This window comes from Rhizobium esperanzae (assembly GCF_002204185.1).
GTDB classification, from domain to species: Bacteria; Pseudomonadota; Alphaproteobacteria; order Rhizobiales; family Rhizobiaceae; genus Rhizobium; species Rhizobium esperanzae.
The window spans coordinates 1-56307 of sequence record NZ_MXPU01000026.1; the positions used below are offsets into that span (position 1 = coordinate 1).

The window sequence follows — 56307 nt, forward strand, 5'->3', positions numbered from 1 at the left end:
GCTCGATGATGCCTTGTCGGGCAGGGTGATGGATCAGTTCGTCAAGTCGCTTGATCCCGACCGCATGCTCTTCCTGCAGGCCGATATCGACAAGTTCATGGCTGACCGCAGCGAGATCGACGATGCCATCGAGCGGCAGGACCTGAAGATCCCGTTTGCGATCTTCAACGCCTATCAACAGCGCGTCGTCGACCGCATGACCTATGCGCGCAGCCTGCTCAAGCAGGGCTTCGATTTCAGCGGCAAGGAAGACTATGCGGTGCAGCGCGACAAGGCGCCCTGGCCGCAGTCGGAAGCCGAAAGCAACGATCTCTGGCGCAAGCGCGTCAAGAACGACTGGCTGCGGCTGAAGCTCGGCGGCAAAGACGACGCGGCGATCCGCGAAACGCTCGATAAACGCTATGAAAACACGCTCGAGCGCGCTTACAAGTTCAAGAGCGACGACGTTTTCCAGTCGTTCATGGATGCCTATTCGAACTCGATCGACCCGCACACCGATTATTTCGGCGCGGCGGCTTCCGCCGACTTCAATGTGTCGATGAAGCTGTCGCTGTTCGGCATCGGCGCGGTGCTGCAGGAGCGCGACGATTACACGACGATCCGCGAGCTCGTGCCCGGCGGACCGGCGCAGCTCTCCGGCAAGCTCGCCGTCGGCGACCGCATCACCGGCGTCGGCCAGGGCAAGGACGGGCCGATCAAGGAGGTGGTGGGCACGCGCCTCGATGAAGTCGTGCAGATGATCCGCGGCAAAAAAGGTTCGGTGGTGCGGCTCGACATCCTGCCGGCCGATGCCGGGGCAGACGGCGTGCATCGCGTCGTCAACCTTGTGCGCGACAAGATCAGCCTCGACAAGCAGGCCGCAAGGAAGACAGTTCTGTCGGTGAAGGCGGGCGAGGCCACGCGCAAGATCGGCATCATCACCCTGCCGGTCTTTTATGAGGATTTCGAAGCCAAGAACAAGGGCGACAGGGATTACAAGAGCGCCAGCCGCGATGTCGCCAAGCTTCTTGAGGAACTGAATCAGGAAAAGGTCGATGGCGTTCTCATCGATCTGCGCAACAATGGCGGCGGTTCGCTGGATGAGGCGATCGATCTCACCGGCCTCTTCATCGGCAAGGGCCCGGTCGTTCAGCAGCGCGCCGGCAACGGCAAGATCGAGGTCAAGAGCGCCGACCTGACAACGCCGGCCTGGACAGGTCCCTTGGGGGTTCTGATCAACCGCGGCTCGGCCTCGGCTTCGGAGATCTTTGCCGCGGCGATCCAGGATTACGGCCGCGGCGTGATCATCGGCGAGCCCAGTTTCGGCAAGGGCACGGTTCAGACGGTCGTCGATCTCGACCAGGTGGTTCACAACAGCAAACCTGAATTCGGCGAGCTGAAGGTGACGATCGCCCAGTTTTTCCGGATCAACGGCGGCACGACGCAGCTGCGCGGCGTCACCCCCGATATCAGCCTGCCCGCATTGTCCGATCCCACGAGCTTCGGCGAGACCAGTTATGACAATGCCCTGCCGTGGGCGGAGATCAAGCCGGCGAAATACGCGCCGGAAGGCGATGTTACGGCCTTGCTGCCGGCTTTGCAGAGCCGCCACGATGCGCGGGTCAAGGGCGATCAGGACTTCCAGCGTCTGTTGCAGGACATCGCCGATCTGAAGGCGCAGCGCGAGAAGGGCGTCGTTTCCCTGAACGAAGCCGAACGCCGCAAGGAAGCGGCGGCCCGGGAAGCTCGGTTCAAGGCTCGCGCCGAAGCCGGCGATGGCGAAGATCTTGCCGGCGACGATGGCCTGCAGGCGGACGAGCGCAGCCTGACCGCCGATATCGCCATGGAAAATGCCCGCAAAAAGGCCAAGGACGTCCTGCTCGATGAGGCTGCCGCCATTGTCGGGGACGAGGCGGATCTGCAGGGCGGCGCTGTAGAGGCAGCCACGAAGCAGCCGGGAAAGGCGGAGCAGAAATAGGCGTAACCAGCGCCGCAGTGCGGGTCCGATCGTCGCAATAGGCTACACCAAGAAGCTTGCGAGCAGGGCCCAGCACATCACTGCACCGTCGGCGTCGAGCTATCGCCAAGCATATCAAGGCTGGGCCGGTTTACTGAGTCCCTTGCGCCTTGACAGCTTTCGGACGCTGGTCGACAGCAAAATCCTCGGTCCGGTCTTCGTGTCGTCGGGCAAGTTGCCTTTCGAAGATTGGCGACTGGTCACCGTGATACCGCGTGCGACCTTTGCCGGTGATATCGATGCAAATACCGAACGAGTGATGTTCATCATTGGCGCCATCGCACTGCTCGCAGCAGTGACTTCGATCCTGTTTGCCAGACACTCTTCACTCGACCGCTATCCCGCCTTGCCGGGCAACGCACCTGATCGAGGGGTTCGAACTCGAGGCCGTTGAGCACCGGCAGCGCCGGAGTTCCTATGTCGACGGCACGGCGAGAGCTTCGAGGGTGCTTGGTGCCCGGCTGTTGCTATAGTGTTCACTTTTAGGCGAAAAAGATCGCATCTATCGATCGGAACTCTGGGTCAGGCTGCTCTCGTCCAGCATGAGCGCTTCGATACAGCATTTAGTTTCGCGCGTTGTCGGGGGCGTGCAGTGAAGCGCCCGCCTTTTCGGCCGCTGCCCGCAGACGCTTGTCTCTGGTCCATAAGGCCGCTCGTTGATCGAGGAGAACGGAGGCCATCAAGTGGGCATCCGTGTAGCCAATGCCCATACTGAAAATGGCGTGGCGATCAATCATCATCATGACTTCGTCGTGCGTCGCAACGAGCGCTTCGCGCTGAGCCGCCAGGAAAGCTATGACGCTGCTACGATCCCGAAGGCTGCCGAGTGCGAGCTCTCCGATAACGGCCGGGTGGCATAAGAGACGATCGTCCTCAATAATCCTACGCAGCTCTGAATCGGCATGCCGGAAATGATCGATCCAGATGGAAGTGTCGGCAAGTATCACTTGGCGGCTGTGCTCCGGCGGCGCGGGGCTGCCTCCGCATCCGGCATAGTTCCGCCGAGAGCGATGAGGCGTTTTCCCGACTCCACACGAACAAGCGTCTCCAACGCTTGGCGGACCAGGGCGGCGGTTTCTTTCGTGCCGGTTAGGGACCGAGCCCTTTCCATTAGGGTGTCGTCGAGATTGATAGTCGACCGCATCGTTTGGTTCCTGATTATGGTGTTATGGATAGCACCATTTGGTGATGAAATCTACGCCTCGTTCTCCACTCCAATACGTCGGACGTCGGATGAGGCGCGGTCGTCGCCCGGCGAGGCAGCCCTCGATCACCCGAGGGCAACAGTTAGCGGGTAGTCCTGCATTTGTATAAGCCTCGGTAATGGTTCAGATTTACTGTGGGTTGACGCTCGACGATACATTTTTTGGGAGCCCTCCAATTGCCTTGGAAGTGACCAAACTTGCTTTTTTACAGTCGCAGGAATACTTTTATTCGGTCGGTCAATAAATCGTCCAACCAGTATTATCTGCGGTGGAGCTATGCCCGAGTTTCACGGAACGAACCGCCTTGCGGCTATACTGCTGATCTTCCTGACAGCATTGGTCTTCCTCGGGCTTGAACGACCCGCTGTCTCCGCATCCGGGGATCAGGATGGCCGGCGGGTTGCATTGATCGTCGGCAATTCCGTCTATAAGACGCTGCCCTCATTGCCCAATCCTGCAAACGACGTCCAGGAAGTCGCGAACACGCTGCGCAGGGCCGGTTTCGACGTGACGATCGGCATCAATGTCGACCGCATCGGCCTCGAGAATACGGTGCGCAGCTTCCTGCGGTCAGCCCATAATGCGGAGGCGGGCCTCATCTATTATTCCGGCCACGGCATCCAGGTCGGCGGACAGAATTTCCTCGTGCCGGTCGATGCGACGCTGGAAACGCCCTATGATGTCGAGACGCAGACCATGCCGCTCGACCTGATCCTGAACCATCTCAAGCAGAATTCGCGCGTACAGCTGATCTTTCTCGATGCCTGCCGCAACAACCCGTTCAATGCGCAGAAATTCTGGATGGCGGAAAAGCTGGAACAAGTCGGCGCGACGCGCGGCCTGGCGCGCATCGACAGCGATCTCGGCAGCCTGATCGCCTTCTCGACGGAGCCGGGCCAGGTGGCGCTCGATGGCGAGGGGGCGCTGAGCCCCTATTCCGAATCCTTCATCAAGCGCGCCAGCGAGCCGAACAAGGAAATCCGCCAGGTCCTGACCGATGTGCGCCGCGATGTGATCGCCATGACCAATGGCAAGCAGGTCCCCTGGGAAAATTCCTCGCTGATGGACAGCTTCTATTTCATCCCGGCCCCGCCGCCGCCGAGCGTCGAACCGATGCAGCAGGTGAGCGTACCGGAGGGGGCCGCCGCGACCAGGCTGCCGATCGCCCCGCCGCATGACGAAACCGGCGCCGCACTGCTCGTCACCCTGAACCAGCTTCCCCAGACCGGCAAGCTCAGTTTCGACGGCAGGCCGGTGGAGCAGGGCGCCAAGCTGCCGGCCGCGGCGCTGACGGCGCTGAGTTATGATTCATCGGGCGTTGCCGCCGGAACGGTCGGGCTGATCGGCTATACGGTCAGCGATCCCTATGGCCAGGCGACGCAGGGCGTCGTCGCCATCACCGTTTCGGCCGATGCCGGCGCCAAGCTCGCCCAACTCGAACAGCAAAAGCAGGCGCGGCTTGCCGACGCCGGCGCCTATCTGAAATCGCTGCCGCGCGAGGTCGACACGACGATCGGCGTCGGTCCCGTCGAAGCCCATCTGCCTGAAGTCCCCGCATCGGTCGCGGAGATGACCTTCAAGGTCGCGGCCCTGCCCGACAAGGGCACGCTGCGCGCCGGCGACCGGGTGATCGGGCCCGGCCACGTGCTCGAAGCAGCCGATATTCCGGCCCTTTCCTACGAGCCGCAGATCGGTACCGAAAACCAGCCTTTCGCGCTGACGCTGCAGGCCGCCAACGACGACCTGCAGCCCGCCACCATCACCTTCAAACCGACGCTCGACGCCTGCGATACCGAAGCCGCCGCCCCCCTCGACCTGCAGGGTGTGACGGCGGGCAAGCTGCCGAATGAAATCGATCCTGCCGTCGCGCTCTCTGCTTGCGAGGATGCGGTGAAGACCTATCCCAGCGTTGCCCGCTTCGTTTATCAGCTCGGTCGCGCCCAGCTTGCCAACCGCGACGCCAAGACGGCCTTTGCGACGATCAAGAAGGCGATGGATGCCGGCCATGTCAGGGCAATTTCCGAACTCGCCTCGCTCTATCTCGTCGGCGCGTCCGTCCCGGCAAATCTCGGCGAATCCAGCGAGATCGCCGCGATCGGCGCGAAGAAGGGCGATCCCTACGCGCTCTATGCCTATGGCAAAAGCCTGTTTTATGGCCGCGGTGTGAAAGCCGACACCGAGGAAGGCCTGAAGCTTATGCTCCGGGCAGCCGACCTCGGCCACACCTATGCAATGAACGAACTTGGCTACATCTTCTCGAACGGCGTCAACATCCCGGCCGACATGGAACGCGGCATTCGCTTTTACGAGTCGGGTCTCAAAAGAGACGACATCTATTCGATGAACAGCCTCGGGATGATTTATCGCGCCGGCAAAGGCGTGCCGCAGGACCTCGAGAAGGCCCTGGCGCTTTTCAAAAAGGCAGCGGATGGCGGCCAGCCTTATGCCCCGCGCAACATCGGCCTTATGTACAGAGACGGTCAAGGGGTGCCTAAGGACGAGGCTGCAGCCCTCTCCTGGCTGGAAATGGGCGCCGAGCGCGGCGACTATTGGAGCGCGTTCGAACGGGCCAAGATGGCCAAGGGCGACGGTTCAGATGCGGAAAACCTCGTGACCGCTGCTCACTATTTCGCTCTTGCAAGCGCACTCAACAGGCCCGGAACCGGCGATCCCAAAAAGCAGTCGGACAAGGAACTCGCATCCTTGGCCGAGCCTGCCAAAAAGAAGGCCGCAGAGGCGTTTTCGGCGGAATTGACTGCGCAGGAACTGAAGGCTCTGCCGAAGACGAAGTCGCTCAACGAGAGGCTGACGCTTCTTGCGAAGGCGACGTGGGCAAAGCGAAATCCGCGATATGATCTTTTTTAAACGGTGTTCCGGGGGCGCCTGACATGACCAGCAAAGTCTTCATTCGTGTACTCCTCTGCTCGACCTTCATCGCCGGCTCCGGCGTCATGCTGCAGGGCTGCATCTTCGACCCCGGCGGCAAGACGCTCTTTGCCAATCAGGAGCCGGCACAGCCGACCCGCAAAAAGACGCCGACCGTGAAAAGGGTTGTCGCCAAGAGCAACGACCAGGAGTCGACTTTTGCTCGATCGGACAAGGGTTCCGGCGGCTCAAGCAGCTCATCCGGAATGGGCGGCGGCTCCGACAGTGGTTCCGGCAGTGACTCCGGCGGCAGCGATCCTGGGGGCGGCGATCCTGGTTGGTCGGATCGGCGTCTAAAGACGGATATTCGTCGCCTCGGCACGTCCCCTGCCGGCATCCCGATCTATGCATTCCGCTACATCTGGGGCGGCCCGCTCTTTGTCGGCACGATGGCGCAGGATCTTCTGCTGATCAGGCCGGATGTCCTGTCTCAGGATGCAACCGGATACTACACGGTGGACTATGCCAAGCTCGATATCAGAATGATCTCGATACCGGACGAGCTTTCGCTGGCTTCACTGGCGACAGGCGCTGCAGTCGCGGCGCTTTCGGTCGATGCTGCAAAGGCGCAGCCCGCGATCGGACTTCCCGATTTCGTCTTGCAAGATGTTCAGTTGGCAATCTGATCCAGACGCCCGTGCTGGCGCAACGCTTGTTTACGCCCAGCCGAAGCCCCCTGATCCCCGGCCTCAGCCATCCAACCCCTTGAAGCGCACCGGCTGATAGCCGCGCAGCAGCAGGCTGCCGAGCGAATAGGTGTTGCGGCAGACGCGGCCCTTGCAGGCGTTGGGCGTCGCCTCCATCACCTCCACCTTGCGGTCGTCGGTGAAGCGCATGAACAGCATCACATGTGACCCCGGCCGGTTCAGTGCGTCTCCCGGCTGCAGCGACCATGGATCGGCAAGCCGCCGGGTAATGCTCGGGATCGCCCGCGTCGAGACATGCATCTTCAGCCCCCAGGCTTCGCTGACGAAGCCGGAGCAGTCAACGCCGAGAATATTGGTTTGCGGCGCGCTCTTGGTGCAGACATTGCCGGCCGTCTGGCCGTCGATGACCCCATTGGTGAAATCCTCGAGCGGCGTCTTGCAGCCCCAGCAATAGGGCACGCCCTTCACCGTCTGGCCGCGTTTGCCGATCAGGTAGAATGGCCGGCGCAGCCGGTTCATGTTGACGCAAGCCGGCCCCGGATCCTTGCCATAGGCCGCCGGCGTCACCAGCCAGTTCAGCGTCTCGAAGCCGATCGCCCGCTCGATGACGTCGCCGCGCGATTTCGGCAGGATCGCCACCTTCGGCAACTTTCCGGGTTTGGCCGCAATCGCCGGCTTGGCCGGCTTGGCAACGGCGAGCTTGCGGCCGGGCGCGCGCCCCTCGAGTTTCAGCACCTGCGCCCGGCTCTCCCCAGAGCGGAGAAAAAGCACGTCACCGCGCGGGCCGATCGCCACGAACCGCCTGGAAAAGACCGTGTCGGCTTCGATCGGCAGATCATAGACGCGCTCCAGCATGCCATTCGGCGTGAAGCGCACCACCAGCATGCCCGTCCGTTCCGGCCGCTCGGCGGGCAAGAGTTCGACCAGCGCATAGGGTCTGCCCGTGGTGTCGATGTCGAGCAATTCGACGGTGCCGATGCGGTCTTCCCCGGTGAGCTGGAGGGAGAGGAAGTTCTCCTCCGAGCTCGCGCGCCGCAACAGGATTTCCGCCTTGTCGTTTGCCGCCGAAACTTCTGCAACGATATCGCCGAGCCCGCGGCTCGGCACGTATTGAACAACAGGCGGGCGGGTTTGCGGCCGGCTGGTGCTGCGGCCGATCTCGTCGACGATGCTGTTCAGCGGCCCCGGCGGCAGCGAACCCATCGAGGCGAAGACCGAGCGGGTGTAGTCGTCGGCATCGCCGCCGTCGATGGCGCGCAGGGTCTGCGAGCGGCCATCGGCGCCGGGGGAGCGCTCGAGCGGCACGATGCCATCGGACCAGAGGTAGAGCTCGTTGTGGACGACGGCGAGATCCTCCGGCGCCGTATTCTCCGGCAGCGGCAGGATCTCGGGATCGGCCTGCGAGCGTTCGCCGTCGACGGCGAGCACGCGGCCGTTGTTCTGGTCGAGGATGTAGACGGTGCCGTCGTCGCCGACGGTGATCGCCGCCGGCCCGGAGGCCTCGACCTCCTCATTGGCGGAAATGATGCCGACCGAACGGGCGCCGTCGCCGCTCGGCAGCTCGATCATGAGAGTGTCTTTTGCGAGGACAGGCCAGGCGATTGCAATCGCCGCGGCCATCAGAATATGCGAGCTGAAACTGCGCATTGCCGTGAACCCCGAAACAGGATCATCTTGGGCCATGCGGGCCCCAATCTGAAGCCTGTTCACAATTAAAGAGTGAGAGAATGATGTCGTCCGAAAACCGTTCACGTTTTTCGGCATCATGCCCCAAGTCCTTAAAATGTTAGGATAGAAGCGGCTCGTCAGCAAGGCGTTGCTTTCCAAACGATTTGGAGATCGGCGTCGGCGATAGTACAACTTCATCGTCTTGAAGTTTTAGTGGCAGGGAAGCCTATGCTGGACTGGAACGGTGACGAACTGGCGCTCGACGTCAGCCTGTTGGAGCAGGTGCGCGCGGCAAGGATCGGGTTTTCCGATCGTGTCTGCGCCGCCTCGGCCAGCAAGGATGAGAAACATCTGGCGCAGCTGCGCTCCGAGCCGACCTATCTGATGGCCGAGTTTCTCTATTCGATGAAGGTCTTCGGCATCAACACGGCCGATGATATCGAGCGCTTCGCCGATCTGCACAATGATTACGTGGTGTCGCTCACCCGCGATCCGGCCAAGCTGCAGCGCCTCGGGCTTTCGCAGGACCGGGCGCTGGCCTCGATGTTCACCGCCGATACCAAGCCGCGGCTGATCCAGAACTGGACTGAGAAAGCAGGCGCCATCGATCAGTCCAATCTCGCCCGTTTCCTGGTCGCCGTCATGTCGAGTGAGACCTGCCGCAAGACGCTGATCGATTTCGAGAAGGCCGGCTTCATGCAGCGCAAGCGCTCGCCCTATGGCACCATGGTGGTCTGGTCGACCGGCAGGATCGAGGAAATCTTCGGCGAAATGCTGCGCAACCTCCGCCTCGGCCTGCAGCAGCTGAAGATACTCTGAGCTCTCTCCACCCGATTTCACCCCTCCCAATCGATTGGCGCCGAGCGCCGTTGCCTTCCATCCGGCCTCTCCCTATTGTCGTTCCAGAGCAATTCCAGCAAAAGTGTGCAGCGGTTTTGCGTTCGGAATTGCGTGTAAACATAGAGATAGAGCAATTCCGTACAAAAGACGGAACTGCTCTAGTCGCGCGATGGCGCCCTTGGACGGATGTGACGACGATGACGAAATCCCGGCTCATAAGCTTGTCGATCGGCCTGCTGCTTTCGCTTGAGATGCCCGGGCTCGGGCATGCCGGGCCGGTCGAGGATGCGCTGGCGGCGCGAAACCCAACGCTTGCCGCGCTGCGCCAGCACGATGAAAAGGCTTTTGCCGCAGCCGTTGCGATCATCGCCGACCATGAAAGCGCCGAGGGGCTGACGCCCGGTCAAGGCAAGCTGCCGGAGACGAAATCGCCCGGCCGCGACATGGGCTCGGGCTCCGGCAAGGAATTCACATCAGACAATCCGGATATTCTCTGGCTCTACAATTCCTCGCCGGAGGGAATGAGCGACCTGATCTCGATTCTGAAATCAGCCGGCCAGAAGCCGAAGAACTAACCGTCTTTCTCCAGTCCAGTCCGACTATAAACCGACGCCGGATATTGCCGGCGGTGAGTCTTGCGCGCCTTCGCCTTCGCACAATCTTCCCGGCTCCAAATAATTTGTAACCCTCCCTCAAGCAAGACAGGCAAAGCCATCCCAATTTCACCGGTCAGTGCTATTCTCATCTTCAGCACAGTGTGAGATTGTTCGAAGGGGGAGGTTCCGATGCTCAGCCGCAAAGCCATCCTAGCCGCAGCCACATGTCTTTCGCTTTTTTCGCCGATCCCCGAGGTCGGGGCGCAGAACGAACGCACGCTGACGGAAGCGCCGGCTCAGAGCGGACCTGTCAGCATCACCTTCGATCGCGCCGAGGCGAGATACGCCATCGGCGAAGTCGTCGGCCTCTTCATCCAGTCGACTGAGAACGCTTATGTCACGGTGCTGAACGTCTCGCCGAACGGCTCCGTCACCAAGCTCTTCCCGAACAAATACCAGACCGATGCCCTCGTCGCCGCCGGCAAGCGCGTGCAGGTGCCGGATCCGGCAAGCGGCGCCAGGCTGCAGGTTTCGGGCCCGGTCGGGCAGGAGCAGATCAAGGTCTTCTATTCCTCCAAGCCGCTGACGATCTTCGCCGATCTCGGCGGCAGCGGCAGCGGCATGTTCCGCTCGATCGACGGCGGCATGGATGCCGTTTCCCGCAGCCTTGAGGAAGCCCGCAGCCTGGGCACCAAGATCAGCAGCAAGACGCTGACGCTGACCACCGTCGACAGCACGGCGGCCCTGCCGCCTCCCGCCGTCCCGCCCGTCGCCGCCGTTCCCGCCGCAAAACCCGCCCCGGTCGAACAGGCGGCAAAGCCGCCCGTTGCACCGAAACCGCCGGCCGCTCCGAAGCCGAAGCCGGCCGTCAAACCCGAGGTCGCCAAGAAGCCTGAGGTGATCGAAAAACCGAAGCCGGCGCCGAAACCCGTCGAACAGGCGACGACCCAGCCGCCGAAAAAATACAAGATCGTCACCAACCTGGCGCCCGGCCAGGAGCTCGCCGCCGATGAGCTGGAACTGATCGGCCCGGCCGACACCACCGCCTCCACCCGCCCCAGCCAATATAAACAACCGAGCCAATATCAGCAGCCGTATAAGCAGCCGTCCCAGTCTGCCCAGACCAAGATGCCGAAATTGCCGATGCCGCAGATCAAGATGCCGCAATTCAAGCTTCCCGGCGGTTTCAGCATCAAGATGCCGCCGCTGAGCTTCGGCCGTTCGGCCGAACCCGGCCAGGCCGGCGAGGAGATCGAGGTTGCCAATGCCGATACGCCGGCCTGCAACGCCCTGCTCGACAAGCTGAACACCGCCGTTGCCGCCAAGGACATCACCGCTGCCGCTTCCGAGGCCGATGCCATTGCCGTCAGCGCCGATTGCGGCCAGTTCCAGGTGAACGCCCAGCGCCGCGTCGCAGCCCTCAGGCTCGCCGCCGCCCAGGAAATGATGGCGGCCGACAGGCCGGTCGCCGAGTATGAACCGCTGCTCGTCGCCGCCGACAGCCCGCAGGTGCTCTGGCAGGCCTCCGCCACGCTCGGCGAGATCTATTTCTCCGCCCGCCGCTTCGCCGATGCCGCCGCCGATTACCAGCAGGCGATCGAGATCATCAAGAACGAGACCCGCACGCCGAAGGCGCCGCCGGCCGATACGATCTCCGATCTCATCCAGCGCGCCGCCCAGGCCCGCATCCTTGCCGCCAACCCGACCAGCGACAACCCGCAGGGCAGCTTCGTGCCGGCCGAGAAGGATCACCGCAGCGGCGTGCTCGGCGGCATCTATTCGGAAAATGTGCGCGGCATCGTGCCGGTCTCCATCCCGGTGCCGATCACCTTTGATTTCGACAAGTCAACCTTCACCTCGATCGGCACCGAGGCTGCCCAGGAATTGCTGGAAGCGCTGAAGGAGCAGAAGCCCGGCCGCGTCATCCTCATCGGCCATACCGATCGCAAAGGCGGCGACGATTATAATCAGAAGCTCTCCGAGCGCCGCGCCCAGGCCGTTGCCGATTTCCTGAAGAACCACGGCATCGACGCCACGATCGACGCCGAAGGCCGCGGCGCCTCCGAGCCGGTGGACGTGACCGCCACCGCCAACCTCACCGAAGACGATATCGACGCGCTCAACCGCCGCGTCGAATGGCGCCGCGAATAGAGGGGGCGAGGGGGAACCGGCCATGTCCACATTCGCTCCCATGGCCGCCGCACTCGCCCTTCTTTCACTCGCGGGCACGGACAGCCTTGCCAGGACGATCGAAGCTCCCGAACGCGGCACGGTCAGAGCCGTTCTGATCGGGATCGATCTCTATCGTAATGTCCCGCCGCTGCACGGCGCCGTCGCCGATGCCGAGGATCTTTCCCTGTCGCTGCGCTCGCTCGGCGTCGAGGACATGACGCTGTTGAAGAACGGCGCGGCCGACCGCCAGGGCATCTTCGATGCGATCGGCGCCGTTACTGAAAGGGCAGGCGAGGGCGATCTCGTCGTGCTCGGCATCGCCGGCCATGGATCGAGCGAGCCGGAGCGCGTCAAGGGCTCGAAACCGAGCGGCCGCGACGAGGTCTATGTGCTGGCCGGCTTCGATACGAGGCTGCCGGGATCGCGCGAGCGCATCTTCGGCGACGAATTCAAGGTGCTGATCCACAGGCTGGAAGAAAAAGGCGCCGAGGTCCTGTTCATTGCCGATACCTGCCATGCCGGCGGCATGACCCGTAACGTCGATCCCCGCGGCGCCGAGATCACCTGGCGCCAGGCGCCGTCCTATACGATCGAGGAGGATGACCTCGCGCCGATTTCGACGACAACAGATGCGCTCTCCACCAGCTTCGACTACAAGCGGCTGACCTTCCTGGCGGCCGTCGACGACAACACCAAATCGCCGGAAATATCGATTCCCGGAATTGCCGAGAAGCGTGGCGCGCTGAGCTATGCCACCGCCCGCGCCTTCGAAGGGGCGGCCGACCGCAACGGCGACGGCACTGTGACCCGCCGCGAGCTGTTCGAATATGTGCGCCAGTCGGTCTATCAGTTCACCGACCAGCGGCAGAACATCTTCACGCAAAGCCCGCCTGGGTCGGATCTCGACCGCGCCGTCGTCTATGCCTACGACAAAGCAGGCCCGGCGGAAGCGCAGAAATCGAATGTGCCGCCACCGCCGCCCCAACCCGCCCCGATCACCCTTGCCGCCCTCGGTTCCGAGCCGGTGCTGCAGGATATCGCATCAGCCGTCACGCCGTTCACGCTGACGGACGAAGCCCATGCCGAACTCGTCTTCGATCCGCAAAAGCGCGAGGCGATTGCCGGCGGCGATGTCGTCGCCTCCGAAGTCGGCGCCGGCGACATGCCCTTCGTCGTCGACCGGATGGCCGCGCTCGACACGCTGAAGCGGCTGTCGGAGACCAATCCGCAGACCGTGCGGGTGACACCGTCCGACAGGGTCCATCGGGACGGCGAGCGCGTCGGCGTCACGGTTTCCGATCTGGCCGGGCGCAAGCTCGTGCTTTTCGACGTCACCGGCGATGGAACGGTGCAGTTCCTCTATCCCGGCGAACGGGAAGCCGATGCCGAGATGTCCGCGACGTTCGATCTCGATCTTTCCGTCGTCGCCCCCTTCGGCACCGACCTGCTCGTCGCCGTCACCTCCGAGACGCCGATGCCTGCTCTGGTCGAATTCCTGAAACAGAACGACAGGCGCCGTACCGCCGGCAACATCGCCAGACGCCTCGGCGAGCTTCTGCCCGAGGGCGCGCGCGTCGGTTTCACGGTCCTCTATACCTCCGCCGGAGCCAAGCTATGAGCACGTCGATCAGCAAGGTCCTCAATGCCGCCGCCGTCCTTCTGCTTCTGGCCGCGCCGGCGTTTGCGCAGCACGATACGGATTTTGCCGGCGAGGATGGCGGCCGGGTGATCGGCGGCCAGGCGGCGAAAAAAGGCGAATGGCCCTGGCAGGTGAAGATCCTGGCGCCCGATCCCGAGCAGCGCGGCCGCTTCGGCGGCCATTGCGGCGGCTCGCTGATCTCGTCGCGCTGGATCCTGACCGCCGCCCATTGCGTCACCAGCGGCCGTTCCGGCAAGCAGGATCTCTTCGCCCGCGATCTCCTGATCGTCGAGGGAAAGTCGAAGATCGACAAGGTGATCTCCGTCGACGGCCCCGATAAGCCCGGCCTGTCGGTCGAAGATGTGATCATTCACGAAGATTTTGATCGCAAGGTCTTTGCCAACGACATCGCCCTCATCAAGCTCGCCGAACCCGCCGTCTCTAAACCGGCAATCCTGGCCTCCGCCTCGGACGAGGCCGTGGAAAGCCCCGGCCACACCGCCGTCGTCACCGGCTGGGGTTACACCAAGGCCGATCACGGCTGGGATGACAAATACCTGCCGACCGAGCTGCAGGAGGTCGAGCTGCCGCTTGTCTCGCGCGAGGATTGCCGCGCCGCCTATCGCGAGAGCTCGATGCGCATGAACCCGATCGACGAGCGCAATGTCTGCGCTGGTTATGCCGAGGGCGGCAAGGATGCCTGCCAGGGCGATAGCGGCGGGCCGCTGGTCGCGCAGCGCCCCGACAAGCGCTGGATCCAGCTCGGCATCGTCAGCTGGGGCGCCGGCTGCGCCGAGGCCGAGCATTACGGCGTCTACACCCGCGTCGCCGCCTTCCGCGATTGGATCGCCGCCAAGACGGACGGCGACGTGCCGAACGCGCCCGACACCTCAGCTGCTTCCGCCGGCGACCAGGTGGCGGCGATCGGCACCAAGCGCCGGCCTGCTCCCAGCGAGACGGCGGCCGGGATGAAGCAGAAACAGACGCCGGCCGCACAGATCGAGGCCAACCTTGCGATCACCACGCCGCCCGACGGCACGAACGCGCCTGCGGGAACGACGGAGACTCCACCAGCCGCTTCACCCGACGGCAGTCAGCCCGAGGTTCAGGCGCCGGCCGCCGAGCTGCCGATGGCCGTGCGTTCCCCCGGAGACCGCGCGCTTCTGATCGGCATCGACGATTATGAGATGCGCGAGGCGAAGCTGACGGGCTCGGTCGACGATGTGAAGGCGATGCAGCTCTTCCTGGTCAAGACGGTCGGCTACCGTCCCGAACAGATCCATACGCTCACCAACCGCAAGGCGACCCGCGCGGCGATCCTTGCCGAAATCGACGATTGGCTGGTGCGCCAGTCTGAGACCGGCAGCCGTGTCTTCCTCTATTTCAGCGGCCAGGGCTCCGAGGAAATGGGCGCCGAGGCGACGACGAGTCCGACGCTGGTTGCTGCCGATGCCAAGCTGGTGCGGGACGGCGGCAAGGTCACCGTCACCAACCAGATCCGCGAGACCGAAATCGCCGCCCGGCTGAACAGCCTCAAGGACCGCCGCGTCACGCTGCTGATCGATGCCTGCCATGTCGGCCCCGGCAGCCGCAGCGCCGTGGCGGCGCCCGCCGGCGGCACGGTGCGCTGCCTCGGCCCGGCCCTGGCATCGCTGCAGCCGCCGAACCGCTCCGGCAAGGAAGCGAAATTCTCCTTCGGTGGCGAAACGGCGATGGTCTGGTCGGCTGTCAACGCAGGCCAATGGGCGCTGGTCGATGCCGAGGCCAAACCACCGCTCGGCGTCTTTACCCGCCGCTTCATCGAAGGCGTGCAGGAAGGGGTGGCGCGCGCTTCCGACAAGCCAGAGGTCAGCAACGCCGCCCTGCTCGATTATGTCAGGCGCAAATCCGACGAATATTGCCGGGCCCATTCTGGGGACTGCCGCTTCACGCCGGTGCCGCAATTCTACGGCCTGCCGGATGCGCTCGGCCGCGACGTCGTCACCGGCGAGGAGGCGAAGACACCGGTCGCCGCCGTCGAAAACACGTTGAAGACCGACAACGAGGCGGGCGTTGCCGTCGACGTGCTGCCCGGTACCTCGGTCAGCATCGGCGACAAGGTGGCGATGCGCGTCTCCACCAAGAAATCTGGCTACCTGATCCTCGTCGATATCGACGCGGCGGGCAAGCTGACGCAGCTCTATCCGAACAAGCGCTCGATGGGCCTGAAGCCGACGGCCAAGGGCGGCGACAACCGGCTCGATCCGGCCCGGCCGGTCGTCGTGCCCGATGCCCGCAATCCCTATATCGGCTTCGAATATGTGGTGGAGGGGCCGGCCGGCGTCGGCATGGTCGTCGCCATTCTCAGCGACAAGCCGATCGAAGTGCTCGACCTGCCTGACGTGCCGACACCGCTCGTCGGCCAGCGCGCCGCCTTCAACTATGTCTACGACCTCGCCCGCAGCCTCAGGATCGTCGGCGACGACGAGACCGGCGTCCAGGGCAAATGGTCGTTCGATTCCAAATTCTATCGCATCCGCTGAAAGAGGAGCGAATGATGTCGAAATCCATTCTGCTGGCGGGCCTTGCCGCTTCCCTGATGGCGCTGGCGCCCGCCCATGCGGGCGACGGCACTGACACCAGCGCGGTGCTTGCCGCCCAGGCCGGGCTTGCCGTCGACCTGATCGACCGCACGCTGGCGCAGGAAGGGGCGGCCAACATCATGGTATCGCCGGCAAGCCTTGCCGCCGCGCTCGGTCTCGCAAGCCTCGGCGCCTCGGACGCGGGCAAGGCGGCGATCGCCAGGGGGCTGGGTTTCGGCGATGCCGTCAAGGGGCCGGAGAAGGTGCTCGACGAGATGAACCCGAAGATACCGGCAGCGGCCGACGCGCCGCTGGCTTCAGGCGTTGCGATCGTCTTCGACGACAAGCTGGCGCTCGTTCCCGATGCTCTCTCTATGCTGGCCGAGCACCGCATCAGGCCGTCGATCGAGGATCTCGACCAACCGCAATCCGTCGAGCACATCAATGGCTGGGTCAGGCAGGCGACACGCGACGCCATTCCGGCGATCCTCGAAACGCCGCCCGGCGGCGGCTTCATCAGCCTCGGGGCGCTCTCCTTCAAAGCCCGCTGGAAAACCGCCTTCGAGGCCGCAAGCCCGGCAGCCCCATTCCGGCGGCCGGACGGCTCGACGGTCTCGGTGCCGATGATGCATCTTGCCGGCGACGGCCAGAAATTCCGCGTCGACGACCGCTTCGCAGCCGTCGACCTCGCCTATTCCGGCGAAACCTACCGTATGGTGGTGATCGCGGCGCGCTCGGAAAAGGGCGTCGGCGGCGCCGATCTCAAAACCCTTGCCTCCTGGCTTCAGGGCGAGAAATTCGAAGCCGCCAAGGGCGAAATCTTCCTGCCCCGCTTTTCCCTCAACGACGGGCGTGATTTGATGCCGACACTCCACGCGATGGGGCTTTCGCCGGAAAAGGCGAGCGATGCGGCTTTTCCCGGGTTCACCACGGAAAACATCAGCTTGTCGCGCGTTCTGCAGAAGACGATGATCAAGGTCGATGAGAATGGCACGGAAGCGGCGGCGGCAACGGCCGTGGTCACCGAGCGGAGCATCGATCCGAACATGGTGCGGGTGAGCGCGGATGCCCGTTTCGCCTTCGCGCTGCGGGACACGAAGACCGGCCTCTTTCTCGCCGCCGGCCTGATCGGCGATCCGCTTCTGGCGGGTGAATGACATGCGCTTTGATGAAGACAAAATGGCAGGGGGACACGTGCATGAGAAGTGATCTGATCGCCCGCTACACGATCGGCGAGCCGGTCTATGAGAACGAGTTCATCGTCTATCCGGCGCAGGACAAGCGGATGGATCGTTCGGTCTTCATTGTCGCGCCTGACGTGGCGCTGAAACTGGACAAGGCTCGCTTCGAGCGGGTCTGGACCTCGGTCAACGAGGCCAAGTCGCTGACGGCGCGGCGCTTCGTCGAAATCGAGGACCTCATCCCGCCGTCGCCTGAGGACGACAATTTCTACATCGTCGAGAAGCGGCCGTCGAAGACGCTGCACCAATATCTCGAGGAAACCGAGATGGTGGCCTATGACCGCGCCATCGAGATCGGCCGCCACATCCTCGAAGGGCTGGCGACGCTGCACGGGGCGGGTTACGCCCACAATGCGCTGACCGACCAGTGCATCTACGTGTCGGAGGATTATTCCGGCCTCTCGGTGCGGATCGGCAACCTGCACCTGATCTCCAGGATCGGCGAGCACATCATCCCCCCCTATGCGCCGGAATTCGGCGCGCCGGAGATCTATGCCAGCGGCACCTTCTCCGCTTCCGCTGCACTCGACATCTATGCGATGGGCATGATCGCCTACAAGCTCTTCCTGCCACGCCAGACCTATGCCAGCGTCTTCGACAGCGTCATGGTCTGGGAGGACGAACATCAGCGCGAGCAGAGCTGGAAAAACATCCATCTCGACCCGTCCAACATCTTCCCGCGCCTCGACGTGCTGATCCCCGGTTTCCCCGAGGGCCTGGCCAGCCTGATCGAGAGAATGTTGAGCCGCGACCCGGCCCAGCGGCCGCGCATGGGCGCCGATGCGCTCGGCGAATTCAGCCGCGTCACCACCGGCATCCAGCCGATGGCCTGGGATCCGCGCGGCGGCATGCCGCAACAGCCGGAAACCCCGAAGCGGAAGAAATGGACGCTTGCGCATTTCTCGATGATCGGTGCGCTGCTCCTGATCTGCATCGGCGTCGGCGTCGTCACCATCCCGAAGCTGCTGCGCCCCGATCCCAAGCTCGTCGCCGATGTCGGCACCTGGAAGAAGGAGGCCGAAAGCCGCAGGGACAAAGCAATCGCCGCCAAGGCGCCGGAACGCCCCTCGGGCGACGAGGCGAAGCTCTCCTATGATGCCGGCGCCGGCGCACTGACCGAGGCCAATGCCGCCCTCAAGGACGAGGACTATAAGAAGGCACTTCCCGGTTACCAGAAGGCCGCCATCAGCCTCGGCAAGTCACTCATCGCCATCTCGAAAGAAAATGCCGAAAAGGCCAAATCGGCCGCTGCCGCCGCCGGTGGCGACAAGGCCCCGAGTTTTGCCGAGGCCGACAGCAAGATGAAGGCTGCCGCCGACAGCGCTGCCGCCCAGCAGATGCACGGCGCGGTCGATAACTATGAAGCCGCCAAAACGGCTTACGACGATCTCGCCAAGGGGCTGACCGCACTGACGGCCGCCGAAAAGGACGCCGCGGCAAAACGCGAAACCGTCACCCGCATCGGCGCCGGCGACAGCCCCGATGTCGCCAAGGCGAGCGGCCTGATGACCGAGGCCAAGGCCAAGGCCGAGCAATGGCAACTGCCGGTCGCGACTTCGAACTACACCGACGCCGCTAAACTCTTCGCCGCGCTGATATCGGATGTCATGGCGGCCAAGGATGAAGCGACGGCGCTGAGGCAGAAAGTCACCGATCTCCACGCCTCGCTGACGACGCGCGCCGGCCCCGCCGATCCGACGCTGACCGCGCTCGCGCCGAAGCTGACCGAGGCCGACGGCCGCTACACAGCAGAGGCCTACAAGCTCGCCATCGCTTCCTACCAGCCGATCCTTGCCGATCTCGAAGCACTGGCGGCGCGCGGCTTCTGCCCGGTTGCCCCGAATGTCGTCTTCGAGACCATCCCGGCCGGCAGCTATTCACTCGACAATGTCCGGCTGATGACCTCGTCGCTGAAGGAGCTCGGCGGCATGCTCGGCGTCGCCAATGGCGCCGTGAAGGTCGAAAAATCCTTCTGCATGCAGGCGAAAGCGGTGACCCGCGCCGAAATGGCAGAATATTACACCGCCAACGCAGACCCGGCCTCGGCCCAGGCCTATGCCGGCAATCCCGAGCAGCCGGCCGACGACGTGCCGCTCGCCGAGGCGCAGAACTATACCGCCTGGCTGTCGAAGCAACTGAACGCCCCCGTCCACCTGCCGTCGGCGACGGAATGGATGGCCAGCGCCGTCAAGCTGACGACGGAAAAACTGCCCGACAACGGCGACATCATCCTGCAATGGAGCGCCACCCCCTGCGAAGCCGGCGGCAACGTCGCCTTCATGGCCCAGGAAGGCTCCACCTTCGTCGTCTGCTCGGATGCTTCGGCCGGCGGGATTTTTCGGGTGAGCGCTGAGTTGCGGTGAGGGCGGCGACCTGGAAAATGAAAAGGGAGATTGGTGTGCCACTGACAACTGAGTGGGATGATTACAGGATGGCGCGTCTCGTTCGGGAAGTGTTAGCGGGCTTGCTCCCTCTTCTCCCCTCGGGGGTCCGAAGGGCGGGTTGAGACCCGTGGCTCAACCCCGGTCGGTGGCCCGTAGGGCGGATGAGGGGGCCACGCGGCACACCATTCATGAGCCCCTTAAGCTGCTTCCATTCGCTATAGACGATACGCGATGCAACCGCTTGGTTGAAGGAACTACCGAGTTAGCCTGCTTGAATCTGTGTCTATCAACCACCACGGAGCTTCGACATGCCTGAACCACGCTCGCCACGTCTTGCTGTTTTAATCGATGCTGACAATGCCTCCGCGAAGATCGTTGACGGCCTGTTCGAGGAAATAGCCAAGATCGGCGAAGCGAGCGTCCGGCGCATCTATGGCGACTTCGCCAATGCGCGCTCGAAGGCATGGATCGACGTCCTCGCAAGACACGCGATCATCCCTCAACAACAGTTTGCCTACACCACGGGCAAGAACGCGTCCGACATCACGCTTGTTATCGATGCGATGGACTTGCTCCATAGCGGCCGTTTCGACGGCTTCTGCCTGGTGTCATCCGATAGCGATTTCACGCGTCTCGCCTCACGCATCCGCGAACAAGGGATCGATGTCTTCGGCTTCGGGGAACAAAAGACTCCGGAGAGCTTCCGCCAGGCATGCCGTCGGTTTATCTATACGGAAAATCTGGCGCCTTCAGTCGTGTCGAACGGAGCGGACGCCGCGCAGGCTGTGTCATCATTACGGCCGCCTAGCGCTGCAATACCGATCATCAAAAGAGTAATCGCGGAGATGGAGACCGAGGATGGATGGATCCTGCTTAACGTAGTTGGAAAGCAACTTGCCAATCTGGCCTCTGACTTCGATCCACGGACGTTCGGATTCAAGAAGCTGGGCGATCTGGTCAAGAAGACGAACGCCTTCGAGGTCGATCATGCCGAAGGCCGTCCCTTTCGCATCCGCCTGAAAGCTGCGCCAACAAAAAGCAGCGTGAAGCCGGCAACCTAGCGCATCGGCGGATAACGCGAGATTGGACGAACTTTCATTGACAAATTCGCGTTCAAGCCGTGCTTCCCAAAAAAATTTCAATTCCAAATTTCCAAATACGCGCGTACATTGAACATGGGGACTGCAGTATCCGTGCGTTGAGGGGTCGGGGAAATGTGCTGGAATACATCATCAGCATTCACGCCTGTCGGGTTTGCTTTGCGAGGTCCGAAATCGCGCAAGATCGTGTGGACATTGGGCGACGCGGCCCGTCTGCTGATGAACGACTGGCCTTGCGACGACGGCGAGGAATATATGGCCGCCGTCAAAGCCTGCGTCGACGCCATCACCGGCAAGATTGCCCCGGAACAATTCCGCGAAGTGCTTCTGCGTGCGGCCGATGAGGCGGGTATCCGTACTCTATCGCTGGTTCCGCAGGGAATGGGTGAGCGGCGGCCGGGCGTTTCCCCGACGATGCGAATATAGGCTTTCCTTCAAGGCGGATCCGCTTTCATCAGGTTTCCGCCAAGAGCTGTCATTGGGCTCGGTGTGAAGGAACGACTGGTTTGGGGCCGGTTTCTATCAGTCCGTTTCCGGGTGTCGAGGATAAAAAGCCGACATCGTGCCTAACTGCGTACGGCTTGGCGCCCCATCTCGGTCATCACGCGAACGGTTGCTCCCTCTGGAAACGGGCATGCCTTCGTCGGTAATCGCCTCCCGGTTTTGGAGATCTTCACATCCCAGCGTCCCAAGGCAATTTTCATATTGTTCGAGCTTGCCTGCATCCTAGTGCATGCGCATAGCACCCATGCCGTTGGCATGATCGCAAGGCTACAGGTCAGCAAACGACCATCCTCGTTGTTCTGTGAGTGTTGTTCTATCCTGCTGCGAGATGCGGTCGCGGTGCATCGCTATACAGACCAGTTGCCGCGCCCTAGTAGTCGCCACATACATCTTTTTCATAAAGGAAGCCCGGATGGATGCGTGAGTGGCCGCATGGGCCGGGTCGAATATTGGTCGCTCCAACGCCGGATTGATCAAGAAGGGCAGCATCTCTTTTACGTCAAAGAGAGCCCCGAATTTGGTTTCGAGGACGAGGGTGGCGTCGTGGGTTTCCCCTTTGACGCCGTGGATGGTGGAAACCTCCATCGGGATACCGCTTGGACCTAGATACACGTTGCCGGGCAACACGGCTTCACCCAGCAATTCCGGCGCGTGGTCCCCATAGGCGAGATATTCGGCAATGGCGACATTGCCAATATCGACATCGCAAATCTCGCAGAGGGTTTGCGCAATTTCTGGCCATTCGGCCGCCGTGAGCGCGGGGCGAAGCAAAAAATCTGCCATCAGAGCATCGATCAGCGGCGTCTTCTCCGAGACATCAAAGTAGCGCCTCAAGTTTGCGCGCGTGATCGGCACGGCGGCTCCAGATCGTCCCATGACAGTCTTACCGCCCAAGCGCAGAAGCTCCACCAATCCTTGCCTCAGGTGCTGGTAGTGAGAGTGAACCGGCCCTTCTTTCAAATCCACAACGCGCCGAACGCATTCGCAGAAGGTATCTGGAGTCCTCCCCCGATTCACTTGGTTCCGATCGAATGCCTGCCAGTAAGATTGTATGCTGAGTGCTCCGCCTTCGGCACGCCCGCCAACTGCTTTAACGATCCTTCGCTCGGCTTCTGGAAGTCCGGCGAGTATCGTGCCGAACTGATCCAGCACTGATCCGATCGTGTCATTGCCATAGAGAATGAATGTACAGGCTGGAGTATTCGCGGATGCGGGGCGGCCGCCCGTCAAAGCAATCCGCCTTGTGCTGAGCCCGCAGAATTTGTCAGCTATGGTTGCGGTGAACCGGCTGCTGTCCGGGATGGGTGCGAGGTCTATAGCCGCGTTGAATGTTTCGTTTGGCGGCTCGCCCGCCATGCCGTCGAAAATCGCCTGATCGGGATCGCCAATCTTCTGTAGTGTGCACTCTGCAGCATCGCCAAACAGATGGTTGATCAACTCGTCCTGGAATCTCTGCGTGTCCTGCATCTCGTCGATCATTACGAGGGGGAAGCGCTGTCGCAGGGCATCGATGATAGATGGATAGGCTGAGATCAGCTCCCTTGCGAGCGCGTACATCTCGGAGAAGAAAAAATAGCCATTCAGCAAAGCCTGATTTTTTACAGAGATCATATTCTGGTAGGAGGCGGTATGGGCGCCTGGCGATCCGGGCACGTCGATGAATAGCTGGTCTTGAGCCCATTTTAGGCGCAATCCGAAAGTGCTGGCGTTCCTGTTCTCCAGATATATGCGCGTGCCGGGGGTCAGGCGGCGATGCATGTAGGCCGCCGCAGTCGAGTCATCTATCTGCCGGATTGGGTAGCCTTTGGAGCGGCAGGCCGGCAGCGCCAGAAACGTTTGTACGAAGTCTTGGATCGTCCCGATGAAGTGTGGATAGCAGAGCAGCGATCTCGCGGCAGTATCGATGCCGACGCGTTTTAGAATCTCGTCCTTTGCCACATTCGTATGGGTCATGACACATAATCCGCGATGGCGCGAGCGCCATTTGCGGGCAAGGAGAACCAACTTCAAGCCGATGAGTGTCGTTTTGCCGGCACCGGGGCAGGCATGGACATGGTGGTGCTCCCGAATGGCCGCGCGCCTTGCCTCGTCAAGAGTCAGCGCTTGAGCCATAGATGTGGCATGGACTTCCTGAAGAAGCGCGTCAATGTCGGCATCGTCTACGACAGGTATCGGCATTAGCAGGCCCCTATGCTGCTGCCGCAGGGGCTTCGCGCCCCGTCGCATAATCTATAGCTCGCAGGATATAGACCGGCAGCGCCGCCCGAAATGCGGCTCTCCGTTCTGCGGTTTGCGCCTGGTCAGCTTGTAGTCTCGCGTCGGCTTGCTCGGGCGTTTCATTCTCGAAGGCGGGCGAGACAATCGGACCGAACTTTTCCACCAGAACGCTTGAGAGCGCGTAGGCCAGCTTCGTCTTCGCACCGGATTGCGTGGCAATGTCCTTGTAGATGGCAACCGCCCGCAATTCCGGATCGGCCGGCAACTCGTAGTAGCCGTCGAGTGTGCCTTTCAGCGCCTGATACACTTCCGCTGCCAATCCAGCCCGCAAAAGCGCGTACTCGAACGTCCAATAGTCCGATATTTCCACCCGCACATTCTGCCCGGCAAGTGATTTGCGGTTCGCTATCCAATTCAATCGGCGTGGCGCATCACCCGCGTAGTGGCTTTCCCAGTATTGTTGGTTGCCGGGCTTTGCTTCCTGAAAGCCGTAAATGTTGCCTTCCGCGATGCGAGCGGGTTCGGGCCACAGATCAAGATCGCGCAGGCAAACCACGCGCGTGCCAAGCCATGCAGCGCTATTCGCTGGATCGTCCATTCCCGCCCTTTGGAAGATGCGGGCGAAGGGCGCAAACGCGATGCTGCCGACGTTGATGACAGATACGCCAAAATCCTCGAACGGCGTTCCGAGAAGGTCGGCAAATGTCGAAAGGAGGATGTTCTCACCATCGCCCTCGACAATGATGACGCCCTTGGCGAAGAAGAGGTTGGATTTTGTTACATCCAGAAATTTCTCCAGATGCACATAGTTTTGCGCATCTAGCCGTGTTTCATCAATGCGCAGGGAAAACGCCTTGCCCTCCGCCATTATGATGACATTTTCAAGCGGCGCTTTCGACGCCAGGTTCGGGCTGTGAGTTGTAAGGATGCTCTGCAATGAGGAATTCTGTCCACCGAAGCCCTCTCTGAGCGCCCGCAGAAATTTCATTTGAAGCTGCGGATGGAGATGCGCTTCCGGCTCCTCGATCAGCAGAAGCGGGAAATCATGCTGTTCCTGCTCAAGAAGCAGGAGCTCCGTCGCCATGAACAGCAGATTGCTGTAACCGAGGCCCTGATAGCGTTCGTGTGAATCGATGAGTAGTTGCAGGCGTTCCAGGATTGCCCGGAACATCTGTCTGCGCTCGGTAGCATCAAGTTGCGCGAGATCGGTTCCGCCCATGATGCTGATCAGAGGGCTCAAGGGTTTTGTACGAAAATCAAGCCTGCGAAGCTGCTCTTCAATGCGTTCGCGTGTTGCACTCACTCCATCATTTTCAAGGATCGCCGCATTGGCCGCTACGATCGTCGTCAGCAGGTTTTCGATGACGGCAGGTTCTCCGAACCGTTCGGAGGAGAGGAGAATTTGCGCCAAGCGCGATCCGCGACCGCCCATCAGTTCAGCATCCGCATCGCGCAGGGGGCGGAGGTATGTGGTCGCAAGAAAATCTCTCGCGGCTCGTTCTACTGACGGGCCTTCTGCATTCGCACCGGACCGCAGTTCAGTCTGGATCTGCCGGGCACCGCGTATGAGATGTGTTGTCAGTTCCGCCTGATAGTTGAGATACAGGACCGAGCGCCGGTTGTCGGTGCCTTGGATCGTTTCATGAGTCAGATGCTCAACGAATGCTGCAGCCTGCCGGGCGGTGATATCCTCGAACTTCAACTGGATGGAGAACGATGTAGCACCGCGACTGAAATCGCGGTCCTGAATCCGTATCCACTCCCCGGAATTCACGGAAAGCGCATAGCGCAGGGCATCAACAAGGGCTGTCTTCCCGCTATTGTTCTCGCCCACGATCAAGTTAATGCCAGGGTTCAAACGCACCCTGAAATCCGTAAGGGCGCGAAAATTCTTTATTGAAACGTCAGATAAATACATTTTGATTCCCCCAGGCCAATACTAGGTCCAGAGGGTTGGAAAATGCAATCGGAGGTTTTGAGATGCGGCCGAAGCACTGCCTCTCCGACCGCGCAAGGCCCGGCCGAACTTCGTATGATGGTCTTCCAGTCGTCCGGCTCGGTCAGATAGGAGCCGAGTACCGGCTCCTTGCCCACTACGGTGCGAGGCGTCCCGCAGATCGCCTCTCAGCCCTCCGTTTTCAGCTTGCCGCCGACCGCCCAGGAATCTTTGGCGATCTCGGTGATCAGGATTTCCAGCGATTCCGGCGGGCAGGCCAGGGTGTCGACGGCCGCCTTGGTCGCTTCGCGCACGAAGGCGCGTTTCTGCTCATCGGTGCGGCCGGGATGCATCTGCAGGTGAAGAATGGGCATGTTTTTTCTTTCGTCGGGTTGGTGCTGTCCGTCGCCTTTGCGCGGGCATGACGACCATGTTGTAAGTGCTCAGGTCGATAAATAAGCTCCCGGTATCGTCATTCGAAACCTTGAGGTAGGCAATCGTGGACAAGCTGGCCGGCATGGCGATGTTCGTCAGGGTTATCGACAATGGCAGTTTCGCGGCCGCCGCGGAGATCGCGCAGGTGTCGCCGGCCATGGTTGCCAAGCACATCAAGACGATCGAGACCCGGCTCGGGGCCAAGCTGATCCATCGCACCACGCGGCGGCATCAGCTGAGGAGGTCGGCCAGCTCTATTACGAGCGCTGCAAGCGCGTGCTTGCCGAAGTGGCGCTGGCCGAGGCTTCGGCAAGCGAGCTGCAATCGGCGCCGCGCGGCCGACTTCGGCTGGTGGCGCCCGTCAGCTTCGGCACGCAAGTCCTGGTGCCGGCGTTGATCGAGTATCAGAACGCCGATCCCGAGGTCAGCATCGAGCTGTCGCTCGACAACAATGTCCATGATCTCGTCGGCGAGGGGTTCGAGCTCGGCATCCACATCGGCCCGCTCTCAGACAGCAGCCTCGTCGCCCGCCCGCTCACGCCCTATAGGCGCATTCTCGCGGCCGCGCCGGATTATCTTGCCCGCCATGGCCGGCCGGCCTTGCCGGAGGATCTGACGACCCATCTCTGCCTCGGCCATTCCTATTGGCGCATGAATGACCGCTGGCACCTGGTCGGGCCGGGCGGCGAAATGCTTGACGTGCCGATCGCCGGAAAATTCTCCACCAATCAGGGCGCGGCGCTGCGCATGGCAGCGCTCAGTGGCGCCGGAATCGTGCTTCAGCCGGAACTGCTGCTGGCCGCCGATATCGCCGAAGGACGGCTCGAACAGGTGCTGCCGGAATGGTCCTACAGGCCTGTGCCGATGTTCCTCGTCTACGCCCCGAACCGCCGCCCCACAGCGATGCTGCGGACTGTGATCGATTTCCTGGTCGAACGGTTCGGCTAAGCCGATCGATGTCGACATAACGATGGGCGTGTCGGCTGATCGTCCGCGCGGTGAGACCCTTCTCATCGGATTGAAGGCCGTGATAAAAGCGCTCATGGGCATCAGGAACTATTTGATCGAAGGCAGTTCGGGCACTGGAAAAACGTCTGTCGCTTCCGAACTGGAGCGGCGGGGCTACCATGTTGTCCATGGCGACCGCGTCCTGGCATATGTGGGTGACCCCGAGACAGGCCGGGCCCTCGCGGGACCACCCGAAGGCGCCGATCGCCTTGTCTGGGGATACGCGCATTGGATCTGGCCTGCCGAAAAGGTCCGGGCCATTGCTGCCGACACCACCCACCCTGTTACCTTCTTCTGTGGCGGCTCGCGCAATTTCCACAAATTCCTGCACCTGTTCGATAAGGTTTTCGTGCTCGACATCGACGTCGAGACTTTGAACCGACGATTGGATGGGCGGCCCGATGAGCCGGGCTTCGAGCCGGCCGAGCGGGCTCTGGTGCTCCGTTACCACAAGACCCGGGAATATCTTCCCGTCGGTATCACTATCAATACGGCGGGTAGCGTTACCGGTGTCGCCGACGATATCCTCGCTCAACTCACCTGACGTCCTCCGCCTGAACGCTGATCAGCGGCATCTCCCTTTGTTCCCACCGCCAGCTTTCGAAGCGACAAACGGTGTGTCGTCGTGGCTGTAATGAGGGCGCGAAGCTGCCGAGGCAGCTGTCGACCCGTGCCAGACAAACTTTTGCTGCCGCCGCCGCGGTGTATGATCTCGAGTGACCGGTCTTCGGCAGGGAATGTTCGGGGACACTTGCGCTACCTGCGCGAGTAGGTTATACACTGAACCATATGGTTCAGTATGATAGTCCTCCCCTCGATCTCTCGTTCGCGGCGCTGTCCGATGCGACCCGCCGCGGGATCATCGACCAGCTTGGGCGAGGGGAGGCGTCGATCACCGGTCTCGCGGATCAGTTCCAGATGACGCTGACCGGCATGAAGAAGCACGTCCAAGTTCTCGAGCGGGCGGGGCTCGTCGTCACGCAGAAGGTCGGACGGGTGAGAACCTGCAAGCTTGGGAAACGCGGCCTCGAGGCGGAGGCCGAGTGGATCGAGGCGCATCGCAGGCTGTTCGAGGCCCGCTTCGAAGCGTTGGACGAAATCATCAGCGAAATGAAACGGGAGGGAAGCGATGACTGAGCAAGTTGACAGCGCAGGTGGCGCGCAGATCCGCACGTCGGTCGAGCGCAGAGGGGATCGCGAACTCGTGATAACCAGGACATTCGATGCGCCGCCGAGCACGGTTTACAAAGCGTGGAGCCAGCCCGAGCTGTTCCAGCGCTGGTGGGTGCCGAAATCAGCACCCGGCATTTCGCTCGTATCGTGCGAAATGGACGTCCGCACCGGCGGCAAATATCGGCTGGAATTCGGCGCCGGCGGTTCGGACACCATGGCCTTCTATGGCAAGTATCTCGAGGTGGTGCCGAACGAGCGCATCGTCTGGACCAACGACGAGGGCGAAGAGGGCGCGATCACCACCGTGACCTTCGAGGACCAGGGCGGGAGAACACTGCTGATTTTCCACGAAATCTATCCGTCCAAGGAAGCGCTTGAGGAAGCACTGCAGGGCTCGGCTGTCGCATTGCCGGAGCAGTTGGAACAGCTCGACGAATTGCTTTCCGGCCTGACCGAGTAGCGGACGGCCTTCAGACCGCCTTTGCCGCCATCCACGCAGGTTTGGAACGCAACTCGTCCTGTTTCATTACGGTGGAGTGGCAAGCAAGGGGAGTTATGGCAATGCTGATCCAGGGAATCTACGCCGCGCTCGCAACGGCAGACATGGATAAAGCGGAGAGGTTTTACACTCGGCTGTTTGACCGGAGGCCTGATGATCGCCCCATGGAGGCGTTGATCCAATGGCGCAACGTCGCCGGAGCGAACATTCAAATCTTCCTCGACAAGCAGAATGCCGGGTTCGGCAGGCTGACCATTGTGGTGCCGAAAATGGATGAAGCCCGCAGAGCGCTCGAAGAGATTGGCGTGACGCTCACAGGTGAATCCGAGGGCGACTACGGAAGGATTGCCCAGATCGCAGACCCGGACGGCAATCGCATCACCCTTGCGGAGCCGCCCTCTCGGCCGTTCGATACGCAGCGAAGATAGCGCCGCGGCTTGACCCTCTGGTTTGCCCGTGCCTAAGGTTCCCCATGGGCGAACCGGAAATTCCTCTCACAGGCGGCGCAGATTCGAATGTTGTCCGGGTCGGCGGCACTGTTCGGCGGGGTGGCCGCGCATGGTCTTCCGCCGTTCTCGAGCTGCTTCGCCACATTGACCGGCAAGGGTTTGAAGGGGCTCCGCGTGCGCTCGGCTTCGATGATCAGGGACGCGAATGTCTCACTTACATCGAAGGTGACGTTGGCTTGGGCCAGGGCTTCATCCCTGATCGACAGGGCCGCTTCGATGTCCGGCTTCCTGACTACGTCTGGAGCGACCGAGCCCTTGTCGAATTGGGGAAATTGCTGCGATCCTACCACGATGCTGCAGCAAGCTTTCCCTGGAATGAGCACAACTGGCGCCTTGAACCGCGGGAACCCGTCGAGACCATCTGTCACAATGATCTGTCACCGTGGAATACCGTCTTCCGAGCTGGGCTCCCTGTGGCGTTTATCGATTGGGATGCGGCAGCACCAGGACCGCGCTCTTGGGACCTCGGCTTCATTGCCTGGCGTTGGGTGCCCTTTTGGCGTGACGACAAATGCGAAGCGCATGGTTTGCCGAAAGGCGTCCGCGAGAAAGCACGGCGCTTCCAGCTGTTCCTCGGCGCTTACGGGATAGAGCCGGAGATTGAGATCATGCTGGCAGCCATCGAAAGGGTGCGGCAGATGCAGCAACATATGCGCAATCTCGCTGCATCCGGCTCTGCATGGGAAATGGAACTGAAACGCCGTGGCGTCCTTGATGAGGGAGCGCTCGAAGTGGCCTGGATGGAAGAACACGCAGGGGAATTGGTGCAGCGACCGGGTGGGTCGTCATAGCATCTAGATCAGACTGCGCGAGCAAGGCAACAGTCTTAAAGGCGGCACACCGCCTACGGTAACCAGCGATCAGTCGAACCGCTGTGCGGCAAGAAATAGATACACGTTGTGTATGCGCCTGTGGTATAGGCTGATCTCGAAGGAAAAGACCATGGCCAGCAAAAACGCGACCGATACCCACAAACACGCCGTCAATTTGAAGATTCGTGACGACATTCGCGGCCTGATCGACCGTGCAGCCAAGGCTCACGGGAAAACCCGCTCGGATTTCATGATCGACGCCGCGCGCCGCGCCGCCGAAGACGCGCTTCTCGATCAGACATTGCTGCAAGTCGATCCCGATAGCTATGAACGCTATCTGGCCGTCCTCGACCAGCCGCCCAGCGGGGAAGGTTTTGAGCGGCTGATGAATGCTCCCAAACCGTGGTAGCGGTGATGTTGTCACCTCCGGCGCTTCTCGGAGAAGCGCACGATCTCCAGCTATTCGACAGCGGGCACGATGGTCTCGATGAATGGCTGCGCCGCCGGGCGCGGGCCAATCAGGTCAGCGGCGCGTCGCGAACCTACGTGGTCTGCGAGGGCGAGCGTGTCATCGGTTACTATTGCCTGTCATCGGGGGCGCTCGCGGTCGCGGACGCGCCGGGAGCTGTCCGGCGCAATATGCCCGGCCCCGTTCCTATGGCAGTGCTCGGCCGTCTTGCTATCGATCGGCACAGGCAGGGAAAAGGCATTGGAGCTGCGCTGTTGCAAGACGCCGTTTTGCGCACCGGACAGGCTGCCCATATCGTGGGCATTCGTGGCCTTCTGGTTCACGCAATCTCCGACGAAGCCAAGGCCTTTTACGAGCATTATGGGTTCGTCGCGTCGCCGGCAAACCCTATGACCTTGGTGTTATCGTTGAAGCACCAAGCTTGATTGATTCCCAAAAAATTGCCCGATGCAATGAATATTGCGAATAGGCGTTTCTAACGCCCCGCCGCCCCCACGCGGTCTACTTGACGACGTTGACGTCGAAAGTCACGTCGCGAACGACGCCATCTCCATAGGACTCCCTGAACGTTGTTTTATCAGGGCCGACATACCCGGCTGCAGAGGTGTAGTAAACAACCGTGCCGGCGGTTTTCACCGCTGCGCATTTGGAAAACTTCTTCGAGTTCGCGAGTACATCTTCCGGTACGATTTCGAGTTTCCCATGAGCTGGCGGAGAAACTGTTCGAACGTTGGGACGGCTTGCTTGTGAGCAATCGGCTTTGAGGTGCCAGGCCTGCGCCAGTCGCGTCCGCTCGGCGCTGACTGCAGTAAGGCTCTTGTTCTCGGTGACGATGCCACCCGAGGTCGTCGTGCAACTCGCCAGTATTGGAAGAAGGAGAGCGGAAATTGCTGCAGTCGAAGTTCGCATGATTGGTTTCCTGTTGCTGATGAGTATGCGTATCGACGGCCCCTGAAAGCGTCAATTGCGTGAGGCATTGAGCCGCAGGAGCCAAGTCCCGCTGACGAGCTGCAGGCGCTCCGCATCGGTGAACTGTGCGGGCGACGGCAAGGGAACCTTTGGCAGGGGCGAAGTGTTGTGCTCGGCATGATTGCGGGAGGCATGACCGATGTACATCATTGTTGGCGGAACGGGGCGCGTCGGCTCAGCCGTGGCGAAGACGCTGCTCGCTGGGGGCGAAGCCGTCACCATCGTCACACGAAACGCTGAGAAGGCGGGCGCATGGCGACAGCGGGGCGCCGAGGTCGCGCTCGCCGATGTCCACGATGTCGCCTCGCTGCGCGAGGTGTTCCGTCACGGGAAGCGGGCCTTCCTGCTGAACCCGAACGCTGACATCTCGAGCGATACGGATCGGGAGGAGCGGGAGACCGTCCGTTGCCTTCTCGCGGCGATCGAAGGCTCGAGACTGGAGAAGGTGGTGGCGCAATCAACCATGGGCGCGCAGCCCGGCGAGCAATGCGGCGATCTCAACATCCTTTATGAACTGGAGGCCGGCCTGAGAAGTCAGCCGATTCCCGCCAGCATCATCCGCGCAGCCTATTATTACAGCAACTGGGATGCGATGGTGAGGCCCGTCACGAAGGACGGAGTATTGTCGACCATGCTCCCGGCCGACCTCACGCTCCCGATGGTCGCGCCGGAGGATCTCGGAAGGGTGGCTGCGCGGCTGCTGCAGGAGCCGATCGGCCGGATCGGCATACACCCCGTCGAAGGGCCGGAACGATACTCCCCCAATGACGTTGCCGCAGCCTTCGCCGCCGCCCTCGGCCGGACCGTTCGCGTCGACGTGATCCCGCGCGAAGCCTGGGAAGATGCATACCGCCGTTTGGGCTTCTCCGACGCGGCGGCTCGCTCCTATGCCCGAATGACGGCTCTCACCGTCGACGGCCCCGAATATCCCGAGGACGCAATTCGCGGATCGATCTCGCTCCAGACCTACATAGATGAGCTCGTTAGGGGCTCGTCCTAACGCGCGCCGTATGGGAGTTGTGCCGGGGCAGGCACCTCATTGTCAGGCGGCGGACCAGCCACCGTCCGCCAGCAGCTTCGCGCCGGTGATCAGCGCGCAGTCTGGCGGCTCCAGGGGACCGCTGAAGCCGCGATGGCCTTTTCATCGACCGCGATCGACCAGTTTGCGGATAGCGGTCTCAAAGGTCGTTGCGCCCTTGCGCGATCGGGCCTCGCCGCCTTCGAACTCGATCCAACCTTCGTTGAAGCCGTCAAGCATGCGCATACGGGGTCGGGGGTTCTGCATGCCCTGGTTCAAAAACAGCGCTTCCCATGTCTCCCTTGCAACCGGCTCGGCACGGATCGTCTTGCCGAGCACGGCAGAGAAGGCCTCCGCCATCTGCAGCGGCGTGATGCGGAAAGGACCCTCAAGCTCGACAATGCGTTTACCGGTCCAGTCCTCCTGCAGCATTTCAGCCGCAGTGGCGCCGACATCGCGCACGGAAACCATTGGCACGGGTTTGGTGACCGGCTGCAGAAAGCTTGGCATGATGCCGCTCTCCCTTGCCGGCGCGATGTCCCAGGCTGAATTCTCCATGAACCAACAGGCGCGCAGGAAGGCCACCGGCATCGGAAGTGTCGACATTGCCTGCTCGAAGAGGCCAAGCTGACTCAGCAGATTCTCCTGCTTTGCCTGAGCGCCGATCGTCGACAGGCAGACCACCTTTTTCGGTGATGCCTTGATGAGCGCCGCCTTCAGCGCTTCGATGATTACCTTTACCTCAGGAAAACCCGGCGCAGGATCGAAGCGTGGCGGCAGAAGCACGAAGACGCCCTCGGCGCCTTCGAAGGCCAGGGCGAGCGCCGGCGCGTCCGTCATGTCGGCAATGGCGATTTCCGCGCCGCAATCCCGCCAGGCGCCTGCTTTTTCCGCATTGCGCAGGACTGCACGGACAGGAAGGCCCTGATCCATCAATTCCGCGCCGACCACAGCGCCCACCTGACCTGTTATTCCAGTCACAGCAAACATTCTCGGACTCCTTTTGGCAGCGGCTTGCGCCGCGATGAAGGAAAGATGCGCCAAAGTCGCTTTTGACTGAATTGCCCTTTTGTCAGATAGTTCATGACAAAATGTCAGGAATTGGATGATGTTCGACGGACGATTGCTGAATGGCGTCAGCGTGTTGGCCGCCGTTGTTGAGAGCGGTAGTTTTGCGCGGGCGGGCGAGGCGCTGGGGCTGACAGCTTCCGGAGTCAGCCGGGCAGTGGCGCGACTTGAGAGCCGTATCGGCGTGCGCCTGCTCGAGCGGACGACCCGTTCCCTGAGGCTCACCGATGACGGTGCGCGTTTCTACGACCAGGTCGTGCCGCTACTCGGCGGCATCGAAGAGGCCGCTGCCGATGCGGCCGGGACGACGCAGACTGTGCGTGGGAGGCTGCGGATCAATGTCGATCCCTATTTTTCGCGGCTGATCCTCGGGCCGAATCTCGGCAATTTTCTCGACCGCTATCCCGATCTTCAGGTCGAGGTGGTGACAAGAAACGAGATCGGCGACCTTGTCGCCGACGGCATGGATGTGGCGGTGCGCTTCGGCGAAATCCCGGCGAAGAACTCGCTGATCGCCCGGCAGCTTTTTCGCACGAGGGTGATCACGGTTGCCGCGCCGTCCTATCTTGCACGGCACGGCACGCCGAACCTGCCTGCCGACCTGACCGATCATACCTGCATCCAATATCAGGACCCTTTGACGGGTAGGCCTTTCGAATGGGAGTTGCGGCGCGGAAAGAAGGTGGTGCCGATCGAAACTCGTGGCCGCGTCCTCGTCAATGATGCCGGCACGGCGCTTGCTGCCTGTCTCGCGGGGATCGGCATCGCCCAGGTCTTCTCGCTCGGCATGAAGCCCTATATCGACAGCGGCCAGTTGGTCGATCTCTATCCGGATTGGCCCGACGAGACCTTCCCGCTGCACTGCTTCTACACCTCCCGCCATCATGTGCCGGCCAAGGTTCGCGCCTTCATTGATTTTTGCGCCGAAATCGTCAGCTAGATGCCGCTGCCTGCGCGGGACGCCTTTTGTTTCAACACCAGCCTTTTGCAGAGTTACTGCCTCGGAGGTGAGGAAATCTCAGCCGCGATCGTTGTGACGTCTTCATGGGCCGCAATGCCGGTCGACAATTCCGCCCATGGACCGAGCCTAGGCGACAGGCGAATAAGCGGTCAAGGATACTCGCGCCTGCACATCGCTACTAGCGAGGGCAGCGCCTCGGGCTTTGAACTGGACAGTTCCTCAATGATATTGGCGAAGTTTTGCGTGGCCTTGCGGGCTTGCTCCCTTGTGCCGCCCACAGCGAGAACATTTGCCACGGCCTGTTCATATAAGACGTTCGATTTCGCCATGTATCGATCTGAAATTGCTTCGTCCCCAGTGTCGCTATATGCCTTTGCCAAGGCTCGGTAAAAAACTGCGCATACCATCGGTTTATCATCATAGGTCGGCTGCCGCTTCTGCTCAGCCGTACCGCAAAGCCAAATCAAGGAAATTGCTGCTGTCGATACCAGAAATGTAATCGCCCCCAAACACGGCACCCTTTTCTGAATACTGGTGTTCCCTGGTTGCGCTCCTATCATTGCGCAATTTCAAAATGGTAAGACAAATCACTACAAATTCTCTGATTGCAAGGCGCCGAGTAGCGATTTCAGCGGTGTATCGTTGCCGCGGTCGTCTAAGGGCAACGCCGTGTTATTGTAGGCCTCCAGGATCAACTCGGAAGCCTTTGCCAACTCGCATCTTCGGCGGGTTCAACGGCCGGCAAAAGCGCCGCATAAGTTACTGACGATGTGGCCTCGGTCTCAGGCGACGGACCATCCACCGTCCACCAGCAAGTTTGCGCCGGTGATCAGGCTCGCAGCCGGCGATGCCAGGAAGACGACGGCACCCACCACATCATCGGTTTCACCGATCCGGCCGAGGGGAATGTGATCGAGCGTCGCTTGGCGATTGGCGGGATCGGAGAGAAAGGGTGCCGTCCCATCCGTATGGATGAAAGTCGGCGACACGGTGTTGACGGTGACATTATAGCGTGCCCATTCGGCCGCAAGGCAGCGCGAGAGGTGATTGATGGCCGCCTTGCTCATGCAATAGATCGCCTCGCCGCGCAGCGCCACGGTGCCGGCCTGTGAGCTGATGCTGATGATCCGGCCGCCATTGCGCTTGATCATCTGACGCCCAACCGCCTGCGTCATCAGGAAGGTGCCCTTGATGTTGACATCGAGGATCTCGTCAAGGTCCTTCTCCTCGACGAGTTCCGCAAGATTGCCTGGAGCCACACCGACATTGTTGACGAGGACGTCGATCCGACCAAATGTCGTCAGGGCTGCGTCGACAGCCTGCGCGATATGGGCTTTGTTGGGAATGTCCAGTTCAACCGCGAGGACTTTTCGTCCCGCGCCCTCGAGCTCGGCAACCAGATCCGCCGACGCTGCGACATTGCGGACCCCCAGGACAATATCGGAACCTGCCGCGGCACAGGCAAGCGCGCAAGCTCGACCGATGCCACGGCTCGCGCCTGTTACCAAAGTCACTTTGCCCTCAAGGCTGAAGTCCGGCGCATTCCTCTGCATCGTGGTGCCTCCCTTGGGAAACCCAATTATGGCAGGGTCGGCCAGCGGATGCCAGATTTTGTGCGCGTGCTGAGGAGTGTCGCCTTGGGACGCAGAAGCACCCCAAGCAGACATGCCGCGCTGGCTGCGTGCTAGTTGCGGCGCTTCGATGGGTGTAGACTGCGGAGACGGTTGCATGTTCATGCAAGGCAACGATGATGGGCACCCCCGCGCTTGACCGAAAGCTGCTCGCGATCCTCGCGGCGGATATGGTTGGCTACTCCAAGGCGATGGAGGCCGATGAGGCCGGCACCATCAGGCGGCTGAAGGCCATCCGCGCCGAGCTGATCAATCCCACTATCTCTGAGCGCCATGGCACCATCATCAAGCTGATGGGCGACGGCGCGCTTGTCGCCTTCGACAGCGTGGTTGATGCGGTTGCCTGCGCCGCGGTGTTTCAGAATGCCGTGGCGGCGCGCAATGCCGCCCTGCCGGAGCCTGAGCGCATCATGTTCCGCGTCGGGATCAATCTGGGCGATGTGGCCTTGGTGGATGGCGATGTTTATGGCGATGGGGTGAATGTCGCCGCGCGGCTGGAGCATTTGGCCGAGCCGGGCGGCGTGGTGGTGTCGGGCACGGCATACGATCATCTCCAGGGCAAACTCGACTGGCCGCTCGATTTCGCCGGCGAGCGGCAGGTCAAGAACATCAGCCGCCCGGTGCGGATGTATCGGCTGAGGCTCGACGGCAAACGGGCACGCCGCCCGCTTCTCGCGATGATGCCGCGCTGGATCGGGACGACTGCAGCGGCGATCGTCGTTCTGGCGCTGGCAGGTGGCGGGGCCGCATGGTGGTTCCTCCCGCCGGAACCTTTGAGCGGCAAGCCGTCGGTAGCGGTGCTGCCCTTCGAAGATTATGGGGGCGACGAGGCGAGCGGGCGTCTGGCCGATGGCCTAACCGAGGACGTCATCACCGACCTCGCACGGTTTCCCGAATTCGAGGTGGTGGCGCGCAATTCGACGGAAGCTTACAAAGGAAAGCCGGTGGATGCCCGCCAGGTCGCAACTGCGCTCCACGTCGGCTTTGTCCTGGAAGGTTCGATCCAGCGGCAGAGTGGCCGGGTCCGGATCACAGCGCAGTTGATCGACGCAAAAACCGGCCGCCATCTTTGGTCGGAGAATTGGGACCGGCCGGCTGAGGACGTATTCGCCGTTCAGACCGAAATCGCAGAGCAGGTCGCCAACCGCCTCGGCGGCGGCGTGGGACTGATTCAGGAGGCCGGGCGGGCCGCAGCCAAACGCAAACGGCCCGAAAACCTGAATGCCTACGATTATTATCTGCTCGGGTCGGAGAAGATCGAAAAGATCACCAAAGCCGATGACGAGGAGGCCATCGCCTTTCTCAATCGCGCCGTGGAGTTGGACCCGGGGCTGGCGCGGGCCTGGGTAGAACTTTACCACGCTCATGATCTGATGAGAGTGTTCGGAGTCGATCCCGAGGGCAACCGCAAGGCGGGCGCCGATGTGGCCGAACGCGCGGTCCGGCTTGATCCGCGCGACGCTGAGGCCCACGTGGTGTTTGCCATGAGCCTTGCCAGCAGCGGCGACATGGGTCGCGCCAAGTCCGAATTCGACACGGCCCTTCGCCTGGCTCCCGGTTCGTCCGAAATCCTGACTTTTTACAGCGGCTATGCCGCACGCTTCAACGACCCGGAACGCGGTGCTCAAATGGTCGACAAGGTCATGCGGCTCGACCCGAACTATCCGATGTGGGCGTCCAACTTCTTCGCCCCTGCCTATTTCATGGCGGGGCGGTATGAGGACGCGGTGACGATGCTGGAGCGCATGACGGCCAACAACTACCAAAGGTGGACTTGGGTGATCCGCAGCAGCTCGCTTGCGGCCCTGGGTCGAACCGATGAGGCGCATGCTTCAGCTCTGGAAACTCTCAAGCAGCACCCTGAGGTGACCGTCGAGAGCATGATCAACGAACCCGGCCTCAGCACGGTGGAGCGCAATCGGTTCATAGAGACAATGCCGCTCGCCGGCTTCCCGGTATGCGCCAAGCCCGAGGCGCTGGCGAACCTCGTCAAACCTGTGCGACTGCCGGAATGCGACGCGGCGAAGGCGAAGCCTCCCGGGCAACCGTAAAACAGCCGTGCAACGCGGCCCTCCAAGAGAGCCTCATCCTGGGTGCCCCGCAGGGGCCTCGAAGGACGAGGCGGGTGTGCCGACATCAGGCCTCCGGTGAGAACGCACGGCACTTCCTCTTCATTATGAATAACAGAGTCCGATCCCCGGGCGTGCGAGTCTACTCACGTCCTAGCCCGAATTAACTAAGAAAATCACACAATTAGTAAGTTGATCTGTCGCCGCTCTGATTATAGTCTTTTTATCTTATGGGAAGCCATAAATCCTCCTCGGACTGCAGAGATCAGTCGGAAATGGAGGCTTTTGCTATGGTTTGAGTATCGCGCGTCGAAGCCGATAGCCGACCTCCAATGAGGAGAATCCTAACATCCGATTCAGCTCCCGCCGCGAGGCGGGGCGAGGATTTCGTAGTCGGTTGGCGACCAACGCCGGAGGGGAGCCAGCACATCTCCAGAAGGAACGCTCTGGCGCATGCCTGATGTTAGTGAACCCCGATCAAGGAGCATGTACCATGTCGAGACTTACGCTTTCGGTTTTCACCGCCCTCGCACTTCTGCTCGGTGGGCTTCAGTCGACGTTTGCTGCCAGCAGCAATTCACGGGACCAGACCACAACCATGGGCGAAAGCGGCAACCTGCCACCGAACGACAACGCAGGAAGCAGCAACGGCACCAAGGACACCTCAACAAACAAGGGCAACCCGGACAACACCAACTGCAACGACTGCGGTTCGACCGGGCCCGGCAACAAATGAGGTCAATCCGGGCGGCATCGCGCCGGACAAACGTAGCAAAGTCAAACCATTGGATGGCTAACTCTGCCGGAGCAGATTTTCGTCAGGCGAAAGGCGTGGCGAGGGCATACTCAAGGTGTCTCCGGCATTCAGGGGTTCCGCAGATTTGTCACCGAAGCTGCGGGCCGCTGATCGACCGGCCGGCTTGGCCGTAGGCGTGACTACGACGCGCGCTGGCCGGTCGACCCTCCGAGCCGTTTTGAAGAGTTTCGAACCGGCGCTCACCGCCGCGCCGGCGGCTTGGTGGCGGCGCGGCGCTGCAGCGCAAAACGCGCGGCCGAGCAGTTGACGTCGGGAACGAGATCGTAGGTCTGCTGGTAGAGGCTCTGCGCCAGCGTGTTGTTGCCGCGGTTTTCCGAGGCAAGGGCGGCGAGCGCCGTGCGCTTATAGGCCTCGACGATCGGCTCTGCCGCCTTTGCCAGCGCCGCATCGTCGGCGGGTTCGGTTGCCAGCGAAAGCGCGGCATAGGTAACATCGCCATCGCGGCCGACGCGGCCGCCGACGGCGCCGTTGAAAGTCTGCTCGGAGACCTGGCGCAGGCGCCTGGCGTTCTTGATGCATGTCGGGATGCGGGCGGCTTCGGCGTTGATGCGCTCCGCCGTCGGGCCGGCTTCCGTGCTGCCGCCGCCGGAGAGGATCACATAGCCGATGATGCCGACGACGGCGAGGTAGACGAGGCCCATGCCGGCGAGGAAGGCCGGCTGCTTGAAGAGCGGCTTTTTCGGCTTGCCGTCGTCTGCCTTGGCAGCCTCCTTTTTCGGCGCCTCCTTGGCCGGCGCCTTCTCCAGGAACTGGAACTCGACATCCTTGCCGAGCCGGAAGCTGTCGCCGGCTTTCAGCGAAGCCGTCTGCAGCAGCGCCTCGCCGCGCAGCATGATCGGGTTCAGCCCCATGCGGCGGATGATGAAGCCGCCGTCGCTCTGCTTTTCGATGCGCGCGTGGATCGGCGCCAGGAACGGATCGTCGACGACGATATCGGCATTGGCTGCCCGGCCGATCGACATTTCCGCCCGGTCGAGCACATGGCTGCGGCTCTGGCCGCCGGGGCCGGTCTGCAGAAGGCTGGGCTTGTTGCCGCGAAAGAAGGAAAAGACCATGATCAGAACATCCCACTCGACATCATCTCGACGATTGCCGGCGCCAGCACCAGAAGCAGGATCGACACGACGATCATCATCGCCGGCATGACGATCTTGGCCTTCAGCTTTTCACTGGCCCTGTCGGCCTTTTCCCAGCGGCGGAAGCGCAGGTCGCGTGCATGTTCGCGCAACAGTTCGACGCGGTTGCTGCCCTCGACCTCGCCCTGGATGACGGCGCGGATGACCCGCACCACCTCCTCGGCCGTCATGCGTGCCTCCAGGCGCTGCAGCGCCTCGATCATGCCGGTGCCGAGCGCCACGTCCTTCAGCGTCTGCTCGATCTCCTCGCTCATCACGGTGCCGGGTGCGGCCTCGGCATAGAGCCGCAGGCTTTCCGGCAGGGTCGCCTGCGCCTGCTGCGTCATGACGACGAGATCGAGGAAATAGGGAAATTCGCGCGAGATGCGTTCCTTGCGGTCCTGCATCTTGTCGTCGGCAACGACCCAGAAATAGATGGCGGGGATGAAGCCGAGGATCAGGCCGGCGACCAGTCCGCCGATCACGCTGCCGCTCGCAATGCCGAACAGCACGCCGAGCAGGATGAAGCCGAAGAGGCTCAAGACGACGAGAAGGGCGATATATTCACGCCCCGTCACGCCGCCGAACGGCCGGCCGCCATAGATCAGCTTCCTTTCGAGCTGCGCGCCGAAATCGGCGAGGAGCGGCTCGAAGTGCCTCAGCACGAATTCGACAGGCGTGCGCATGCCGATGCTGTCGACGATATTCGGCGGCGGCCCATCGCCGCCGGCCTTTCGCCGCACCACTTGGATGCTGCCGAGCAGGTCGCCGATCCACCAGACGATGAGCGCCGCCGTGATGCCGGCAAGGACAATGATGATCGGGGCGAGGGGGATTTGCGACATCATACCGACACCTTCATCATCGAGCGCATCCAGAAGAAACCGGTGGCATAGAGAATGGCGCCGACGATCGCGATGACGATGCCGATGGCGTTGCCGAACACCTTGTCGATCAGCTCAGGTTGGCCGAAGAAGATCATCAGGATCATGAACAGCGCGCCGCCATTGACGACGCGGAAGTTCATCCGCGCCTGCGAGGACGAGGTGCTGATCTTCTGGTCGAGCTTCCAGATCTCCTTGAAGGATTTCGACATTTCCGTCAGCGGCTCGGAAATGTCGCCGCCCTGGCGGGCAAAGAGGCCGAGGGCGGCGTCGACCATCTTGAAATGCAGGCTCGGCACGGTGCGGCCGTGGCGGTCGAGCGCCTCGACCAGGCCGATGCCGAGCTTCTGCTCGCGGGCGATGCGCTCGAACTCGCGCGAGGCCGGCATCTGGCCGGTATCGGCGACCGCATTGACGGCGACGGCGAGCGGCTTGCCGGTGCGCACCGCCGAGACGATCTGGTCGACGGCATAGGGAAGCTGGGATTCGATCTGCAGCCAGCGCCGCTGCAGGAAATAGCGGATCGTCGCCTTGGGCAGGAAGAAGGCGACGGGAATGGCAACGACGATGCCGACGATCGGCCCGAAGATCAGCGAGATCAGAGCAAAGACGACGATCGCGGTGATGGCATAGGCGAGGATCATCGTATAGGGCGGCACGGCGTCGCGGCCGAAGACCTGGGCCGCTTCGCTGGCGAGCGCAATATCGCGTTCGGTGGCGCGCAGCAGCGGCGCCGGCCATTGCACCGGAGCGCCCCAGACGAGCAGTCCCGCTGTCACCGCGCCGAGGGCGATCGTCAGGATCTGCAGAATGCTGATGTCCATGGTTCCACCCTCAAACAAACATATCCAGGTTCTTGATCTCGCCGTCTTCTCCGAAGGCGACGAGCTCGGCGACGAAGCTCGGCAGATAGCCGGTGAAGGCATGCACCGCCTGGCCGCCGGCGCGGCCGACGAGATTGAAGATCGGCTCGACGATGATCAGCCCGGTATCCGGATCGATGCCGATCACCTCGGATATCTCGGTGACGGCGCGCCGGCCGCTTTCCAGGCGGTTGAGCTGGACGACGAGTTCGACGGCGGCGACGATCTGCTGGCGGATCGCCGTCACCGGCAGCGAACTCTGGCCCTGCAGCACCATCACCTCCAGGCGGGTCATCATGTCCTGCGGCGTGTTGGCATGCGCCGTCGTCATCGAGCCGGCATGGCCGGTGTTCATCGCCTGCAGCATGTCGATCGCCTCGGCACCGCGGCACTCGCCGACGATGATGCGGTCGGGGCGCATGCGCAGCGCGTTGCGCACCAGGTCGCGGATGGTGACGCTGGTTTCGCTCTCCGCCGTCTTCGGCCGCGATTGCAGATAGACGACGTGAATGCCGTCGAGCTGCAGTTCGGACGTGTCCTCGACGGCGACGACGCGCTCGCCGACCGGAATGAACTGCGACAGGCTGTTCAACAGCGTCGTCTTGCCGGAGCCGGTGCCGCCGGAGACGACGATGTTCTTGCGGGCGCGCACCGCCGCCTCGAGGAAGGCGCGCATCGGTTCGCTGAGCGCGCCGGCGGCCACCAGTTTACTGATGTCGAGCCGCGATTTGCCGCCGAATTTGCGGATAGTGAGGCAGGCGCCCTTGACGGCGAGCGGCGGGATGACGGCGTTGACGCGCGAACCGTCCGGCATGCGGAAGTCGGCCATCGCCTCGCTCTCGTTGATCGAGCGGTTGGAATCGACGGCGATGCGCTCGATCACCTTCATCAGCTGCCGCTCATTGGCGAAGGCGAAGGGGTAGCGTTCGAGCAGGCCGAATTTTTCGACGTAGATCTCGTCATAGCGCGTCACCATGATTTCCGAGATGACGTCGAGATCCATCAGTTCCGAGATCGTGCCCCAGCGATACATCAGCTCCTCGATATTCGAGCGCAGGTGCATATGGGCGATTTCGTAACGGTCGCCGGCGTTGAACAGGGCCTGCCGGGCCTGGAAGGCGGCGCCGAACTTGGTGTCGAGCTGGGCGAAATCGGAACGGGTGGATTCGAAGTTCAGCTTCAGTTGCAGCGCCGAGATCAGCGCCTTGCCGACATCGAAGAGCCGGCGATTGTCCTGCTCTTCGCGCGAAAGGCTCGCGGCGTTCGACGAAGCGTCGCGCCGGCCGGTGCGGGCGATGCGTTTTGCCAGCCACCGGTAGACGGCGTTCTTGATGACGAGGATGACCAGATCCTGCGGCGCTGCATCCAGCGCCTCCTTGATGAACAGGTCGAGACGCTCGCGAATGCGGCTGCGCGTCTCCTCGCGGCCGAAATCGGAGGATTTGACCAGCCGGTCATATTGGGTGTCTTTTAGCAATCTCTCATGTATTTCCATCTGCAGTGCCAGCACCCGCTCCTGGTCCGGAAACTGCGTCACCGCCTCCGGCGCCGCCGCCGGCTCGACGAGCTCGATGGTGACATTCGGCACCCAGATCGACATGCCGGCCGAAACCGCCACCGGCGTGCCGGCCCTCAGCGGCTGGTCGTCGACCCGCGTCGGGTTGCGCCCATGATGCTGCACCGACCAGCCCTGGCCTGACTTGCGCAGCACGAATTGCGGCGAGGAGACGTGGCTGCCGCGCAGGCGCACGACACCGGCGCCGGCGGGAAGCGAAAGCGTGCTGCTTTCGCCGACGAAATAGGTCTCGTTCGCCAAGAGCGGGATCACTTCCCGTCCGCTGCCGTCCTCATAGGAAATCTTCAACAGCATGGCTCAATCCCCGAAACGATCACATGCGCGTCCAGTTGATGCTCGGCAGGTCTTCGACGCTATTGTCCGTCGGATTGCGCAGCACGAGGTTGAGGCTGCCATTCGCCTGGCCCATGGCGAAGATCAGCATCTCGGCTTCCGACGGCGTCACTTCCACCGTCACGTGATTATAGCTGCTATTGGCCTTGGTGACCGCACCTTCCGGGGTGGTCGCCGCGCCGACGGCGAGCACCTTGACGTTCTGCAGGAAGGTGCGGGTGACGACGCGGGTGCGCGAGCTGATGCCGAGCTTGTAGTCCTGCGCCTGCTTCCGGTAGGCGTTGACGTCGTTTTCGTCGGCGCCCGGATATTGCGTGAGATAGTTCTTCAGCATCTGCTCGACCGGCGAGGGCGGCTGGGCCGGCGCCGCCGGTGCGGCGGGCGCCTGGCCGGGTGCGGTCGGGGGCTGCCCGGGCGTTCCCGGCTGCGTCGCGGCGGGCGGCGCCACCGGCTCGACCGGTTCATCGACCGTGCCGAGAATATCGACATAGCTGCCCGGCTCGACGAAATGGCCGACCGCCTCGGCGGCGTTGACCGGCAGGGTGAGCGCCCGCTTGCCGGGCGCGATCATCGTCGTCAGCCGCCCGCCGTCGGTATCGTCGAAATACTGGAAGAGCAGTACCGAGCCAGCCGGAATGTCGGCCGCGGCCGTCCGGTCCTTCAGCCATTCCTGGTAGGCGCTGGCGGCTGGAACGGCGAGCTTGGCAAGCGGGCCGAAGCTTTCCGGCAGCATCACCGGTTCGGCGAGCATGTCCGGGGTGATCGCCTGTCCTCTCGTCACCTTCTTGTCGGGCTGGAGCCGCATGAAGGCATAGGCCACCTGCTCGTTCTTGACGCTCTCGGTCCAGAAGTAGAGGAGAACGCCGGTGATGAGCCCGACGATGACAGCGGCAATGAGCTTCCAGTTCATGGTGTTGTTCCCCCTACGAAGGCTTGCCTGATTTGAATGACCTCAACGGTCCTGCCGTCGGTTTTGCTTTTGGTGTAGAGAACATTGGCTTCGACGCTGCCGCGTCGGCCATAAAGCGCGGTGACCCCGCCGCGCTCAGCCGGCGGCGTTTCGATGGTGAAGCCGTCGCGGACAAGCAGATCGGCGCGCTGATCGGACCAATGCCCGGCGGCAAGCGTGCCCTTCGACACGACCGTGCGCGACATATGACCTTTGTCATGGTCGCCGATATCGCTCAACACCTCGACGCCGGCCGGCGGACGCAGCGACATCGGCAGCTTGCCGACATCGGCAGGCGCGGCGAAAGCCGGCAGCGTCGCGGCGACATCGTCGAAGCGGCTCATCAGCACCTCGGTCATCGGCGCATTTGCGGGCCGGCGGATCATGATCGAAACGCCCGGGATCGGCGCTCTCGCCGACGGAGTGTTCGGATCCTGCCGTCGCATATAGGCGAGCGCAGCCTCGCCGTCGCCGTCGAAGAAGCGCACGACAACGGCAAGATCGTCTCGGATGCGGCTTACCTTCGGAACGATCATCATGTTGGCGGCGATGACGGCGGTCAGTTCCTCCCGGTCGCTGCTTTTCGGCATGGCGGGCCGGGTATTGGCGGCCAGCACCCGCAGCCACTCGTCGGTGATATCGGAAATGCTGCGATCGCTCTGGTACGGCGTGAACTCGAGCGGCTGGCCGTTGATGACGAGATCGCGCGGCGCCCGTTCCGGGGTCCCGAGGATCCCGGCCAGCATCGAATTCAGCGTCACCCGGATATCCTTATAGATCTCGGCGCGCCCCGGTGTGGCCAATATCACGGCGAGCCCGACGACCAGGGCCGTACCGAGGAGATGAACGGAAATGCGCGACCGCTGTGCCATGTCACTTCGCCCCCGGAAAGACGCCGTCGAAGAGATCGCCGGAATCGCTGGCCACATCACGGATCTCCCGGCGCAGCGTCGGATCGTAGCCGCGGCGCGTGGTGTCGTTGTTGTGCGAAATGAACAGCGTCGAGTCGTCCACTGTGAACGCATCCTTCCAGCGGATGCTGCGGATGGTGTCGAGATCGTCGGAATCCCTGAACTTGTAGACGCGGTCGGCGGTCGCGGTCACCAGCTGCGGCTTCTCGTCGGCAAGCTCGCCGACCATATCGCCGAAGTCGCGACCGTTACCGTTGAGGGTGTTCTGCACGTCGTCCCAGATAAAGGTCCGCTGAGGATCGCCGCCGCCTTCATGCGAAGGCGTGCGCGAACAGTTGATCGCGTCTCCTCCGGGCAGGGCCGGCAGGGCCGGGATCGGAAACAAGTTCGAGAAATCCGACGTGCAGTTGAGGCCAGACGCCTCGGCGAAGGCTGAATTGCGCATGGCAAGCATGGTCGCGACCTTCTTGGTGGAGATCTTGTTGGCGTGAATGACGAAGATCACGATCAGCAGAATAACCGGCGCGGCGAGCACGAATTCGATCGAGGCCAGGCCGCGCCGGTCGCGGTGCAGCCGCATCATGAAGCCGCCGGCCGGAGCGCCGATCGCTTGCTCAGTGTGTGTTGACGGCAGCCCAGGCATTGGCTCCTCCCTGGTCGAAGACCCGTGTCAGGCCGGTGAAGCTGTCGGCGGCCGGGCTCTGTTTGATGGTGCCGGAAACCGCGCCGATATCGTCGGCGAGGGTCGCCGGCGCCAGCGAGGCAAGCCAGTCCTGGGTGTAGAGGTCGAAGGCCGTGTAATTATGGACCCAGCTCTGCGCCAGCGCATAAGCGGACGGCGTCTTGTCCTTGAACAGCCGAACCTGGAGCCTGGCGCGCGGCGCGCGCGAAACGATCGCCAGCGTCTGGTAATCGGTGAGTTGGTCGCCTCCGAAGGGCGTGAAGTTGAAGGGGATGCGTCCCTTCAGCCAATAGGGCTTCGGGAAGGAGAGGAGCGGCAGGCTGGCGCCGCTCACTGAGATCGCCCCGCCCGCCGGGCCGCAGACCTGGTTCCAGATCATGTCGAACTTGCGGGTGAAGTCGTTCTCGTCCTTCGTCTGCGAGTCGGAATAGCGCGGCGGCACGTCGATCGGCAGCTGGAACGGATTGGTAATGCCGAAGCCGACGCCGAAGACTTTGTCGGCGATCCAGAAGCTGGCATCGAGCGTCAGCTCCTGCCACCAGCTGAGATCGCCGGCATATTGTTCGACAATCGCCTTGAACGGGACCTTGCTCAGATAGGCCGGCCCGAAGGCTTCATAGAAGATGTAGAACTCCACCAGTTGATTGTCGATGCCGCTCTTGTGGTTGACCCAGTCGCGGATATGGCTGCCGTCGACGCCGCCCGCGGTCAATGGACCCTTGCCGTTGGGGAAGCCGCGATTGGCGTATTCGCCGCGCATCAGGAACGGATCCTGTCCCTGGGTGCCATAGGACATGGCAAGGCACATTTCGGTATAGGCAGCGGCCGGGTTGATGCCGTCACGATCGACCGGCAGGTTGCCGCCGGCGCCTTCCCCGGCCTGGCCACAGGATTCGCAGGGCGGATGGAAGACGACGTGATCCGACTTGTTCAAACGCACCAGATGCAAGGCGTCGTTGCCGACCCGCTCGGGAAAGCTTTCGACCAGGTAATCGTTGAGATCGTTCATCGCATCGATGATGTCACTGGACTTGTTGATGAGACCCAGGGGATCGTATTTGACCTGCGCCGCCACCGTATAGGCGATCGCCTTGGTGGCTTCGGTCGCGCGGAACCCCTGGAACGCCAGGCAAGCGCCGTAGATGATGCCGCCGACGATCGGGACCTTCTGCCAGCCGGGGCAATAGGGCATCGGCGGAAGCGGCGGCAGGAGCGACGCCGGTCCGAAGCCTTCGGTGAAGGAATACTGGGCGAGTTTCGCCAGAATGGCGGCCGAGCGCAGCGCCAGTTCCGCGGTGGTCAGCTGGTAGGCGACCGACGTCGCCATGACCACGGTTGCCTGCGAGGAGGCGACATTGTTCATCGCCATGATGTTGAGATAGCGCGCCTCCCAATCGGCATGGACGAGTGCGGCGGCATCGGCGGTATCCTGCGTGCGCTGCTTGTCATAGATCATCTGCCCGGTGTTCAGGATCCACACGATCATCAGCGCGAGCGCGATCGTCATGTAGAGGATGATCGGAGACAGGAAGCCGCGCTGGTCGCGGTGCAGGCGATGGATGAAGGACGGTGTCATAGCAGGTTCACCTCCGCCGTCGAAATCGTGTAATAGCGCCCGTCCTTCCGCTGGCCGCGGGCAAAGACCCAGCCGGCATATTCGAGCAGCAGGAAGCGCGCTTCGACCTTGGCCGTGACAGGCACATGCGGCGAGCGGTTGATGGCGGCATAGAGCGCCATCGGGGCGCGGTCGACGGTGACCGTGACGTTCTGCGGGTCGAACATGTAACGGGCCTGGTTGCGCATCGCGCGCCAGTTCTTCGACAGGCCCGAGGCGTCGGCAAGGCTCTTCAGCGCCTCTTCCGGCGGCTGGCAGGCGCCGACGCATTTCAGCTGGTCGTAGGGGGCCGCCGGGATCAGCGCCAGGCGGGCGGCAAGATCGGCCTTGCCCGCTGCAGCATCGTTATCGCAGGTCTTGGGGCCGATGAAGCTGTGGATGGTGATCGGCAGGGCCGGGCAGAAATAGACGCGGGCGCTGCGAGCCGCCGCATAGGCGGCATAGTGGGTGAAGAGGTGGTTCTTCGCCAGGATCGTGAACTGAAAGACCACGAACATGAAGAAGACGAAGATCGGCGTAACCAGCACGAAATCCATCATCGTCGTGCTGCCCGAGATATCGCCGTGAAGCTCCGACATCCGGCGCCGGCGGGCGGAAAGCCGCGGCAGCAGCAGCATCGAGGTTAGCAACAGCATGGCGATCGCGAAGGTGCCGAGAAGCGCGCCGTGATCCTGAGGGATCCAGAAGGTCCGCGAGTGCAGGATCGAACTCCAGAAAGCACCGTCGAAAGTGGGGCGTTCGAGTTCCGCGCGCATTGCCGTTACCTCACGAGTGAAAGAGGGGTGAAATCAGGCATGAACAGGCACCAGAGAAGTCCGAGAGCGGCGGCGACGCCGAAACGGACGGTATGATGGGTTTCGCGCGGCTTCAGCACCGAGGCGGCATCGCGGAAACCGGCGGGCAGAAGCAGGGCGAACAGGCCGAGGCTTCGCACGAGCACGCTCCATTGAACCCGCCGCGCCATCGAGAAGACGGCAATCGTGCCGCCGATCATCAGCGATGCGAGCGTCACGTCGATGGCCGGCCAGAGGCCGAGAACGGCGCCGAGCGCCGCCATCAGCTTGACATCACCGCCGCCGCAGCCTCCGGCTGCGAAGGCGATGATGAAGATCAGGCCTGAGGCAAGGAGGCCGGCAAAAGCCAGGCCGACCCCCGCGAGACCGCCGCCGATCGCCGCCAGCATGAACCCGGCAAGCAGGCAGGGATAGGTGACGGCGTTCGGGATCTGACCATGGCGGTGATCGAACACCGCCGCGGTCGTGGCGCAGGCGACGGCAAGAGCCGCCGCCGCTGGCATCAGGGTCAGATCGTAGGTCATGTCCATGACACCGACCCCGCTTATTGGCCCGGCTCAGGAATTCTCTCGGCGTCGGAGAGAGCCGTATTCTTTTCGTTGAACCATTCGCCGATCTGTTTGCCGAATGCGAGCAGGAGCAGCATCAGCGGAATGACGATCAGGGCGACGGCGAGGACGATCTGGGCCATGTCGCCGCGTTCGTCCTTGTGAAGTGCAATTGCGAGAGTCTTGAGTTTTGCAAACATCTGCGTATTCCTCGTTCCATGGTTTGTTTCGGATCGAAGACCTTGATGAAGAAGAAGCAAGCATACGCCATCGATCCGAACCAGCACGTTGCTCGTTCCAATGATTTTTTCTGCTTCTGCTTTTCTTCCCCGGTCGCCAACGCTTGTTGAGCAACATCATTAAGACCCAAGAGTGCGCCCAAGGCCAGCCCTCCGTCAAGCAAACGGAAGGCAGGGTTCCAATTGTCTTGGAGGCGTCGCCTGCAGACAGGCGGTTGACGGTGGCGTTTTCAGGCTAAGAGGCTGATTAAGCTTTAATTTTTTTGGGTGAGGCATGCAGCGGAGCGATTTTCGCGGATATCGTCTGCTGCTCCATTATTGGTCAATGGTTTCAAAGCGATAGAAGAGGCGGAAGCAAGGCGGCCATAGTGGCGGGCGGGCGAGGGCGCCCCCATGGCGTTGCTTGCCGATCTGGATTAAGCTCGTCTTCAATATTGGCTATGGCCCGTCAGTCGTTCCGGAGACAAAACCATGGAAACGATGAGCAGCGTCTTGATACTTGCATTGGTCCTCATTCCACTGATGTTGTTCTTTCCGACTGCTGTCCAGATGATGGTAACGCTGTTCGGCATGAGCTCCGTCCTCGTCGGGATGCCGCTCTGATGAAAGCCGTTTCCGACGACGCTGCCGAACAGGCGACCTTCCAGGTTCTGACCCGGGCGCTCGACAAGCTCCTGGCGCCCATACGCTTCCTGCTCGAGGATCCGAGCGTTTCGGAAATCCTGATCAACGGAACCTCCGATATCTTCGTCGAAAGGCGCGGCAAGCTCGAGCGCGCCGATACGCGCTTCGCCAGTCGCGAGGATCTGGAATCGGCGGCGCGCAGCATCGCGCAATTTTCAGGCAAGCGCCTGACGCCGGAGGAACCGAGCGTCGAAGCCCGTCTGCCGGACGGTTCGCGCGTGCAGATGATCCAGCCGCCGGCCGCCCGCACCGGGCTCTGCATCTCCATCCGCCGTTTTCTGAGAGAACATCGCAGCATTCGCGACCTCGTCACCCAAGGCAGCCTGACGGAGGAGTCGCTGTCCTTGCTGCAGGCAGCGGTCGGGCTGCAGAAGAATGTCATCATCTCAGGTGGCACCGGCACCGGCAAGACGACGATGCTGAACGCGCTATCGGAAGCCTTCGCCGATCACGAGCGGGTCATCGTCATCGAGGACACGTCGGAACTGCAGATCCGCAAGGAGCACGTCGTCTATCTCGAAGTCACCAAGCCCGACAGGTTCGGTCGCGGCGGCGCCAGCATTCGCGAGCTGTTCCGCTCTTCCCTGCGAATGCGGCCGGACCGCATCATCGTCGGCGAGTGCCGCGGCGGCGAAGCGCTCGATATGATCCAGGCGATGACATCGGGCCATAGCGGCAGCCTTTCGACGGTGCATGCCAACACGCCCTATGACGCACTGCATCGCCTGGAAACCTTGGCGCTGATGTCGGATATCGACATGCCGCTGCGGCCGCTGCGCTCGCAGATCGCTTCCGCCGTTGATGTCGTCGTCCAGATCGCCCGGTTCAAGCGCACCGGGCGGCGACGGGTGATCGAAATTTCCGAGATCAAGGGCCTCAATGAGGATGGCCAGTATATCGTCGAGAGCATCTACAAGCTCGATGGCGGCGGCCATTCCAATGCGGATGGCGAGCTGCGCTGGACAGGCGCCGTGCCGAGTTTTGCCACGGAAGCCTTTGAGGAGTTGGGAAGCAGCCAAGTGGAGCTCCCGAGCTGGATGAGACCCGTGGCGACCGCTCACCGTCCTCAGTAGAGGCGGGTTCATCTCCCTGGCCTAACCTGCGATCTTCTGCCAGACGGAAACATGTCGATCGCTGACCTTTGTGAACGGCTCCTTTTTCCAGCCGCCCCATCTGTCCTTGAGTTTCAGGCCGGCCAGCCGCGCCATGAGATCGAATTCCGCTGGCCATGCGTAGCGAAACGGGACCGAGAAGCGCCTGTAGTTTCCGTCCCGGATCCGGATGTGATGGGACGTAAAATTCTGGCTTACCACGTCGTACTCGTCGACTCCCCAATGCGTCTCGCTGCGGTCGAACGCCAGGATCGTCTCGCCGAGCGGAAGCCGCTGAAGCGGCGGGACGCCAACCTCGATGAGGAAGTGTCCGCCAGTTTCAAGGTGCGCGGCCGCGTTCTGAAAGCAGGCGACCTGGGCTTCCTGCGACGTCAGGTTGTTGATCGTGTTGAAAGCCAGATAAACGAGGGAAAAGCGCCTGTCGACACGGGTTGTCGCCATGTCGCCGATCACCACCGGAATGTCCGCGCCACCCTCTTTGGCGCGAAGGCGAGACACCATCGCTCGCGAAAGCTCGATGCCTTCTACCTCTATCCCTTTCCGCGCGAGAGGCAGCGCCAGGCGCCCGGTACCGATCGCGAATTCCAGCACGCGCCCGCCTGCTGCCACCTCGGCGAGGAGATCGACCGCCGGATCGACGACCTCCGGGGCCGAGATGCCGTCGGCGTCATCGTAGGTAGCCGCGACCTCATCGTCAAAAAAACCATCGTCGTGCATCTTTCTTACCTCTCTGATAGCATTTGCCTGAGGACCGGTGGTGCCATCACCTTGCCCGCCGCTTCGCGGGCAACGCATCAATTGGTCCTAGCGATCGCGCCAGCTCGCCAATCTCGTGGCGGGCGACGCCGATGTCTTCCAGATCGCGGTCCGACAGCCACTCTAATGCCTGTTCCGTTTCGCGCCGTTGCCACCAGCGGAGGAGGGTGGGTGCTGCAAACCGCAAAGCTGCCATTTTCGTCAGAAGGCTGGGAGCAAAACGATCCGAAATTTCAATGTGCCGGAGTTCGAATGTCATAACCTACGTCCAAGTTGTGTTGCGGTGATATCAATCTAGTGAACTGCCCTCCGACGTGTTATCGGTAGTCTGTCAAATTATGTCTGTGAGATGCCATGATCGCCCGCGACAACCTGACCAATGTTCATCTGCCGGAAGACGCATTTGGAGACTATCCGTACACGGCTGTCGCCCAGGGCGGAGCAGAGCCCGCCGGGCGAACCTATTCTTTCCACGTGCACCACCGCGCTCAGCTTTTCCAGATCGTCCGCGGTTCGCTAAGGCTGGAGACCCAGCGGGGCTACTTCATCGTTCCGCCTGAACGCGCCGTATTCGTGCCGTCAGGCGTCCTCCACGAAGTGACATACCTGCAGGAGACGGAGCGCAGCTACCTCTTCTTCCGGCCCGACGCGGTGATGAACCTGCCCTCCGAGGTCTGCGTCATCGGTACGACGCCGCTCCTGCGCGAACTTATCCTGGCCTTCCTGGAAATACCGCGCGCGGATGCCGGCAGTGCCCCTGCCGAACGGCTCGTCGCCGTCATTCTCGACCAGCTTCAGACGAGTACGGTCGCGCCGCTGTCGCTTCCCTCGCCGGCATCCGAACGCCTCCGGAGCATCGCTTCGGACATTCGCAACGAACCGGGTGCCGATTGGCCGCTCGATGAACTTGCCTCGCGTGCGGCCATGTCCCCCCGCAGCTTTCAGCGCCATTTCCAATCTGAGACGGGCATGAGTTTCCGCGCCTGGCGTCAGCAGGCGAAACTGCTCAAAGCCGTGGAGTGGCTCGCCGCCGGCCGAAGCGTCGGCGATATCGCCTTCTCGCTCGGCTACTCCGGCCCCAGCGCCTTCATTGCGGTGTTCAGGACGGCCTTCGGTGTCTCTCCCGGACAATACTTCCAGGGAACCTTTCCGGGTCATGGCGCCGGATCCTCCGCGCGGCCGACGCAATGACGCGTCCTCGCGCAAAACGGCAAAGGCAGCATCAAAAGACACTTCGAAAACGGCTCAGGCAGTCTCCGCTGCAATGGCGCGCCCGCCCGTGCAGCGAGCCGTCGCTATGCCGCCCAGCAGGTTACGAAGATCCGCCGCGGTTCTGTTGGCGATGATGCCGAGCGCCAGGCCGCCTGAAATCGCCAGCAGATGAAAGAGCGGAACCGGCAGCACGGCCGCTGCCTCAGGCATCAGCAGTTCGGGCACGAAACGGTGCAGCAGATAGGTGGGAAAGGCGGAGACGGCAATCAGCGTCACCAGCCGACCCAGCCGCACGGGCAGGGGAATGCGCGGCAGGTAGAGCAGTGCCATCAGCGCTGTGAAGATCGTCAGATATTTGACCGTCGTGCCGATCCAGAGCGTTTCCCAGAAGGCGAGATAACCGAGCACGGCGGCGGCAATGACCGTCAGGATGAGCCGCTGCGCCGGCTTGCCGGCCAGGCCCGCGCACCAGCCGAACAGGCCGAGGTGCAGGCCCCAGTAGAGGGTGAAAATCTGCCGCCGGCCGATATCGAAGACGTGCGGCAGCGAAAACCGCGCGGTGACGGCCAGCGCCAGCAGCGCCAGCGAGAAGGCGAAGGGTCGCGCCCGCGCCAGCCTGCGCACATCAGGCACGGCGAAGACAAGCGAGAAGACGAGAAGCGTCTGCGCATAGGCTTCGATGAACCAGTAGAGATAGGGAAGCATCTCGTGACGCTCCGGCTCGGCATAGCCGAAATTGCCGGTGAGCGTCACCGAAGCCCAGGGAACCGTCCGCCAGGCGAGCCCATAGGCGGCGACGATCAGAAAATAGGGGATGAGGACATTGATGACGGGCCGCAGCGCATGGCGGAAATCGCCGGCGAGGAAATGGCCCGACTGGAAGCGCGCCAGGCTGAAGCCGACGAGGAGCAGCATCACGCCCGATCCGCCTGGAATGGGCCAGAGCATCTCGTGATGGATGACGACGAGCAGGATGGCGATCGCCCGCAGAACCAGATCGGTCGGCAGCGCCCTGACCTCTGCGCTCCGTCCTGACGCGGTGGCCCGCGGGCTTATATCCAATTCGGTGATCCGCCGCTGTTCCCAGCCTTCCGGCAGCTCGACGCCGAGCCGGTCGAGTTCCATCGTCAATTGCAGGAAGCGCAGCGAATCGCCGCCGAGCGAGACGAAGCTATCGTTGCGGCTGACCGTGTGGGGGTAGAACACCCCCGCATAAGCATCGAGCACGCTGGCCGCCACCGCGCGGCTCGTCTCGCGCGCCGCCAGCATCTCCTCGCCGAGGGCGGCATAGTCGATCTTGCCGGAGGCAAGCCTCGGAAGCTCGCTGCGCACCCCGACGGCAACCAGGCTCGCCGGAAGATGGCTCGCCTCGACGACCATGCCGAGCGCCCGGTCCGCGTCACGCGCATCGGTCACAAAGGTCTGCAGACCGTGATCGTCACCGACGACGGCGGCCGCGATCCCCGCTTCGGCCAGCACCTGCTCCATGATGTCGAAGCCGATCCTCAGCCCCGCGACCTTGGCGAAACGGCTCTTGCGGCCGACGATCCTGTAAAAACCGGCCTCGTCGCGCATGGCGATATCGCCGGTCATCAATGCCGCGATCTCGGGCCCGCGCTGAAGATCGGCGCGATCTGTACCGTAGCCCATCATCACGTTCGGGCCGGCATAGACGAGCTCTCCGGCAACACCGGCTCGGTCGAGCGGCCGTCCGTCATCGCCAACGAGGCTGAGGCTGCCGCCGGGAATGGCGATGCCGATCCGCTCCTCATGGTCGCCCAGGCTTTCCGGCGGCACGAAGGCGATACGGGCTGATGCCTCGGTCTGGCCATACATGACGAAGAAGCGGCCGCCGTTGGCGCGCATGTGGTCGCGGTAGAGACGGATGAGCTCGGGCGCCAGCCGGCCGCCCGCCACCGTCATGAAGCGCAGCGTCTTCAGCGCGTTCGTCCGGAAGCCGGTCTTTTCCATCAGCTCGTAGGAATAGGGCACGCCCGAAAGATTGGTGCAGCCGCTTTCGCCGAGCAGCCTTGCGAAATCCTCGCTGACCACAGAGACGCCCGGAATGAAGATGCTGCCACCGGCAACCAGATGCGAATGGAGGACGGAGAGGCCGTAGGAATAGTGAAGCGGCAGGACGAGCGCGGTTCGGTCGGCAGGGGAGAGCTCGAGATAGGAAGCGATCGAGCGCGCATTGGCGTCAAGATTGGCATGGGACAGGCGCACGGCTTTCGTCGGGCCCGAACTGCCCGATGTCATCAGCAGCAGAGCGAGATCCGGATGTAGCGGCGCAGCACTTTGCCCGGACCGGGTTTCCTCGACGAGCCGCCAGCGGCCATCGGCCGGGCGAAAGGTGAAGTCGGGCTGAAAGGCCGCTAGAAACTCTCGCCACAGCCTGTCGTCGCAGGGCGGCAACATCGCCACCGCATGGCCGGCCCGCAACGCGCCGATATAGGCGACGATCGCATGTTCCGAGATCTCGGCCGAAATCGCCACGAGCCGCTTTTGCCCGCCTCCCAGCCGCTCGGCAAACCGCAGCGTCCGGGCGTTGAGGTCGGCATAGGAGAGCGTCCGCCCGTCCGGGAAGACAAGGGCAGGGCGATCGTCGGCGCGAGCGATTTCGGAAAACAGGTTGGCGGGGATCATGCTGACGCTTCGGATTGGCAGAAAACTGGCCGAAGCGCGTATAATCCTTGACTATCGCAGTCAACTAATTTCCAGGTGCATATCTGCGCCGCGCCAACTGCTGCGGTCCTCGCCCGCACCGGGGGAGCGGGGTCGTCGCCATCGCGGCGGCCGTTTCATTGCGGCGACGAGTGCACCTTGCGGCGCCGGATGGCTGTTCGTTTCAATCCCGTCGCAGCCGATGTCAATCACCATCGGGCGCGGCGGCGCGTTGACGCTTCGGTAATCACGGCAAGCGCCTTTGCTTGCCGGCTGACTCTTTCCTCATAGAATTTCTGCG

At 62.3% G+C, this 56307-nt stretch carries 51 protein-coding genes and 1 pseudogene; 28 read left to right on the forward strand and 24 right to left on the reverse strand.

Translation table 11 applies throughout. The features are described 5' to 3' along the window. The coding region (locus B5E41_RS27685) for a carboxy terminal-processing peptidase (RefSeq protein ID WP_141098815.1) at positions 1–1957 on the forward strand (1957 nt) is incomplete at its 5' end. A 142-nt stretch (positions 1958–2099) separates the two neighbouring features. After that, positions 2100–2390, forward strand: a complete 291-nt coding sequence (locus B5E41_RS27690) for a hypothetical protein (RefSeq protein WP_245303165.1) — start codon at positions 2100–2102, stop codon at positions 2388–2390. Positions 2391–2559: 169 nt separating this feature from the next. Here the strand turns inward: B5E41_RS27690 and B5E41_RS27695 are convergent, their stop codons facing one another. Both B5E41_RS27695 and B5E41_RS27700 read right to left on the reverse strand, forming a co-directional pair. Then, complete coding sequence (locus tag B5E41_RS27695) at positions 2560–2943, reverse strand: type II toxin-antitoxin system VapC family toxin (protein WP_088396901.1); 384 nt, start codon at positions 2941–2943, stop codon at positions 2560–2562. Further along, positions 2940–3140 (reverse strand): type II toxin-antitoxin system VapB family antitoxin, encoded by a 201-nt coding sequence (locus B5E41_RS27700; protein ID WP_088396902.1) that lies wholly within the window; start codon positions 3138–3140, stop codon positions 2940–2942. Before B5E41_RS27700 ends, B5E41_RS27695 begins: the two co-directional genes overlap by 4 nt. A gap of 337 nt (positions 3141–3477) precedes the next feature. Here B5E41_RS27700 and B5E41_RS27705 point away from each other — a divergent pair, with 337 nt between their 5' ends. Next, positions 3478–6066, forward strand: coding sequence for a caspase family protein (locus B5E41_RS27705; RefSeq protein WP_088396903.1), 2589 nt, complete (start codon positions 3478–3480; stop codon positions 6064–6066). Positions 6067–6089: 23 nt separating this feature from the next. Further along, positions 6090–6752: a tail fiber domain-containing protein gene (locus B5E41_RS27710; protein WP_088396904.1), complete on the forward strand. Its 663-nt coding sequence runs from the start codon at positions 6090–6092 to the stop codon at positions 6750–6752. A gap of 63 nt (positions 6753–6815) precedes the next feature. Here the strand turns inward: B5E41_RS27710 and B5E41_RS27715 are convergent, their stop codons facing one another. After that, entirely contained in the window at positions 6816–8420 is a 1605-nt protein-coding gene (locus tag B5E41_RS27715) for an NHL repeat-containing protein (RefSeq protein ID WP_088396940.1), read from the reverse strand. 249 nt (positions 8421–8669) lie between these two features. Between B5E41_RS27715 and B5E41_RS27720 the strand changes: the two genes are divergently transcribed. From B5E41_RS27720 to B5E41_RS27765, 9 genes are all read left to right on the forward strand, one after another. Then, complete coding sequence (locus B5E41_RS27720) at positions 8670–9260, forward strand: hypothetical protein (RefSeq protein ID WP_088396905.1); 591 nt, start codon at positions 8670–8672, stop codon at positions 9258–9260. 218 nt (positions 9261–9478) lie between these two features. Next, the gene (locus B5E41_RS27725; RefSeq protein ID WP_088396906.1) at positions 9479–9856 is read left to right on the forward strand and encodes a hypothetical protein; all 378 of its coding nucleotides are present in this window, start codon (positions 9479–9481) and stop codon (positions 9854–9856) included. 210 nt (positions 9857–10066) lie between these two features. Continuing rightward, positions 10067–12028, forward strand: coding sequence for a DUF4384 domain-containing protein (locus B5E41_RS27735; protein WP_088396908.1), 1962 nt, complete (start codon positions 10067–10069; stop codon positions 12026–12028). A gap of 22 nt (positions 12029–12050) precedes the next feature. Beyond that, positions 12051–13667, forward strand: a complete 1617-nt coding sequence (locus B5E41_RS27740; RefSeq protein WP_088396909.1) for a caspase family protein — start codon at positions 12051–12053, stop codon at positions 13665–13667. Then, positions 13664–16210 carry a trypsin-like serine protease gene (locus B5E41_RS27745; protein ID WP_088396910.1) on the forward strand — a complete coding sequence of 849 codons (2547 nt, stop codon included), beginning with the start codon at positions 13664–13666 and terminating at the stop codon, positions 16208–16210. Before B5E41_RS27740 ends, B5E41_RS27745 begins: the two co-directional genes overlap by 4 nt. A gap of 14 nt (positions 16211–16224) precedes the next feature. Next, positions 16225–17406, forward strand: coding sequence for a serpin family protein (locus B5E41_RS27750; RefSeq protein WP_088396941.1), 1182 nt, complete (start codon positions 16225–16227; stop codon positions 17404–17406). A 41-nt stretch (positions 17407–17447) separates the two neighbouring features. Next, positions 17448–19853, forward strand: coding sequence for a protein kinase domain-containing protein (locus tag B5E41_RS27755; RefSeq protein WP_088396911.1), 2406 nt, complete (start codon positions 17448–17450; stop codon positions 19851–19853). A 329-nt stretch (positions 19854–20182) separates the two neighbouring features. After that, a complete protein-coding gene (locus tag B5E41_RS27760; protein ID WP_088396912.1) occupies positions 20183–20935 on the forward strand; it encodes an NYN domain-containing protein in 753 nt (250 codons plus the stop codon). 153 nt (positions 20936–21088) lie between these two features. After that, positions 21089–21400: a DUF982 domain-containing protein gene (locus B5E41_RS27765; RefSeq protein ID WP_088396913.1), complete on the forward strand. Its 312-nt coding sequence runs from the start codon at positions 21089–21091 to the stop codon at positions 21398–21400. Between the two features lie 345 nt (positions 21401–21745). Here B5E41_RS27765 and B5E41_RS27770 read toward each other — a convergent pair whose 3' ends face one another. The 3 genes from B5E41_RS27770 to B5E41_RS27780 all read right to left on the reverse strand — a co-directional run bounded on the left by B5E41_RS27770 (position 21746) and on the right by B5E41_RS27780 (position 26005). Further along, the gene (locus tag B5E41_RS27770; RefSeq protein ID WP_088396942.1) at positions 21746–23656 is read right to left on the reverse strand and encodes a UvrD-helicase domain-containing protein; all 1911 of its coding nucleotides are present in this window, start codon (positions 23654–23656) and stop codon (positions 21746–21748) included. Positions 23657–23666: 10 nt separating this feature from the next. Then, positions 23667–25613 carry an ATP-dependent nuclease gene (locus tag B5E41_RS27775; RefSeq protein ID WP_088396914.1) on the reverse strand — a complete coding sequence of 649 codons (1947 nt, stop codon included), beginning with the start codon at positions 25611–25613 and terminating at the stop codon, positions 23667–23669. Between the two features lie 206 nt (positions 25614–25819). Further along, positions 25820–26005 carry a 4-oxalocrotonate tautomerase gene (locus B5E41_RS27780; RefSeq protein WP_088396915.1) on the reverse strand — a complete coding sequence of 62 codons (186 nt, stop codon included), beginning with the start codon at positions 26003–26005 and terminating at the stop codon, positions 25820–25822. 125 nt (positions 26006–26130) lie between these two features. Here B5E41_RS27780 and B5E41_RS27785 point away from each other — a divergent pair. The 8 genes and pseudogenes from B5E41_RS27785 (at position 26131) to B5E41_RS27820 (ending at position 30961) form a co-directional block, all read left to right on the forward strand. Beyond that, positions 26131–27014, forward strand: a pseudogene (locus B5E41_RS27785) (LysR substrate-binding domain-containing protein). Positions 27015–27108: 94 nt separating this feature from the next. Then, positions 27109–27618 (forward strand): DEAD/DEAH box helicase family protein, encoded by a 510-nt coding sequence (locus B5E41_RS27790; protein ID WP_088396943.1) that lies wholly within the window; start codon positions 27109–27111, stop codon positions 27616–27618. 245 nt (positions 27619–27863) lie between these two features. Next, the gene (locus tag B5E41_RS27795; protein WP_088396916.1) at positions 27864–28211 is read left to right on the forward strand and encodes an ArsR/SmtB family transcription factor; all 348 of its coding nucleotides are present in this window, start codon (positions 27864–27866) and stop codon (positions 28209–28211) included. Then, complete coding sequence (locus B5E41_RS27800) at positions 28204–28707, forward strand: SRPBCC family protein (RefSeq protein ID WP_088396917.1); 504 nt, start codon at positions 28204–28206, stop codon at positions 28705–28707. The genes B5E41_RS27795 and B5E41_RS27800 overlap by 8 nt, the downstream gene beginning before the upstream one ends. A gap of 101 nt (positions 28708–28808) precedes the next feature. Next, the gene (locus B5E41_RS27805; RefSeq protein WP_088396944.1) at positions 28809–29174 is read left to right on the forward strand and encodes a VOC family protein; all 366 of its coding nucleotides are present in this window, start codon (positions 28809–28811) and stop codon (positions 29172–29174) included. Between the two features lie 44 nt (positions 29175–29218). Beyond that, positions 29219–30046 (forward strand): aminoglycoside phosphotransferase family protein, encoded by an 828-nt coding sequence (locus B5E41_RS27810; protein WP_088396918.1) that lies wholly within the window; start codon positions 29219–29221, stop codon positions 30044–30046. A 151-nt stretch (positions 30047–30197) separates the two neighbouring features. Next, positions 30198–30476: a type II toxin-antitoxin system TacA family antitoxin gene (locus B5E41_RS27815; protein ID WP_088396919.1), complete on the forward strand. Its 279-nt coding sequence runs from the start codon at positions 30198–30200 to the stop codon at positions 30474–30476. Positions 30477–30481: 5 nt separating this feature from the next. Beyond that, the gene (locus tag B5E41_RS27820) at positions 30482–30961 is read left to right on the forward strand and encodes a GNAT family N-acetyltransferase (protein ID WP_088396945.1); all 480 of its coding nucleotides are present in this window, start codon (positions 30482–30484) and stop codon (positions 30959–30961) included. A 76-nt stretch (positions 30962–31037) separates the two neighbouring features. Here the strand turns inward: B5E41_RS27820 and B5E41_RS27825 are convergent, their stop codons facing one another. Beyond that, positions 31038–31445 carry a hypothetical protein gene (locus B5E41_RS27825; protein WP_088396920.1) on the reverse strand — a complete coding sequence of 136 codons (408 nt, stop codon included), beginning with the start codon at positions 31443–31445 and terminating at the stop codon, positions 31038–31040. A gap of 199 nt (positions 31446–31644) precedes the next feature. Here B5E41_RS27825 and B5E41_RS27830 point away from each other — a divergent pair, with 199 nt between their 5' ends. Then, positions 31645–32505, forward strand: coding sequence for an NmrA family NAD(P)-binding protein (locus B5E41_RS27830; protein WP_088396921.1), 861 nt, complete (start codon positions 31645–31647; stop codon positions 32503–32505). A gap of 141 nt (positions 32506–32646) precedes the next feature. Here B5E41_RS27830 and B5E41_RS27835 read toward each other — a convergent pair whose 3' ends face one another. Beyond that, entirely contained in the window at positions 32647–33513 is an 867-nt protein-coding gene (locus B5E41_RS27835) for an NmrA family NAD(P)-binding protein (protein WP_088396946.1), read from the reverse strand. A 118-nt stretch (positions 33514–33631) separates the two neighbouring features. On the opposite strand from B5E41_RS27835, the gene B5E41_RS27840 reads away from it, so the two are divergent. Continuing rightward, the gene (locus B5E41_RS27840; RefSeq protein WP_088396947.1) at positions 33632–34531 is read left to right on the forward strand and encodes a LysR family transcriptional regulator; all 900 of its coding nucleotides are present in this window, start codon (positions 33632–33634) and stop codon (positions 34529–34531) included. 170 nt (positions 34532–34701) lie between these two features. Here B5E41_RS27840 and B5E41_RS27845 read toward each other — a convergent pair whose 3' ends face one another. Next, on the reverse strand, positions 34702–35061 hold the full coding sequence (locus B5E41_RS27845) for a hypothetical protein (RefSeq protein ID WP_141098816.1): 360 nt from the start codon (positions 35059–35061) through the stop codon (positions 34702–34704). A 273-nt stretch (positions 35062–35334) separates the two neighbouring features. Then, on the reverse strand, positions 35335–36105 hold the full coding sequence (locus tag B5E41_RS27850; RefSeq protein ID WP_088396923.1) for an SDR family NAD(P)-dependent oxidoreductase: 771 nt from the start codon (positions 36103–36105) through the stop codon (positions 35335–35337). Positions 36106–36302: 197 nt separating this feature from the next. Between B5E41_RS27850 and B5E41_RS27855 the strand changes: the two genes are divergently transcribed. Beyond that, positions 36303–38234, forward strand: coding sequence for an adenylate/guanylate cyclase domain-containing protein (locus B5E41_RS27855; protein WP_088396924.1), 1932 nt, complete (start codon positions 36303–36305; stop codon positions 38232–38234). A gap of 511 nt (positions 38235–38745) precedes the next feature. Beyond that, positions 38746–38988, forward strand: coding sequence for a hypothetical protein (locus tag B5E41_RS27860; protein ID WP_085861527.1), 243 nt, complete (start codon positions 38746–38748; stop codon positions 38986–38988). 260 nt (positions 38989–39248) lie between these two features. Here the strand turns inward: B5E41_RS27860 and B5E41_RS27865 are convergent, their stop codons facing one another. The 11 genes from B5E41_RS27865 to B5E41_RS27915 are packed head-to-tail and all read right to left on the reverse strand — an operon-like array spanning position 39249 to position 49539. Then, positions 39249–40124: an FHA domain-containing protein gene (locus tag B5E41_RS27865; protein ID WP_088396925.1), complete on the reverse strand. Its 876-nt coding sequence runs from the start codon at positions 40122–40124 to the stop codon at positions 39249–39251. A 2-nt stretch (positions 40125–40126) separates the two neighbouring features. Beyond that, positions 40127–41032 (reverse strand): type II secretion system F family protein, encoded by a 906-nt coding sequence (locus B5E41_RS27870; RefSeq protein ID WP_088396926.1) that lies wholly within the window; start codon positions 41030–41032, stop codon positions 40127–40129. Beyond that, a complete protein-coding gene (locus B5E41_RS27875) occupies positions 41029–41892 on the reverse strand; it encodes a type II secretion system F family protein (protein ID WP_088396927.1) in 864 nt (287 codons plus the stop codon). The genes B5E41_RS27870 and B5E41_RS27875 overlap by 4 nt, the downstream gene beginning before the upstream one ends. A gap of 10 nt (positions 41893–41902) precedes the next feature. Then, on the reverse strand, positions 41903–43801 hold the full coding sequence (locus tag B5E41_RS27880; RefSeq protein WP_020923036.1) for a TadA family conjugal transfer-associated ATPase: 1899 nt from the start codon (positions 43799–43801) through the stop codon (positions 41903–41905). A gap of 19 nt (positions 43802–43820) precedes the next feature. Next, positions 43821–44750: a Flp pilus assembly protein CpaB gene (cpaB, locus tag B5E41_RS27885; protein ID WP_088396928.1), complete on the reverse strand. Its 930-nt coding sequence runs from the start codon at positions 44748–44750 to the stop codon at positions 43821–43823. Then, a complete protein-coding gene (locus B5E41_RS27890; RefSeq protein ID WP_088396929.1) occupies positions 44747–45661 on the reverse strand; it encodes a hypothetical protein in 915 nt (304 codons plus the stop codon). The genes cpaB and B5E41_RS27890 overlap by 4 nt, the downstream gene beginning before the upstream one ends. A gap of 1 nt (position 45662) precedes the next feature. Beyond that, complete coding sequence (locus B5E41_RS27895; protein WP_088396930.1) at positions 45663–46343, reverse strand: TadE/TadG family type IV pilus assembly protein; 681 nt, start codon at positions 46341–46343, stop codon at positions 45663–45665. Continuing rightward, on the reverse strand, positions 46315–47958 hold the full coding sequence (locus B5E41_RS27900; RefSeq protein WP_088396931.1) for a TadE/TadG family type IV pilus assembly protein: 1644 nt from the start codon (positions 47956–47958) through the stop codon (positions 46315–46317). The genes B5E41_RS27895 and B5E41_RS27900 overlap by 29 nt, the downstream gene beginning before the upstream one ends. Further along, positions 47955–48752, reverse strand: coding sequence for a TadE/TadG family type IV pilus assembly protein (locus tag B5E41_RS27905; protein ID WP_085861535.1), 798 nt, complete (start codon positions 48750–48752; stop codon positions 47955–47957). The genes B5E41_RS27900 and B5E41_RS27905 overlap by 4 nt, the downstream gene beginning before the upstream one ends. Before the next feature lie 5 nt (positions 48753–48757). Then, complete coding sequence (locus tag B5E41_RS27910; protein WP_085861536.1) at positions 48758–49321, reverse strand: prepilin peptidase; 564 nt, start codon at positions 49319–49321, stop codon at positions 48758–48760. Positions 49322–49335: 14 nt separating this feature from the next. Beyond that, complete coding sequence (locus B5E41_RS27915; protein WP_064808298.1) at positions 49336–49539, reverse strand: hypothetical protein; 204 nt, start codon at positions 49537–49539, stop codon at positions 49336–49338. 510 nt (positions 49540–50049) lie between these two features. Here B5E41_RS27915 and B5E41_RS32600 point away from each other — a divergent pair. Both B5E41_RS32600 and B5E41_RS27925 read left to right on the forward strand, forming a co-directional pair. Beyond that, positions 50050–50181 carry a hypothetical protein gene (locus B5E41_RS32600; RefSeq protein WP_257784635.1) on the forward strand — a complete coding sequence of 44 codons (132 nt, stop codon included), beginning with the start codon at positions 50050–50052 and terminating at the stop codon, positions 50179–50181. Next, positions 50181–51335 (forward strand): TadA family conjugal transfer-associated ATPase, encoded by a 1155-nt coding sequence (locus B5E41_RS27925; RefSeq protein ID WP_245303167.1) that lies wholly within the window; start codon positions 50181–50183, stop codon positions 51333–51335. Before B5E41_RS32600 ends, B5E41_RS27925 begins: the two co-directional genes overlap by 1 nt. Before the next feature lie 21 nt (positions 51336–51356). Here the strand turns inward: B5E41_RS27925 and B5E41_RS27930 are convergent, their stop codons facing one another. Beyond that, positions 51357–52091: a class I SAM-dependent DNA methyltransferase gene (locus B5E41_RS27930; protein WP_088396933.1), complete on the reverse strand. Its 735-nt coding sequence runs from the start codon at positions 52089–52091 to the stop codon at positions 51357–51359. A 46-nt stretch (positions 52092–52137) separates the two neighbouring features. Further along, the gene (locus tag B5E41_RS27935) at positions 52138–52389 is read right to left on the reverse strand and encodes a DUF1127 domain-containing protein (protein ID WP_088396934.1); all 252 of its coding nucleotides are present in this window, start codon (positions 52387–52389) and stop codon (positions 52138–52140) included. Between the two features lie 95 nt (positions 52390–52484). Here B5E41_RS27935 and B5E41_RS27940 point away from each other — a divergent pair, with 95 nt between their 5' ends. After that, positions 52485–53321 (forward strand): helix-turn-helix transcriptional regulator, encoded by an 837-nt coding sequence (locus B5E41_RS27940; protein WP_088396935.1) that lies wholly within the window; start codon positions 52485–52487, stop codon positions 53319–53321. 54 nt (positions 53322–53375) lie between these two features. Here the strand turns inward: B5E41_RS27940 and B5E41_RS27945 are convergent, their stop codons facing one another. Further along, on the reverse strand, positions 53376–55988 hold the full coding sequence (locus tag B5E41_RS27945; RefSeq protein WP_088396936.1) for an AMP-binding protein: 2613 nt from the start codon (positions 55986–55988) through the stop codon (positions 53376–53378). Between the last annotated feature and the right edge of the window lie 319 nt (positions 55989–56307).

What these genes read in the sequence shown, in the direction of transcription:
- B5E41_RS27700 (WP_088396902.1), bottom strand. Translation starts at nt 3,140, where the DNA reads ATGCGGTCGACTATCAATCTCGACGACACCCTAATGGAAAGGGCTCGG.
- B5E41_RS27705 (WP_088396903.1), top strand. Translation starts at nt 3,478, where the DNA reads ATGCCCGAGTTTCACGGAACGAACCGCCTTGCGGCTATACTGCTGATC.
- B5E41_RS27710 (WP_088396904.1), top strand. Translation starts at nt 6,090, where the DNA reads ATGACCAGCAAAGTCTTCATTCGTGTACTCCTCTGCTCGACCTTCATC.
- B5E41_RS27715 (WP_088396940.1), bottom strand. Translation starts at nt 8,420, where the DNA reads ATGCGCAGTTTCAGCTCGCATATTCTGATGGCCGCGGCGATTGCAATC.
- B5E41_RS27720 (WP_088396905.1), top strand. Translation starts at nt 8,670, where the DNA reads ATGCTGGACTGGAACGGTGACGAACTGGCGCTCGACGTCAGCCTGTTG.
- B5E41_RS27725 (WP_088396906.1), top strand. Translation starts at nt 9,479, where the DNA reads ATGACGAAATCCCGGCTCATAAGCTTGTCGATCGGCCTGCTGCTTTCG.
- B5E41_RS27735 (WP_088396908.1), top strand. Translation starts at nt 10,067, where the DNA reads ATGCTCAGCCGCAAAGCCATCCTAGCCGCAGCCACATGTCTTTCGCTT.
- B5E41_RS27740 (WP_088396909.1), top strand. Translation starts at nt 12,051, where the DNA reads ATGTCCACATTCGCTCCCATGGCCGCCGCACTCGCCCTTCTTTCACTC.
- B5E41_RS27745 (WP_088396910.1), top strand. Translation starts at nt 13,664, where the DNA reads ATGAGCACGTCGATCAGCAAGGTCCTCAATGCCGCCGCCGTCCTTCTG.
- B5E41_RS27750 (WP_088396941.1), top strand. Translation starts at nt 16,225, where the DNA reads ATGTCGAAATCCATTCTGCTGGCGGGCCTTGCCGCTTCCCTGATGGCG.
- B5E41_RS27755 (WP_088396911.1), top strand. Translation starts at nt 17,448, where the DNA reads ATGAGAAGTGATCTGATCGCCCGCTACACGATCGGCGAGCCGGTCTAT.
- B5E41_RS27760 (WP_088396912.1), top strand. Translation starts at nt 20,183, where the DNA reads ATGCCTGAACCACGCTCGCCACGTCTTGCTGTTTTAATCGATGCTGAC.
- B5E41_RS27765 (WP_088396913.1), top strand. Translation starts at nt 21,089, where the DNA reads ATGTGCTGGAATACATCATCAGCATTCACGCCTGTCGGGTTTGCTTTG.
- B5E41_RS27770 (WP_088396942.1), bottom strand. Translation starts at nt 23,656, where the DNA reads ATGCCGATACCTGTCGTAGACGATGCCGACATTGACGCGCTTCTTCAG.
- B5E41_RS27775 (WP_088396914.1), bottom strand. Translation starts at nt 25,613, where the DNA reads ATGTATTTATCTGACGTTTCAATAAAGAATTTTCGCGCCCTTACGGAT.
- B5E41_RS27780 (WP_088396915.1), bottom strand. Translation starts at nt 26,005, where the DNA reads ATGCCCATTCTTCACCTGCAGATGCATCCCGGCCGCACCGATGAGCAG.
- B5E41_RS27790 (WP_088396943.1), top strand. Translation starts at nt 27,109, where the DNA reads ATGGGCATCAGGAACTATTTGATCGAAGGCAGTTCGGGCACTGGAAAA.
- B5E41_RS27795 (WP_088396916.1), top strand. Translation starts at nt 27,864, where the DNA reads ATGGTTCAGTATGATAGTCCTCCCCTCGATCTCTCGTTCGCGGCGCTG.
- B5E41_RS27800 (WP_088396917.1), top strand. Translation starts at nt 28,204, where the DNA reads ATGACTGAGCAAGTTGACAGCGCAGGTGGCGCGCAGATCCGCACGTCG.
- B5E41_RS27805 (WP_088396944.1), top strand. Translation starts at nt 28,809, where the DNA reads ATGCTGATCCAGGGAATCTACGCCGCGCTCGCAACGGCAGACATGGAT.
- B5E41_RS27810 (WP_088396918.1), top strand. Translation starts at nt 29,219, where the DNA reads ATGGGCGAACCGGAAATTCCTCTCACAGGCGGCGCAGATTCGAATGTT.
- B5E41_RS27815 (WP_088396919.1), top strand. Translation starts at nt 30,198, where the DNA reads ATGGCCAGCAAAAACGCGACCGATACCCACAAACACGCCGTCAATTTG.
- B5E41_RS27820 (WP_088396945.1), top strand. Translation starts at nt 30,482, where the DNA reads ATGTTGTCACCTCCGGCGCTTCTCGGAGAAGCGCACGATCTCCAGCTA.
- B5E41_RS27825 (WP_088396920.1), bottom strand. Translation starts at nt 31,445, where the DNA reads ATGCGAACTTCGACTGCAGCAATTTCCGCTCTCCTTCTTCCAATACTG.
- B5E41_RS27830 (WP_088396921.1), top strand. Translation starts at nt 31,645, where the DNA reads ATGTACATCATTGTTGGCGGAACGGGGCGCGTCGGCTCAGCCGTGGCG.
- B5E41_RS27835 (WP_088396946.1), bottom strand. Translation starts at nt 33,513, where the DNA reads ATGTTTGCTGTGACTGGAATAACAGGTCAGGTGGGCGCTGTGGTCGGC.
- B5E41_RS27840 (WP_088396947.1), top strand. Translation starts at nt 33,632, where the DNA reads ATGTTCGACGGACGATTGCTGAATGGCGTCAGCGTGTTGGCCGCCGTT.
- B5E41_RS27850 (WP_088396923.1), bottom strand. Translation starts at nt 36,105, where the DNA reads ATGCAGAGGAATGCGCCGGACTTCAGCCTTGAGGGCAAAGTGACTTTG.
- B5E41_RS27855 (WP_088396924.1), top strand. Translation starts at nt 36,303, where the DNA reads ATGGGCACCCCCGCGCTTGACCGAAAGCTGCTCGCGATCCTCGCGGCG.
- B5E41_RS27860 (WP_085861527.1), top strand. Translation starts at nt 38,746, where the DNA reads ATGTCGAGACTTACGCTTTCGGTTTTCACCGCCCTCGCACTTCTGCTC.
- B5E41_RS27865 (WP_088396925.1), bottom strand. Translation starts at nt 40,124, where the DNA reads ATGGTCTTTTCCTTCTTTCGCGGCAACAAGCCCAGCCTTCTGCAGACC.
- B5E41_RS27870 (WP_088396926.1), bottom strand. Translation starts at nt 41,032, where the DNA reads ATGATGTCGCAAATCCCCCTCGCCCCGATCATCATTGTCCTTGCCGGC.
- B5E41_RS27875 (WP_088396927.1), bottom strand. Translation starts at nt 41,892, where the DNA reads ATGGACATCAGCATTCTGCAGATCCTGACGATCGCCCTCGGCGCGGTG.
- B5E41_RS27880 (WP_020923036.1), bottom strand. Translation starts at nt 43,801, where the DNA reads ATGCTGTTGAAGATTTCCTATGAGGACGGCAGCGGACGGGAAGTGATC.
- cpaB (WP_088396928.1), bottom strand. Translation starts at nt 44,750, where the DNA reads ATGAACTGGAAGCTCATTGCCGCTGTCATCGTCGGGCTCATCACCGGC.
- B5E41_RS27890 (WP_088396929.1), bottom strand. Translation starts at nt 45,661, where the DNA reads ATGGCACAGCGGTCGCGCATTTCCGTTCATCTCCTCGGTACGGCCCTG.
- B5E41_RS27895 (WP_088396930.1), bottom strand. Translation starts at nt 46,343, where the DNA reads ATGCCTGGGCTGCCGTCAACACACACTGAGCAAGCGATCGGCGCTCCG.
- B5E41_RS27900 (WP_088396931.1), bottom strand. Translation starts at nt 47,958, where the DNA reads ATGACACCGTCCTTCATCCATCGCCTGCACCGCGACCAGCGCGGCTTC.
- B5E41_RS27905 (WP_085861535.1), bottom strand. Translation starts at nt 48,752, where the DNA reads ATGCGCGCGGAACTCGAACGCCCCACTTTCGACGGTGCTTTCTGGAGT.
- B5E41_RS27910 (WP_085861536.1), bottom strand. Translation starts at nt 49,321, where the DNA reads ATGGACATGACCTACGATCTGACCCTGATGCCAGCGGCGGCGGCTCTT.
- B5E41_RS27915 (WP_064808298.1), bottom strand. Translation starts at nt 49,539, where the DNA reads ATGTTTGCAAAACTCAAGACTCTCGCAATTGCACTTCACAAGGACGAA.
- B5E41_RS32600 (WP_257784635.1), top strand. Translation starts at nt 50,050, where the DNA reads ATGGAAACGATGAGCAGCGTCTTGATACTTGCATTGGTCCTCATTCCA.
- B5E41_RS27925 (WP_245303167.1), top strand. Translation starts at nt 50,181, where the DNA reads ATGAAAGCCGTTTCCGACGACGCTGCCGAACAGGCGACCTTCCAGGTT.
- B5E41_RS27930 (WP_088396933.1), bottom strand. Translation starts at nt 52,091, where the DNA reads ATGCACGACGATGGTTTTTTTGACGATGAGGTCGCGGCTACCTACGAT.
- B5E41_RS27935 (WP_088396934.1), bottom strand. Translation starts at nt 52,389, where the DNA reads ATGACATTCGAACTCCGGCACATTGAAATTTCGGATCGTTTTGCTCCC.
- B5E41_RS27940 (WP_088396935.1), top strand. Translation starts at nt 52,485, where the DNA reads ATGATCGCCCGCGACAACCTGACCAATGTTCATCTGCCGGAAGACGCA.
- B5E41_RS27945 (WP_088396936.1), bottom strand. Translation starts at nt 55,988, where the DNA reads ATGATCCCCGCCAACCTGTTTTCCGAAATCGCTCGCGCCGACGATCGC.